This window comes from Paenibacillus lautus, assembly GCF_050482385.1.
Lineage (GTDB): Bacteria > Bacillota > Bacilli > Paenibacillales > Paenibacillaceae > Paenibacillus_AQ > Paenibacillus_AQ lautus_B.
On record NZ_JBCNHV010000022.1, the window covers coordinates 115,344 to 173,014 of the forward strand.

The 57,671-nt window shown below is 48.3% G+C and carries 58 protein-coding genes and 6 tRNA genes (2 of these 64 cut by a window edge); 14 read left to right on the forward strand and 50 right to left on the reverse strand.

Annotated elements, in window-relative coordinates; translation table 11 throughout:
* The 4 genes in view from ABEW73_RS25815 to ABEW73_RS25830 are tightly spaced (at most 15 nt apart) and all read right to left on the reverse strand, a layout consistent with a single transcriptional unit that may run on beyond the window.
* A protein-coding gene (locus ABEW73_RS25815; protein WP_430163138.1) for a type II secretion system F family protein crosses the window boundary here: on the reverse strand, nucleotides 1-582 show its 5' portion. 291 nt of this gene lie to the left of the window's left edge; only the first 582 of its 873 coding nucleotides appear in the window; the start codon lies at nucleotides 580-582; the stop codon falls past the left edge of the window.
* Between the two features lie 15 nt (nucleotides 583-597).
* Nucleotides 598-1,455, reverse strand: coding sequence for a type II secretion system F family protein (locus ABEW73_RS25820; RefSeq protein WP_430163141.1), 858 nt, complete (start codon nucleotides 1,453-1,455; stop codon nucleotides 598-600).
* Nucleotides 1,452-2,702: a CpaF family protein gene (locus tag ABEW73_RS25825; protein WP_430163144.1), complete on the reverse strand. Its 1,251-nt coding sequence runs from the start codon at nucleotides 2,700-2,702 to the stop codon at nucleotides 1,452-1,454. Before ABEW73_RS25825 ends, ABEW73_RS25820 begins: the two co-directional genes overlap by 4 nt.
* The gene (locus tag ABEW73_RS25830) at nucleotides 2,702-3,856 is read right to left on the reverse strand and encodes a hypothetical protein (RefSeq protein WP_430163147.1); all 1,155 of its coding nucleotides are present in this window, start codon (nucleotides 3,854-3,856) and stop codon (nucleotides 2,702-2,704) included. The genes ABEW73_RS25825 and ABEW73_RS25830 overlap by 1 nt, the downstream gene beginning before the upstream one ends.
* A 312-nt stretch (nucleotides 3,857-4,168) precedes the next feature.
* On the opposite strand from ABEW73_RS25830, the gene ABEW73_RS25835 reads away from it, so the two are divergent.
* From ABEW73_RS25835 to ABEW73_RS25845, 3 genes are all read left to right on the forward strand, one after another.
* Nucleotides 4,169-5,035, forward strand: coding sequence for a thermonuclease family protein (locus tag ABEW73_RS25835; protein ID WP_430163150.1), 867 nt, complete (start codon nucleotides 4,169-4,171; stop codon nucleotides 5,033-5,035).
* Between the two features lie 78 nt (nucleotides 5,036-5,113).
* Nucleotides 5,114-6,526 (forward strand): PepSY-associated TM helix domain-containing protein, encoded by a 1,413-nt coding sequence (locus ABEW73_RS25840; protein ID WP_430163153.1) that lies wholly within the window; start codon nucleotides 5,114-5,116, stop codon nucleotides 6,524-6,526.
* Nucleotides 6,527-6,567: 41 nt separating this feature from the next.
* The gene (locus tag ABEW73_RS25845) at nucleotides 6,568-7,044 is read left to right on the forward strand and encodes a FixH family protein (protein WP_430163156.1); all 477 of its coding nucleotides are present in this window, start codon (nucleotides 6,568-6,570) and stop codon (nucleotides 7,042-7,044) included.
* A gap of 12 nt (nucleotides 7,045-7,056) precedes the next feature.
* On the opposite strand, the gene ABEW73_RS25850 is transcribed toward ABEW73_RS25845, so the two are convergent.
* From ABEW73_RS25850 to ABEW73_RS25875, 6 genes are all read right to left on the reverse strand, one after another.
* A complete protein-coding gene (locus ABEW73_RS25850; protein WP_430163159.1) occupies nucleotides 7,057-7,482 on the reverse strand; it encodes a thiol-disulfide oxidoreductase DCC family protein in 426 nt (141 codons plus the stop codon).
* 88 nt (nucleotides 7,483-7,570) lie between these two features.
* Entirely contained in the window at nucleotides 7,571-7,846 is a 276-nt protein-coding gene (locus tag ABEW73_RS25855; RefSeq protein WP_076324660.1) for a hypothetical protein, read from the reverse strand.
* 89 nt (nucleotides 7,847-7,935) lie between these two features.
* Nucleotides 7,936-8,178, reverse strand: coding sequence for a zinc ribbon domain-containing protein (locus tag ABEW73_RS25860; protein WP_006212369.1), 243 nt, complete (start codon nucleotides 8,176-8,178; stop codon nucleotides 7,936-7,938).
* A gap of 139 nt (nucleotides 8,179-8,317) precedes the next feature.
* On the reverse strand, nucleotides 8,318-8,737 hold the full coding sequence (locus ABEW73_RS25865; RefSeq protein WP_076324661.1) for an Ohr family peroxiredoxin: 420 nt from the start codon (nucleotides 8,735-8,737) through the stop codon (nucleotides 8,318-8,320).
* Nucleotides 8,738-8,924: 187 nt separating this feature from the next.
* Nucleotides 8,925-9,007, reverse strand: a tRNA-Leu gene (locus ABEW73_RS25870).
* 109 nt (nucleotides 9,008-9,116) lie between these two features.
* On the reverse strand, nucleotides 9,117-9,473 hold the full coding sequence (locus tag ABEW73_RS25875) for a helix-turn-helix domain-containing protein (protein WP_430163161.1): 357 nt from the start codon (nucleotides 9,471-9,473) through the stop codon (nucleotides 9,117-9,119).
* 176 nt (nucleotides 9,474-9,649) lie between these two features.
* On the opposite strand from ABEW73_RS25875, the gene ABEW73_RS25880 reads away from it, so the two are divergent.
* Entirely contained in the window at nucleotides 9,650-10,294 is a 645-nt protein-coding gene (locus ABEW73_RS25880) for a hypothetical protein (protein ID WP_430163164.1), read from the forward strand.
* A 99-nt stretch (nucleotides 10,295-10,393) separates the two neighbouring features.
* Here the strand turns inward: ABEW73_RS25880 and ABEW73_RS25885 are convergent, their stop codons facing one another.
* The 13 genes from ABEW73_RS25885 to ABEW73_RS25945 all read right to left on the reverse strand — a co-directional run bounded on the left by ABEW73_RS25885 (nucleotide 10,394) and on the right by ABEW73_RS25945 (nucleotide 19,982).
* A complete protein-coding gene (locus tag ABEW73_RS25885; protein WP_430163167.1) occupies nucleotides 10,394-12,067 on the reverse strand; it encodes an alpha/beta hydrolase in 1,674 nt (557 codons plus the stop codon).
* 22 nt (nucleotides 12,068-12,089) lie between these two features.
* Nucleotides 12,090-13,109 carry a FecCD family ABC transporter permease gene (locus tag ABEW73_RS25890; protein WP_430163169.1) on the reverse strand — a complete coding sequence of 340 codons (1,020 nt, stop codon included), beginning with the start codon at nucleotides 13,107-13,109 and terminating at the stop codon, nucleotides 12,090-12,092.
* On the reverse strand, nucleotides 13,102-14,109 hold the full coding sequence (locus tag ABEW73_RS25895; protein WP_430163171.1) for a FecCD family ABC transporter permease: 1,008 nt from the start codon (nucleotides 14,107-14,109) through the stop codon (nucleotides 13,102-13,104). The genes ABEW73_RS25890 and ABEW73_RS25895 overlap by 8 nt, the downstream gene beginning before the upstream one ends.
* Before the next feature lie 40 nt (nucleotides 14,110-14,149).
* Nucleotides 14,150-15,172 (reverse strand): ABC transporter substrate-binding protein, encoded by a 1,023-nt coding sequence (locus ABEW73_RS25900; protein WP_430163173.1) that lies wholly within the window; start codon nucleotides 15,170-15,172, stop codon nucleotides 14,150-14,152.
* 117 nt (nucleotides 15,173-15,289) lie between these two features.
* Nucleotides 15,290-16,957 carry an AraC family transcriptional regulator gene (locus tag ABEW73_RS25905; RefSeq protein ID WP_430163175.1) on the reverse strand — a complete coding sequence of 556 codons (1,668 nt, stop codon included), beginning with the start codon at nucleotides 16,955-16,957 and terminating at the stop codon, nucleotides 15,290-15,292.
* Between the two features lie 257 nt (nucleotides 16,958-17,214).
* Entirely contained in the window at nucleotides 17,215-17,679 is a 465-nt protein-coding gene (locus tag ABEW73_RS25910) for a KGG domain-containing protein (RefSeq protein WP_076324669.1), read from the reverse strand.
* A 274-nt stretch (nucleotides 17,680-17,953) separates the two neighbouring features.
* A tRNA-Leu gene (locus ABEW73_RS25915) sits at nucleotides 17,954-18,036 on the reverse strand.
* Between the two features lie 39 nt (nucleotides 18,037-18,075).
* Nucleotides 18,076-18,151 (reverse strand) — tRNA-Lys (locus ABEW73_RS25920).
* A gap of 34 nt (nucleotides 18,152-18,185) precedes the next feature.
* Nucleotides 18,186-18,260: transfer RNA gene (locus tag ABEW73_RS25925), tRNA-Glu, on the reverse strand.
* A 116-nt stretch (nucleotides 18,261-18,376) separates the two neighbouring features.
* Entirely contained in the window at nucleotides 18,377-19,072 is a 696-nt protein-coding gene (locus tag ABEW73_RS25930; RefSeq protein WP_430163178.1) for a Type 1 glutamine amidotransferase-like domain-containing protein, read from the reverse strand.
* Between the two features lie 227 nt (nucleotides 19,073-19,299).
* A tRNA-Ser gene (locus ABEW73_RS25935) sits at nucleotides 19,300-19,388 on the reverse strand.
* Between the two features lie 3 nt (nucleotides 19,389-19,391).
* Nucleotides 19,392-19,467 (reverse strand) — tRNA-Asn (locus tag ABEW73_RS25940).
* 26 nt (nucleotides 19,468-19,493) lie between these two features.
* Nucleotides 19,494-19,982, reverse strand: a complete 489-nt coding sequence (locus ABEW73_RS25945) for a SprT family protein (RefSeq protein ID WP_430163725.1) — start codon at nucleotides 19,980-19,982, stop codon at nucleotides 19,494-19,496.
* Nucleotides 19,983-20,097: 115 nt separating this feature from the next.
* Between ABEW73_RS25945 and ABEW73_RS25950 the strand changes: the two genes are divergently transcribed.
* Nucleotides 20,098-20,448 (forward strand): hydrolase/acyltransferase, encoded by a 351-nt coding sequence (locus ABEW73_RS25950; protein ID WP_430163181.1) that lies wholly within the window; start codon nucleotides 20,098-20,100, stop codon nucleotides 20,446-20,448.
* An 80-nt stretch (nucleotides 20,449-20,528) separates the two neighbouring features.
* Nucleotides 20,529-20,660 (forward strand): cortex morphogenetic protein CmpA, encoded by a 132-nt coding sequence (gene cmpA / locus ABEW73_RS25955; RefSeq protein WP_015737250.1) that lies wholly within the window; start codon nucleotides 20,529-20,531, stop codon nucleotides 20,658-20,660.
* 97 nt (nucleotides 20,661-20,757) lie between these two features.
* Here cmpA and ABEW73_RS25960 read toward each other — a convergent pair whose 3' ends face one another.
* Nucleotides 20,758-21,228, reverse strand: a complete 471-nt coding sequence (locus tag ABEW73_RS25960) for a DinB family protein (protein WP_430163183.1) — start codon at nucleotides 21,226-21,228, stop codon at nucleotides 20,758-20,760.
* 144 nt (nucleotides 21,229-21,372) lie between these two features.
* On the opposite strand from ABEW73_RS25960, the gene ABEW73_RS25965 reads away from it, so the two are divergent.
* Both ABEW73_RS25965 and ABEW73_RS25970 read left to right on the forward strand, forming a co-directional pair.
* On the forward strand, nucleotides 21,373-21,936 hold the full coding sequence (locus ABEW73_RS25965; protein ID WP_430163186.1) for a CGNR zinc finger domain-containing protein: 564 nt from the start codon (nucleotides 21,373-21,375) through the stop codon (nucleotides 21,934-21,936).
* A 68-nt stretch (nucleotides 21,937-22,004) separates the two neighbouring features.
* Complete coding sequence (locus ABEW73_RS25970; protein ID WP_430163189.1) at nucleotides 22,005-22,445, forward strand: GNAT family N-acetyltransferase; 441 nt, start codon at nucleotides 22,005-22,007, stop codon at nucleotides 22,443-22,445.
* 163 nt (nucleotides 22,446-22,608) lie between these two features.
* On the opposite strand, the gene ABEW73_RS25975 is transcribed toward ABEW73_RS25970, so the two are convergent.
* The 10 genes from ABEW73_RS25975 to ABEW73_RS26020 form a co-directional block, all read right to left on the reverse strand.
* Entirely contained in the window at nucleotides 22,609-24,825 is a 2,217-nt protein-coding gene (locus ABEW73_RS25975) for a Tex family protein (RefSeq protein ID WP_430163192.1), read from the reverse strand.
* A gap of 440 nt (nucleotides 24,826-25,265) precedes the next feature.
* Nucleotides 25,266-25,616, reverse strand: a complete 351-nt coding sequence (locus ABEW73_RS25980; protein ID WP_006212388.1) for a type II toxin-antitoxin system PemK/MazF family toxin — start codon at nucleotides 25,614-25,616, stop codon at nucleotides 25,266-25,268.
* Nucleotides 25,617-25,619: 3 nt separating this feature from the next.
* Entirely contained in the window at nucleotides 25,620-25,901 is a 282-nt protein-coding gene (locus tag ABEW73_RS25985; RefSeq protein ID WP_028406492.1) for a CopG family ribbon-helix-helix protein, read from the reverse strand.
* A 228-nt stretch (nucleotides 25,902-26,129) separates the two neighbouring features.
* Nucleotides 26,130-27,317 carry an alanine racemase gene (gene alr / locus ABEW73_RS25990; RefSeq protein WP_430163195.1) on the reverse strand — a complete coding sequence of 396 codons (1,188 nt, stop codon included), beginning with the start codon at nucleotides 27,315-27,317 and terminating at the stop codon, nucleotides 26,130-26,132.
* Nucleotides 27,318-27,588: 271 nt separating this feature from the next.
* On the reverse strand, nucleotides 27,589-28,701 hold the full coding sequence (locus tag ABEW73_RS25995) for a DUF4367 domain-containing protein (protein WP_430163198.1): 1,113 nt from the start codon (nucleotides 28,699-28,701) through the stop codon (nucleotides 27,589-27,591).
* Between the two features lie 259 nt (nucleotides 28,702-28,960).
* Entirely contained in the window at nucleotides 28,961-30,289 is a 1,329-nt protein-coding gene (locus ABEW73_RS26000; protein ID WP_430163200.1) for an MFS transporter, read from the reverse strand.
* A 65-nt stretch (nucleotides 30,290-30,354) separates the two neighbouring features.
* Nucleotides 30,355-30,852, reverse strand: a complete 498-nt coding sequence (locus ABEW73_RS26005) for a helix-turn-helix domain-containing protein (protein WP_430163202.1) — start codon at nucleotides 30,850-30,852, stop codon at nucleotides 30,355-30,357.
* 184 nt (nucleotides 30,853-31,036) lie between these two features.
* Nucleotides 31,037-31,597: a GNAT family N-acetyltransferase gene (locus ABEW73_RS26010; protein ID WP_430163205.1), complete on the reverse strand. Its 561-nt coding sequence runs from the start codon at nucleotides 31,595-31,597 to the stop codon at nucleotides 31,037-31,039.
* 42 nt (nucleotides 31,598-31,639) lie between these two features.
* Nucleotides 31,640-32,968: an alpha/beta hydrolase gene (locus ABEW73_RS26015; protein ID WP_430163208.1), complete on the reverse strand. Its 1,329-nt coding sequence runs from the start codon at nucleotides 32,966-32,968 to the stop codon at nucleotides 31,640-31,642.
* A 168-nt stretch (nucleotides 32,969-33,136) separates the two neighbouring features.
* Complete coding sequence (locus ABEW73_RS26020) at nucleotides 33,137-33,706, reverse strand: GbsR/MarR family transcriptional regulator (RefSeq protein ID WP_430163211.1); 570 nt, start codon at nucleotides 33,704-33,706, stop codon at nucleotides 33,137-33,139.
* A 373-nt stretch (nucleotides 33,707-34,079) separates the two neighbouring features.
* On the opposite strand from ABEW73_RS26020, the gene ABEW73_RS26025 reads away from it, so the two are divergent.
* The 3 genes from ABEW73_RS26025 to ABEW73_RS26035 are packed head-to-tail and all read left to right on the forward strand — an operon-like array spanning nucleotide 34,080 to nucleotide 37,031.
* Entirely contained in the window at nucleotides 34,080-35,282 is a 1,203-nt protein-coding gene (locus tag ABEW73_RS26025) for a quaternary amine ABC transporter ATP-binding protein (RefSeq protein ID WP_098748732.1), read from the forward strand.
* The gene (locus ABEW73_RS26030) at nucleotides 35,275-36,108 is read left to right on the forward strand and encodes an ABC transporter permease (RefSeq protein ID WP_430163215.1); all 834 of its coding nucleotides are present in this window, start codon (nucleotides 35,275-35,277) and stop codon (nucleotides 36,106-36,108) included. The genes ABEW73_RS26025 and ABEW73_RS26030 overlap by 8 nt, the downstream gene beginning before the upstream one ends.
* 2 nt (nucleotides 36,109-36,110) lie before the next feature.
* Nucleotides 36,111-37,031 (forward strand): glycine betaine ABC transporter substrate-binding protein, encoded by a 921-nt coding sequence (locus ABEW73_RS26035; protein ID WP_430163218.1) that lies wholly within the window; start codon nucleotides 36,111-36,113, stop codon nucleotides 37,029-37,031.
* A gap of 1,072 nt (nucleotides 37,032-38,103) precedes the next feature.
* Here ABEW73_RS26035 and ABEW73_RS26040 read toward each other — a convergent pair.
* The 3 genes from ABEW73_RS26040 to ABEW73_RS26050 form a co-directional block, all read right to left on the reverse strand.
* Nucleotides 38,104-38,835: a DUF6081 family protein gene (locus ABEW73_RS26040; protein ID WP_430163220.1), complete on the reverse strand. Its 732-nt coding sequence runs from the start codon at nucleotides 38,833-38,835 to the stop codon at nucleotides 38,104-38,106.
* Nucleotides 38,836-38,852: 17 nt separating this feature from the next.
* Entirely contained in the window at nucleotides 38,853-39,779 is a 927-nt protein-coding gene (locus ABEW73_RS26045; protein ID WP_430163223.1) for a prenyltransferase, read from the reverse strand.
* A gap of 148 nt (nucleotides 39,780-39,927) precedes the next feature.
* Nucleotides 39,928-40,905, reverse strand: coding sequence for a LacI family DNA-binding transcriptional regulator (locus ABEW73_RS26050; RefSeq protein WP_430163225.1), 978 nt, complete (start codon nucleotides 40,903-40,905; stop codon nucleotides 39,928-39,930).
* 353 nt (nucleotides 40,906-41,258) lie between these two features.
* Here ABEW73_RS26050 and ABEW73_RS26055 point away from each other — a divergent pair, with 353 nt between their 5' ends.
* Nucleotides 41,259-41,435 (forward strand): hypothetical protein, encoded by a 177-nt coding sequence (locus ABEW73_RS26055; RefSeq protein ID WP_430163747.1) that lies wholly within the window; start codon nucleotides 41,259-41,261, stop codon nucleotides 41,433-41,435.
* Between the two features lie 119 nt (nucleotides 41,436-41,554).
* Here the strand turns inward: ABEW73_RS26055 and ABEW73_RS26060 are convergent, their stop codons facing one another.
* The 5 genes from ABEW73_RS26060 to ABEW73_RS26080 form a co-directional block, all read right to left on the reverse strand.
* On the reverse strand, nucleotides 41,555-42,385 hold the full coding sequence (locus ABEW73_RS26060; RefSeq protein WP_430163227.1) for a phosphoenolpyruvate hydrolase family protein: 831 nt from the start codon (nucleotides 42,383-42,385) through the stop codon (nucleotides 41,555-41,557).
* 57 nt (nucleotides 42,386-42,442) lie between these two features.
* Complete coding sequence (locus ABEW73_RS26065) at nucleotides 42,443-43,654, reverse strand: Tm-1-like ATP-binding domain-containing protein (RefSeq protein ID WP_430163230.1); 1,212 nt, start codon at nucleotides 43,652-43,654, stop codon at nucleotides 42,443-42,445.
* 127 nt (nucleotides 43,655-43,781) lie between these two features.
* On the reverse strand, nucleotides 43,782-45,023 hold the full coding sequence (locus tag ABEW73_RS26070; RefSeq protein WP_430163232.1) for a phosphoenolpyruvate hydrolase family protein: 1,242 nt from the start codon (nucleotides 45,021-45,023) through the stop codon (nucleotides 43,782-43,784).
* A gap of 42 nt (nucleotides 45,024-45,065) precedes the next feature.
* Complete coding sequence (locus tag ABEW73_RS26075; protein ID WP_430163728.1) at nucleotides 45,066-45,701, reverse strand: pyridoxamine 5'-phosphate oxidase family protein; 636 nt, start codon at nucleotides 45,699-45,701, stop codon at nucleotides 45,066-45,068.
* 132 nt (nucleotides 45,702-45,833) lie between these two features.
* Complete coding sequence (locus ABEW73_RS26080) at nucleotides 45,834-46,646, reverse strand: undecaprenyl-diphosphate phosphatase (protein ID WP_430163234.1); 813 nt, start codon at nucleotides 46,644-46,646, stop codon at nucleotides 45,834-45,836.
* Nucleotides 46,647-47,130: 484 nt separating this feature from the next.
* Between ABEW73_RS26080 and ABEW73_RS26085 the strand changes: the two genes are divergently transcribed.
* On the forward strand, nucleotides 47,131-48,291 hold the full coding sequence (locus tag ABEW73_RS26085) for a PsbP-related protein (protein ID WP_430163236.1): 1,161 nt from the start codon (nucleotides 47,131-47,133) through the stop codon (nucleotides 48,289-48,291).
* Nucleotides 48,292-48,564: 273 nt separating this feature from the next.
* Here ABEW73_RS26085 and ABEW73_RS26090 read toward each other — a convergent pair whose 3' ends face one another.
* The 4 genes from ABEW73_RS26090 to ABEW73_RS26105 all read right to left on the reverse strand — a co-directional run bounded on the left by ABEW73_RS26090 (nucleotide 48,565) and on the right by ABEW73_RS26105 (nucleotide 52,517).
* Entirely contained in the window at nucleotides 48,565-49,146 is a 582-nt protein-coding gene (locus ABEW73_RS26090; RefSeq protein ID WP_098748743.1) for a hypothetical protein, read from the reverse strand.
* 19 nt (nucleotides 49,147-49,165) lie between these two features.
* Nucleotides 49,166-49,453, reverse strand: coding sequence for a hypothetical protein (locus ABEW73_RS26095; protein ID WP_430163239.1), 288 nt, complete (start codon nucleotides 49,451-49,453; stop codon nucleotides 49,166-49,168).
* Nucleotides 49,454-49,879: 426 nt separating this feature from the next.
* The gene (locus tag ABEW73_RS26100) at nucleotides 49,880-51,685 is read right to left on the reverse strand and encodes a hypothetical protein (protein WP_430163242.1); all 1,806 of its coding nucleotides are present in this window, start codon (nucleotides 51,683-51,685) and stop codon (nucleotides 49,880-49,882) included.
* A gap of 223 nt (nucleotides 51,686-51,908) precedes the next feature.
* Entirely contained in the window at nucleotides 51,909-52,517 is a 609-nt protein-coding gene (locus tag ABEW73_RS26105) for a stalk domain-containing protein (RefSeq protein WP_430163244.1), read from the reverse strand.
* 191 nt (nucleotides 52,518-52,708) lie between these two features.
* On the opposite strand from ABEW73_RS26105, the gene ABEW73_RS26110 reads away from it, so the two are divergent.
* On the forward strand, nucleotides 52,709-53,434 hold the full coding sequence (locus ABEW73_RS26110) for a stalk domain-containing protein (protein WP_430163247.1): 726 nt from the start codon (nucleotides 52,709-52,711) through the stop codon (nucleotides 53,432-53,434).
* Between the two features lie 209 nt (nucleotides 53,435-53,643).
* Here the strand turns inward: ABEW73_RS26110 and ABEW73_RS26115 are convergent, their stop codons facing one another.
* The 4 genes from ABEW73_RS26115 to ABEW73_RS26130 all read right to left on the reverse strand — a co-directional run.
* The gene (locus ABEW73_RS26115; protein ID WP_430163250.1) at nucleotides 53,644-54,786 is read right to left on the reverse strand and encodes an ROK family transcriptional regulator; all 1,143 of its coding nucleotides are present in this window, start codon (nucleotides 54,784-54,786) and stop codon (nucleotides 53,644-53,646) included.
* Between the two features lie 71 nt (nucleotides 54,787-54,857).
* Nucleotides 54,858-56,444, reverse strand: coding sequence for a hypothetical protein (locus ABEW73_RS26120; protein WP_430163252.1), 1,587 nt, complete (start codon nucleotides 56,442-56,444; stop codon nucleotides 54,858-54,860).
* A gap of 56 nt (nucleotides 56,445-56,500) precedes the next feature.
* A complete protein-coding gene (locus ABEW73_RS26125) occupies nucleotides 56,501-57,388 on the reverse strand; it encodes a carbohydrate ABC transporter permease (RefSeq protein ID WP_430163254.1) in 888 nt (295 codons plus the stop codon).
* A gap of 14 nt (nucleotides 57,389-57,402) precedes the next feature.
* Nucleotides 57,403-57,671 carry the final stretch of an ABC transporter permease gene (locus ABEW73_RS26130; RefSeq protein WP_098748753.1) on the reverse strand. 694 nt of this gene lie beyond the right edge of the window, so only the last 269 of its 963 coding nucleotides appear in the window; its start codon lies off the right edge, out of view; its stop codon occupies nucleotides 57,403-57,405.

The following is a 57,671-nucleotide window of genomic DNA, read 5'->3' on the forward strand; positions in this document are numbered from 1 at the left end:
TTCAAGCACCATTCGCTTCAGCTCGACATACAGAGGATGGTTCATGTCCTCATTCCGCTCTACACAATGAATGACAGCCCGCTGCACCGTCTCACCGGCGCCAACAAGTAACACAATCTTGTTTAGAAGCTCCGGCAGCTCCATAACGATATCCTGCTCGCGCAGTATTACCTTTTTGTGGAGATCCTTTGCCAAAGCGACAGGCAGCAACACCCCTAATCCCAATCCGGCCAGAAGTCCGACAACATCTCCCGACAGCAATGACCATATACAGCCACCGATCAAAATGAGCCATGTATATGCAAGTGCTTCGGCCATAAACAACAACGTCATTTCTGTGCAATGCCGCAAGCCATGTATCTTCTGGACGGAGCCCTGCATCCGATAGAAAACGATCGGAATACGCATCGGAATCTTTCCCTGCTCCAGCAGGAACAACAGAGGCGGTGCTAACCGTTGCAGCCTAAGACCTTTCATTGGCACTTTGCTGAGACGATAGTATCGTTCACCGCACATATGATTCAGCACCACCCAACCACCCACAAGCAGAACCACCAGCGTGCCCGCTACCCATGGCAACATGCCCGCCTCACCTCCTTACACCTTGATATTCATCATTTTGCTGATCCACAAGAAGCAGCCTCCTAGAGCGGCCAGCGCAACAGTAGAGATCATAATCCCCGGTCCGCTATACATCGTTTCCATATAATCTGGAGACGTCAGGTTCATGAACAGCAGCAGCAGGAACGGCGCAGCCAGCAGCGCCTTGGATTCGAACCGTTTCTGGGCGATCATCACGGATATCTCCTGCTGAATATCCAGCTTTTCTCCGATGACAGAAGAGGTTCTGCGCACGACTTCAACCAGGTCCCCTCCTGTTCGCTTGCAAGTCGAGAAGACATCCGCAAAATTCGCCATATCCTCCATCCCTGCCCTTCGGGCAAAATCCTGCAAAGCAGTTTCAATAGGCTCGCCGTACTCCAACCGAGACACAATGACTTTGAGCTCAAAGATCAGATCACTATGGCCTCCGGGATCAAGCAGCAGCAAATCCTGTACCGCGTCCCTGAACCCATTCTCCACGGAGCGGCCAGCCGACAGAGATGAGGACAAGGAATACAAAGCTTGCTTGAAGTGAAGGTTCAGCGTCTTGCGCCTGCGTTCCAGCATAAACCGTCGCCAAAATTTAGGGACCGTGAGACCACCCGTTCCAAGCAGCAGCGACAAAATTAGATTGTGATAAAACAGATAACCGATGGAGAAAAACACAAGACCGCCAAGGATGACACATCCCATTCTCTGTCTCATCGAGAGATGATAGACGCCGTAATCCGGGAGAGTGTTAGTTCGAGCCGGGGCAGCATGCTCACGCTTTCCAGCCCCCTTACTCCTCTTGATCACCCGCTCACCTTGACCCTCTTCCGGAGTCAATACAGAACCGCCAGGTCGCTTCATGACGTCACCTCCATCATCTTCTGCAGCGGCCAAGCCGTAATCCCGGCCATATGAAGCTTGTCCGCCGATTGAAGTGGGTTACCGCAAGGTTCAAGACACCCAATCACCCGGTCGCCTGATTCACCCGTCTCGCGGAACCGGTACAGCGGATTCAACAGCACCTCGCCGCCGCTCATCCCAATCACTTCACTAATCTCCGTTACGCGCCGCGATCGATCTCTAAGCCGGGATAAATGTACGAAAATATCAATCGCCGAGCTAATCTGCTGACGGACTACGCTAATCGGAAGATCCGCACCGCTCAGCACCATCGTTTCCAAACGGCTGATCATGTCCTTTGTGCTGTTAGCGTGCCCCGTCGACAGACTTCCGTCATGCCCGGTGTTCATCGCCTGCAGCATATCCAGCGCCTCGCTCCCCCGCACTTCACCCACCACGATCCGATTGGGGCGCATCCGCAGCGAGGAACGAATCAGATCTCGTATCGCGATTTCCCCCCGGCCTTCCGTGTTGGCATTCCGGGTCTCCAGCGACACAAGATTCGGGACCGTCACGATCTTCAATTCCGCCGAATCCTCAATCGTGATGACACGTTCATCAGGCGGAATATACTGCGATAATGCATTCAAGAAAGTCGTCTTCCCCGAACCCGTCCCTCCGCCTATAAAAATATTGTATTTACCCTTGACCAATATCCGAAGCTGCTCTGCCGCGTCCTCTGTCAGCGCACCCCTTCCTACCAGGTCATCCATCGTCATCGGTGATTCCGGAAACTTACGGATCGTCATGGTCGGCCCTTTCAGCGCTATGGGAGGAAGCACGATATTTACCCGCGAGCCATCCTTCAATCTGGCGTCAACGATGGGCGTTGATTCATTCACCACCCGGTTTACCGTACCGACAATGCTCTGAATGATGTCCTCCAGGCGGCTCTGCGATTCGAATTGGAGCGGCAGCTTCTTCACCTCGCCATCCTGCTCTATGAATATGTCCTGGTGGCTGTTAATCATAATCTCCGTAATTCGAGGATTATCCACTAATGGTTGAAGCACATCCAAACCGCGAAAAGAATCAAATACCCTGCGCACCAGCCTCCGCTTCTCAGCGGCTGTCAGCTCCATAAGTTCGCGTCTTCTCCACACAAGTTCTTCGATGCGGGCCATCAATTCCGAATTGTTAATGCTTGCACTCATATCAAGCTCGGAACGAACCTGGTCACGAACCGACTTGAACGGATCCTCCATCATCACTGCCCACCACCCGCTTGCACCGGTGTGATACCCGAGCCCTCCAGCAGCTGCTGGCAGAGCTTCAATACCTCTCTCTGATAGATGGGTGAGGACAACAGCAGTTCTTCCCGATGGAGCTGTTTCCATGAAGGAATATAAGGTAGTACGCTGTCTATGCTTATATCCTTGCGGGGGAATCCGTTAACAAGTTGGCCTGTGTATCGATTGACAATGAATCGGCTCCGCTTCTTCACGCTTCCGAAAAATGCGGGATCCTTGACCTCCAATTGATCCATCCATACACCGCTTTTATACATACTCATTAGATCATCCAATAAAACCCAGAATAGCACTCCGGCCTGTTCAAGAACCGCCTGCATTCGTTCCTCCATGTATCCCTCGGTATCCACGACAATGGCATCATATTGATTACACGATACGAGGGAAGTCAGCAGCAAAGCGGTGTCCTCCATGGTCATCTCCGTGATTTCCTTTACATTGAAGCTGGGCTCAAAGGAATCGCACTTCAGGCCATGATGTCTGATGATATAAGGGGTTATCGACAAATCGGTCCCCGAAGCCGATTCTTGTGAAGCCTTAATGTCATACAACAACCTTGAAAAGCTGCCCTCCATGCCCACCGAACCGGAAGGAAATAATGCACTGCTGTTCACCGTCTCCAAATTGAGATAAAACACCTTCAATCCCAGCACGCCCAGCTGCTTCGCCATGTTCATTGCTATCGTTGACTTCCCGCTCCCGCTCAGGGGGGATACAATGCCAATCACCGAGGTTGTTCCGACATTCAGTTTCTCCAGCGCCCCACCGCTTCGCTTACAGTGGGTGATGATGACTTCCATCAACTGAGGCAGCGGTTGATACTTGAATGTACTGTTGCCCCCCTCTACAAGAGAAGATGATGAATGGCCTTCACTTAGAAGCAGCCAAGGTACCGAAGTCTCCCCCCGGCTAAGCCAACTCTCCAGCATTTCCGTATCCCCCACGACCAGATTCGGTACATCCCCCACTTCCATATAATGTAGAAATGAATCGGTGCGGGTAAATGCGGTCACCTGAAGAGCCGATCCGTAAGAACTTCCATGCAAATAACTCAGCAGCGGTTCAACATACCGGGAATCCTGCACTGCCAGCACAAGTCGGGCCGGTATCATAAAGCCAATCCCTCTCTTCTGTAACAACGCCAAAAAAGCACCGTCAAAGGCCGCATAATCGCGGTCAATGAACGGTGCTTCCGTTGCCTGTTATAATTTGACATTAGAATATCACAGTTGCAGCAGAACGGCAAGATTTTTATTTTGATATACAGATAGCTCTTATTCACTATTGTCAAAACAAGGATATATGTCCTACTATATAGGCTTAGAACGAATGTTCTCTATATAGGAACTACTTATATAGAATCAACATTACATAAACTCCTAAACCATCTGAACTAAACTTCCAAGCCAGGAGAGTGACAACAAGTGAACAAACGAATGTTAACCGCTATGCTGACCGCCTTGCTGCTATTGTCAGGCTGCAGCCAGCCGCTGATGTCCCCTACGACATCAAACAATGAAATCGCAACAAACGTTAAATCCGAAGCCAAGTCAAACACCAGCACGACGAATTCCAAACAAACGACCTATCCAACCGATGATCTGAATCTTCCGCGGGTAGCCGTGGAACTGGTTAAAGCCGTTGACGGAGACACCATCAGCGTCATGTTCGAAGGTAAAAAGGAGAATGTTCGGATGCTCCTGGTCGACACGCCCGAGACGAGTCATCCGAAGCTGGGCGTACAGCCATTCGGGCCCGAGGCCAAGGCTTTTACGAAGGATCTGGTGGAACAAGCCAATCAACTTGAATTGGAATTTGATATCGGTCCGAACCGCGATAAATACTCTAGGCTTCTTGCGTATGTATATGCCGACGGAAAAATGGTCCAGGAATCGCTGCTCGAAGAAGGACTCGCCCGGGTGGCCTACATCTACCCGCCCAACACCCGCTATGTAGACAAATTTGATGACTTGCAGCGGATCAGCCGGGACAAGGCGCTTGGCATATGGAGCGTAGAGAACTATGCCCAGGAAGACGGCTTCCATCCGGAGGAGCAAGATGACGCCAACAACAAGAACAACAGCATCCGAAATGGCACAGCAGCAACCCAAGCTCCGAAAGAGAACAGCCAAAAGTCAAAGCAAGGCTGCGACATCAAAGGCAACATCAACTCGAAGGGCGAAAAAATCTACCACACTCCGGAATCCCCATACTATGAGCGCACAAAGCAGGAGCAGTGGTTCTGCAGCGAGGCAGAAGCCGTCCAGGCCGGTTTCCGGGCCCCGAAGTAAACTCATCTGATATATGAAATGAACGTTCATGTTCATCTTATATAAATTTTAGCCGTAAATGAAAAGGAGCCACCAGCCATGGGGAAAAAGAAACCTCCAGCAAGCAAACCAAATGAAAGTCAACCGCCAAATCCGAGCCCTGCCGCATGGTACAAAACCGTATGGAGATGGCACTTCTATGCCGGCATCATTTTCGCTCCCTTTCTGATCATCCTGGCTATCACCGGCTCCGTTTACTTATTTAAGCCTCAGATTGAACAAGCGCTATATCGGGACTACTACACGGTAACCCCTCAGGTTGAACGGGTAACGCCCAGCAAGCTGGTCGGACAAGTTAAAGAGCTCTACCCTGACGCTACGATCACGAAGTATCGCCCCGGCGAGTCGGACTCCCGCTCTACGGAGATTAGTTTGACCTCAGGGGACGAATCCATGACCGTCTTCATGGACCCCTATACGGGAGAAAAGATGGGCGAGCTGAAAGACAAAGACCGCATCATGGACAAAATCGAGGAGTTCCACGGCGAGCTGATGGTCGGGACCGTGGGGGACCGGATCGTGGAGCTTGCCGCCTGCTGGGCGATCGTGCTGATTATTACCGGAGTGTATTTGTGGTTTCCAAAAAATAAAAACAAAAGCAAAAAGAAAAGAAGCCTCGCGGGCATCCTGTACCCGCGTCTGGGCAAGGGCAAGCCAATTCTTCGTAGAGACCTGCATGCCGTTCCCGCATTCTGGATTGCAGCAGGCATGTTGTTTCTTATTATGACCGGATTGCCCTGGTCAGGCCTGTGGGGCAGCAATTTTCAAACCGTGGCGACCAATACCGGTGCCGGCTATCCGCCTTCCATCTGGTCGGGCAGTGCACCATCCTCCCATGTCATGCAGACCAAGGAAGTGGCCGAAGTACCTTGGGCCGCCGAGAATCTAGCGGTTCCCAATTCGACCATCTCCGACTTTACCCCGCTTACAATCGAAGATGTGATGTATGTTGCCCGAAGTGAGGGGATCCATCCAAGCTACACCATCAGCATCCCGCAGACAGCGGACGGGGTATACACATTATCGGCCTATCCGCCCAAAGCACAAGACGAGGCTACCATGCATATCGACCAGTACAGCGGAGCGGTGTTGGCGGATTATCGCTATGATCATTACGGAATCGTCGGCAAAGCCGTTGCCCTTGGCATTACGCTGCATAAAGGAACGCAGCTGGGCATCGTCAACCAAATCTTCAGTTTGCTTATATGCATAGGAATCATTTTCATTGCGGTAAGCGGTTTATACTTGTGGTGGAAGCGAAAACCGGATCATGGACTGGGAGCACCGAAAGCGCCCGAGGTAGATGCGAAAAAAATGAGGCTGTTTCTTCTGCTGCTCATCGCTTTGGGAATCTTATTCCCGCTTGTGGGTTTGTCCCTCATCATCGTGTGGATCATCGATTATGTCATCGTTCGGAGGGTACCGGCGATTAAGACATTTCTGAATGCCTGATTCGGTTCTATACTCAAACTACAATAAGGGGTGGCGGTTTCATGATCATGAAAAGCCGTTTTATATTATCCGTACTGCTATCGGTCCTGCTGCTGAGCGCTTGCTCGGCCAGTCCCGATGCAGCCAACCGGTATGAAAAAGAAATCCCGCTGATCGCCGAGGTGAACATTCCGGATGTTTTATCCGTACATCAACCGGAGACCATCGAGATTATCCTTACCCAAGATGGCAAAAGAGTACCCGGTGCGGATTTTGTCCACTACGAGCTGTGGAGCCATGACGGCTCCCTGCGGGATCCCATGACGGATGCGGTAGAGGTCGGTGACGGCGTATATACGGTAACCAAAAACTTCGATAAAGAGGGGCTGTATTTCATCAAGCTGCACAGCGGCAACAACGGTTCCATCATCATTCCCCAGAAACAGTTCGCCGTCGGCAAACTGTCCGAGGAAGAGCTTGCCTATCTGCAAGCGGGAACCCCCACATTTCAAGAAGGTACGACAGAACATCATCATTAAAACAAGATCGCATTAGGACAAAAACCGGCGCCGAATCTCCGGCGTCGGAACCATGCATTCAGTGGATTGTCCGAACCACCGGTAACGGTTCTTCGCTACCCAGCGGTACACCAGGTTCCGTAAAAAAGGGGGAATCAGGATCAGAATATACGACAGCGGCCAAGGAAAACGAAGTCGTCGCGCAATCCGTAGAGCGCCCGTCGACCTTGTGTAATACTTCCCCTGTTCAATCAGCACCATCGTCTCCGTTGTATCTCCATTAAGTCCCCCCTGCCTCAACAGCTCCTGCCCAATCTCGGATTGCAGCGAAGCAAAGCGAAAGGCACCCGCAGGATCTCTCTTGATAATGAACTGCGTCAGACCCTGGCACAAATGGCACACACCATCAATCAGCACAATGGCATATTCCTCATGATTTTCCGTTGCACGATCCTTCATATACTCCTTCGCTCCCTTCCCATACCCATAAACAAGAAAAAACGCAGGAGCCCTCTCCTACGCTTGATCAAGTACGCTTATTGGTTTATTACTCAGCAGCTTTGTTCAGCCACTCGCCGTCTTTCATCTGCTGGTCGAATTCGTTTGAGAATTTCTCCATGCATTTGCATATGAAATCCTTACGACAAACCGGGCAAGGTACTTTCCCAAGTCGGCTAAGCGCAGTCAGTTTCCATTCCGGGAAGCGGTTATAGAATACGCGAATATCCGTTCCGTCAGCCGTGTGGATAATGAATTCGTAAAGCCCTTCTTTTTCATTGCTTCCAGCTGTGGTCACATTTGCAATCTGCGGTCTGTATGGCATGTTCATCACCCGTTTATTTTATTTAAATTCCCTATGACTGGTTTGTACTTTCTGGTACTTAGTCATATTAAAGAATTTTAGGGGTGATGTCAACCGAAGAACACATCCAGGATCGAGCCAAGCTGCCCCCTCTTTTTACCTTCTAATATATCCGGGTTGAACACTTCCACATATCCGCAGTTCGTGCAGGAAACAAATAGGAAATGATTGTGCTGAATATCAAACATCTTGCTCAGCCCGGCCCCTGACATCGAGACCTCTTTCGTCTGGCAGTGATTCCCTCCACATTTGCTGCATACAAACCGTTCCTCTATCATTTGTTCAATACGCATCTTAAAGCGCCCCTTTCCAATTCATAGCTTTAACTGAAATACGGAGTATCATGTAAAAAGTTTCATATTCAGCAGCATAAGCCGACAAAAAAGGATGACCCTCCATTGTCAGAGGGCCACCCGAATTCTTCCTTTATGGTCAGCTTACGCTTAACTCCACGTCGATGTTGCCTCGGGTTGCCTTGGAATAAGGGCAAAATGCGTGCGCCTTCTTCGCGAGGTCCTCCGCCTGGCTTCGTTCGATACCCGGCATTTCGATCTTTAGCTTCACTGCAAGCTTAAAGCCGTCAGCGCCTTCGTCCTTTCCGATCATCACCTGGGAGTGTATCACAACGTCCTTGAGCTCGACGCCCTCTTTACGGGCGATGTTAGCCAGGGCGCTTTCGTAACAGGCGCCATAGCCGGCCGCAAACAGCTGCTCCGGATTGGTTCCGTTACCGCCCGGTCCTCCAAGCTCCTTCGGCATGCTTAATTTGTGATTAAGCACCCCATCCGTAGATTCAACAGAGCCTTCACGCCCTCCAATGACTTTTACATCTGCTGTGTATAATGGTTTCATGCTCGTTCATCTCCTTCATGCCCTATTATGGTCTCTACATGTATTCTTTAAACTTACAGCACAAATTGAAACGATAAATAGGGCAACTCGCAAAAGAAACAGCATGTTCCCAACTCGGGAAAGGCAAACAAAAAAGCTGTTTATCAAAGGAAGAATTCCTCTTGATAAACAGCTTCTTCATAAAGTATGCGGTAGAGAGGACTCGAACCTCCACGGGTATACACCCACTACCCCCTCAAGATAGCGTGTCTGCCATTCCACCACTACCGCATGTTATAAGGGATGTTCTGTAGCGAACATTCCCTATTATACTGTCCCATCATACAAAAGTAAAGAACCAAATTATGGGTCATTGGCTTAGGCGCAAGAGCAGCTAGTTCTAGTCGTTTCGCTTTTCCTTACGGTAGGCTGAAAACTCAATATATTCACGGATAAACTCCTTCTCATTCTCTGCCAATCCGGACATTAAGGGAAGATCGGATGATTCCGAGTCCACCCCATACTCCCCACGCGCCTCCTTGACTCGGGTAGGGTTGCCCTTGCCAATAATCAACCAATCCAAGCTTACGGAAAAGAATGCTGCAATCTCAATTAATTTATTCGTGCTCGGCGTTGTTTTCCCCCTTTTCCAATCACCAAAATTTCCTGTGCTGATCCCGAGGGTTTCACAAAACGCCTTCTTGGTCATACCTCGGCTTTCTATGAGATGTTCGATTCGTTGGTAAATAGACTGCATTAAACAACCGCCTTCCTAGTTCTCTTTGAAAGAAAATTACTTATGTACGTATTTTTATCTTGCAAAACCACTTAATTAAGTGTATAATCAACATATATTGCCTAAATTATACCATAGTACTCATGGAACGTTGTATCTTTTAGTCATGAGTCTATTTAGTATGAGGAGCGAGTCATTTGCCCTACGATACCATGATCACATCCTGGAATAATGCGGTTCACTCCTTGAATAAAGGACTGATGATCATTTCCCCGGATGGCATCATAGACAAAGTTAACGATCCACTCATTACCATGGCCGAAAGATATGGTGTTTCCGCTGAGTTTGGGTGGGAGGGGGCATCTTTTTTTAAGATCTCTTCCCAGCCCTTGAGTTTGGCTTCATTTGATCACTTTTTCCATGAGTTGGATGTGCCCTCCGTAAGAGATGTTATGCTGGGTAAGCTGTCTGATTATTCCTTTGAATATGCGGTGCAATGGAACGGCCAAGAGAATTGGGTTTTATGTGAGGTACTGCCGCTGCTTATCAACAAGGACAGCCGTATTCACGGAGCTATGATATTATTTACGGATATTACGAAGTTCAAACGCAAGGAACTGCTGCTGGAACAAGCGCTGGCTCACAGCTTTCCCCTTCCTGGGCATATTCCGATCTGCGCCGTATGCAAATACGTTCACCATGCGGAAGAGTGGGAACCTGTGGAGAGCTATTTGGAGAGCCGCCTCCCTATTGAATTCACCCACGATATCTGTCCGGGTTGTATTCGCAGATTATACCCGAAGTACTCTTCCATCCTTGACGATCCGGAATTAATCGATTAACTCTCTCTACATGCAACAACACTGAAGAAGCAGCTTCATGATCCGGCTTTATCACTGGATATGAGGCTGCTTCTTCATGCTTAAGGCATCATTCTCATATTACGCGTTCACAAAACGAAGCAGAGGGCTTATCAAAGCAGGCAGCACCGATACGTGGCCTTCTCCCTCAATTTCATCGAACGTGGTCTCCAGCACCTCATCATGCCCTTTGAGGAATGCATAGAGTTCCCTGGCGTCTTGCACCATGGACGGCTTCTCCTCGGCACCCACGTACAGACGCAGCTCTTTGCGCTGTCCACTCTGCTGTATACGGGCTTTTCCCTCTTCCCATCGTTTGTACAGCATGTAGTTTTTCCACCACACCGAGGGACAGGCCGCAATATACCGCGAAAAAGTCTCCGGTCTGGTGAATAAGGTATACAAGGTGAAAAAACCACCGAGCGAGTGCCCGAACAGCGTCTGCTTCGAACGGTTCACCGCGTATTGCCGCTCTACGGCCGGCTTCAGCTGAAACTCGATGAACGCAAGGAATGCTTCAACGCCGCCCGTTTCCGGCCAATCCGATCCGTTAGGACGGACCGGCAGTTCATGGTCTTCCGCATATTCAGTAAAGTTATAAAAACGCTCGCTGCTCACGATGGGACTGTCACTGTCAAAGCCGATCCCGACGATAAGCGCCGAGGGAATACCGCGGGGCGTCCGGGATTGCACTCGGATTGCCTCCGCAAGCGATCCGAAAGTCGCATTGGCATCCAGCGAATATAACACAGGATACCCTCCTTCGGGTGGCGGTCCCATCGGTTCGGCAATGAAAATACGGTATTCACGGCCTGTGACGTCGGATTGCATGGACCATGTCACCGTTCCCGGTATGTAAAACAAAGGAGCCTTATGGTTATCTTGGTTGTCTTGGTTGTCTTGGTTATCTTGGTTATCTTGGTTATCTTGGTTATCTTGGTTATCTTGTTCATTGTGCTTTTCGTGATAATCCGTATCCTCATGTTGAGCTTGCCCCTTCGCCGACGCTTGCTCCTCTGCTTCCCCGACAAACAACCACCGCAGCGCATCCGGAAATCTTCTGGCCATAAAGATGGGATCATGGGTCCCATCGGGATCTACCGCCAGTTGGATCCGCTCGGGGCTCACCCCTTGTTCGATCCAGAACCGATGGGCCTCGATGTTATTGGAAAACATATGTTTCTGCGCATTTTCCTTATACGCACCTTCCAACTGTCCAACAGACATATAAACCCTCAGCCCGGCAGGCAATTCTCCCTGCTGTATGATGTAATCCATAACCCCCTCATACCATAACGAAGCCGACAGCATCCCGATTCGTCCGAAGGTCTCGGCGCGCCAATACCCTGCGAACATCGAGATCAAACCGCCAAAGGAACCGCCAATGATTGCGGTATGCTCGGGTGCTGCGAGCGTACGGTAATGTCTGTCTATGTATGCCTTGATGACATCCGCAACCTCATCGACATAAGCTCTGCCCTCCCCGCCGAAAGGCGGATTGCCCTCCAGCAGCGGCTCAGCCGGCCAAGGCGTATACTCACGATTCCGGTTCGTAGACGATATGCCGACCAGGATGACCTCGACCAGTTGGCCTGCTGCAAACAGATGATGCAGATAGTTGAGGCAGTCCGTAAACATATCTCCTTGATCCTGTACATAGGCAACAGGATAGGAACGATCCGACTCATGATAAGAAGGAGGTACATACAGTGTGAGTTCCCTGTCCTCAACCACCAGCTGTTGATAACGATTCATGTGATCCTCCCGAAAGCTGCTTTTATTTTCTCATGCGAATTAATAGATAGATAAAATACGGAACCCCGATCACGGACACCACAATGCCAGCAGCCAGCTCGGCCGGAGCGAATATCGTTCTGCCGATGAAATCGCCTATGACCACAATCGCCATACCTGCTATACCGCTGATCGGGATGATATGCCTGTGCCTCAGCCCAACCAGTTGCCTCGCCAGATGCGGAGCGATCAGACCGACAAACCCAATGCTGCCGGATACGGCAACGCTCGCACTGACCAAACCGATGCTGCATAGAAGCAATACCTTTTTCTCACGCTCGACGGATACCCCGACACTCTTCACGCTTTCCTCGCTCAGCTGGAATAAATCGAGCACTTGAGAGCGGAGCCAAATGATAGGCGGCAGCATAATGAGCCAAGGAAGCATCGTGACCACGAACTTCCAGTTGGCGCTGTGAAGGCTGCCGGCCAGCCAAGCTACGGCCATCTCATAATCCGATGGATTCATTTTCAGCGAGAGGAACATCGTAATAGCACCGAAGCCCGAGGCAATCGCAATCCCCACAAGAATTAGCCGCTGCGGGTCCAGCTTTCCGCTTTCTCTGGCAAACATAAATATGGCCGTAGTTGCCGCCAAGCCGCCAGCGATACCGAACATCGGCATCATCATAACCCCGAGCCAGCCTGTCATCGTGATCTGCCCTTGCAGCAGGAACATAAATAACACAACCGCCATGCCTGCACCTGCATTGATGCCGAGGATACCCGGATCAGCCAATCCATTGCGGGTAACCCCCTGGATAACAGCACCAGCCATACCCAGCGCAAACCCGACGAGAGCGCCAAGCACAATACGCGGCAACCTGAACTCAAACACAACAAGATCAAAATCCGAATTGGGATTCAACCGGAGCAAAGTTTGAAATACTTCTTTGATGGACATGTCAAACGTCCCGTTGGTCAGACTGAAATATACGGCAGTCAATACCACCAGGATTCCTCCAGTCAGAACAATGGGAAATCGATAATAGGTATTACGCACGCTGAGCCCCTCCCCTCGTCTTGATCAAATAGAGGAAGAAAGGAACCCCGATTAATGATGTAATGACACCGACCGGCGTTTCAAACGGGAAATTCACAAACCGCGCAAGAATATCGCATAGCGCAAGAAACATGCCGCCTAGTACTCCCGAGACGGGCACGATCCATCGATAGTCGGAACCTGACAGGAACCGGGCTATATGAGGGATAATCAAGCCTACAAAGGCAACCTTGCCCGCCAGCGCCACCGACACGCCTGTCAGAATAACAACCGCCAGCATCGCGAGGGCTTTGATCAGCCATGTATTCACACCAAGCCCCTTGGCCGTCTCATCCCCGAGCGATAGCAGCGTGATCGATTTGGATAATACAATGGCAAGGCACAAACCGACGATTGCAAACGGAATGCTCAATTTAATCAGTTCCGGGTCCATTGCATGCAGTCGGGCATTGTACCAGAAGCTGATATTTTGCGATATTTGAAAATAAGCCGCCAATGCCTCCGCGGTACCGCTCAGAAACGTCCCAATTACGGTTCCGAGTATAGCCAGTCGAACCGGACTGAGTCCGCCAGGAATAAGCCATGCCAAGCCGAACACGACGGCTGCTCCGATGGCGGAGCCGATCAACGAACTGACGATGTACATATTGGAGCTGGCGTTCGGGATAAATACCATAAACAGTGTCACCGCGAACACCGAACCGTCGGATACCCCCATGATGGATGGGGACGCCAAATAGTTCCTTGTCATTCCTTGCATTAACGCACCTGATACCGCGAGAAAAGCGCCGATGAGCATTGCGCCGACGACTCTCGGCAATCGGGAACTCACAATGATCTGATGATCGATGTTCTCCGAATCAAAAGCAAAGATGGAATCCCAAACGGTATCCATCGTAATATTTTTGGCTCCATACAGGATGGAGGCCGCTATGAGCAATAAACAGACTGCCGGGGCCATCACAAGGATGACAGCCGGCAGTGATTTTTTGAACCCCATGAACAACACGCCTTATAGGTTTATACTGAAATGTTTGATGTTACTTAGTCAGACTTTCGACCGCAGCTTTCAGAAACTCGATTTTGCTGTACGCGGTTCCGCCTTGAGCGAGTGGATCCACCACGTTGACAAAAGCGGTGCCGTTCTTGAATGCATTTAAGTTCTTCATGATCGGATCACTCTGCAGTTCTTCTAAAGCATTCGGCGTATCTTTATTCTCATCTGGCGAGAATTGGACAAATACGTAATCCGGATTCATCTCTGCAATTTTCTCTTTCGAGATCAGTTCCTGTGCTTTGGCTGCGGCTACTTCAGCCGGTACTTCAATCCCCAAATCCTCATACAATACCGGGTTAAAGAACACCCCTGCCGGATAGATGTACATCTCACCTGCACGAATCCGAAGCGCCAGAACTTTCTTGTCCTTGAGGCTATCTCCAATCGTCGCTTTGACTTTTTCCAAGTCCTCTTTATATTTCGCGATTTCCTGTTCCGCTTGTTCCTGTTTGCCGCTTAACTCGCCGAGCAATTTGAGGTTGCTTTCCCAGTTGGTCGAGATATGGGAGTACGGAATCGTGGGAGCAATTTTATTCAACTGTTCAATCACTTCAGGCTTGGCTTTGGACGATGCCAAAATCACATCCGGCTTCAAAGACAGGATCGTTTCGAAATTCGGCTCCATTTTCTCACCAACCGATTGGGCGTCCTTCGCGATCGACTCAAACATCGGCGGGAATTTACCCGAGAAGGTAATGGCCCCAACCGGGTTCACTTCCAACACAATGGCATCCTCCATGGCTTCGACGGCACCCGTGATAACGATGCGCTCCGTTTTGGCCGGAAGCGTATATTCCTGATCAAGGTATTTCACAACTTTAGTATCGGACGATGTGGGGGTCGCTTCTTCTTTTGCTGCGTTATCCTCCCCGGCTGTATTCGTGCTTGCTGCTGCATTATTCGTACTTGCTCCGTCTGTATCTTTAGCCTCGTTACCTCCACCACAAGCGGAAAGTACCAACGCAAATGCCAGCAATAACCCCAAAACCCATTTCATTCGTTTCATTTCTCTTCAAATACCCCTTCCATGATCTATGATCACTCAATAATTGATAATGATTATCATTATTGATCATAGTATAAGATTTGCTCTCTTAGTACCATGGACAAATAACCGGATTCCTCATGGACAATTTCCGGAAAACAACCGGAAGGCCTCTTCCGCCATCTGCTCCATCGCAATGGGAGAGTACTCGCGCCAAGGGTAAGAGGATAATGGATGGAACGTTCCTTCTCGCACCGCGGGAATGGTCATCCACTCCGGCGTTGCTTGCAGTTTTCTCCAATTCGCCAACGTTTCAGAATCCTGACGGATCAAGAGCAGAATGTGGTCTGCGTGGCTCTCCTTGATCTGCTTAATCGTTAAACATCCAGCCTCCTCCCCGTCCACAGGCATCGCCGGCTGAAAATTGAAATAATCAAATAATAGTTCCTTCATGCCCGGATGGCTGTAAACCATCAGGTCATCCTGATGCAGGCGTGCGGTCAAAAGCGTGCGTGCTTCCATCATTTCAGTCGGGAACTTCTCACGATAAGTCGATATTTTATGATGAAACGTTTCAATCCATTGCTCTGCCTCAGGCAGCTTGTTCAGCAATTTAGCTAGACCTAACAGAATAAACTGCCACCCTGCCTGCTCTGCCGGCATTTCGTAGAGGGGGGCAATCAGCCGAAGCTGCTCCTTCTCCCATTCCTCCACCCCCTGTGCACAGACGATGAGCTCCGGGCGTGCCGAGGCCAGCTTCTCCAGATTGGCATATTTATTATGATTCTGGCGGTATGCATCCAGATGGACCGGGATATCCGGCCCAAGCAAGTTATAGTAATGCTGTGACCACTTCGGATGAAGGGGAGCCGCATACGGCGTGAAGTCCAGCGGCATGGCGTAACCCAGGAGGGCTGTGGAGCCGTACATCGCCAGTTTATTTTTCCTTGTCTTCATATACACCGAGGGGGAAATCCCGAATGCCTTCTTGAACTTGCGGCTAAAATAAAATTCATCCTTATACCCCACCATATGCGCCACCTCACGCAGCAAAGAATCGGAGCCCAGCATCAGCTGTTTCGCCTTGTTCAAACGGACATGGGCCAAATAATCCATTGCGCTGTGCCCATACGTCTTCTTATATACTTCTACAAAATATTTAGGACTCAGCCCGGAGAGGTTCGCCAATTGTTCAATCGTTAAATCTTCATCATAATGTTCCTCGATATACTCCTTCACCCGCTCCAGCGCTTGCCGCTTATCATTCTTGGAGTATGGGCTGCACTCGGCAATCATCGTATATAACAGCTCTTGAAAATCCAGCTGAACCCTCCACTGCTTCATGGGCTCCTTGCTGTGAAAATCCTTATACATCGACCTGCAGACGAGATTCAAGCGGTCCGGAGAGCTGATGACAAAGATGCCGTCATAGGGCATGAAAGCAGCGCCGTCCACCTCATGCAATCGACCGCAGCCTGATACACCTTCCATGAAACTAAAATGAAGTATTGCAACCGAAGCTTGCTCGTGTTCCTCGGAACTCTTGTGATCGGCACTCGTAATTCCGAAAGTAGACCCTGCTGCACAAAAATAAACACATCCCTTATGCATACGGGTGATTTGCTCTGCCTGTTGTAAACAGGTTTCTCCGCTCAGCGGGATGATCAGAGCTGGCTGCACTGCCAACTGCTGTTCCAAGGAGAGTTCTTGTCCATGAACAATATCCATATTCCATAAACGGGCTATGAGCCCGCTGTATTCACGTGGTGCTTTTTTGCTAATACTGCTCGTCGATAGGTTTACCATATGTACAGACCCCAACCTTAAATGAGAATGGTTATCATTATCATATAATTATCACACACCATCCCAAAAGTCCAGCACGATCTTCTCTTTTCCACCTTATCGCATGACGATGTAAGGCAAAAAGAAAGCAGCTACGACTCCCTGTCAGGGAGTCGTAGCTGCTGCTTTTCAAATGGTGTGGATGAGGCGGATCTTTTGCATGTGAGCAATTCAGTCCCCTCCAAGGGAAACTTTTTCTCAAATCCGCCGGATTGTCATTAGTTCCCCCGTTGGCGCTGCCTAGCTCTTGCCTCGCCGCCCTTGCGGCCCGCTTCTTCACGGCTCATCTTGCCGTCCCCGTTGCTGTCGCTGCCGCTTCTGGCTTCGCCGCCCTGCTGCCCAATCTCTTGATAGAACTCACGTCCGTGGGAATCCGAGGTAGCCTCGCCGCCTTTGCGCCCGATGTCCTCATAGAACTCTCTGCCATGGGAATCGGAAGTCGCTTCCCCGCCCTTCTGGCCAATTTCCTGATAAAATTCCTTATCATGGGAATTTGACGTGGATTCTCCGCCTTTTTTACCTATATCCTGATAAAAGTCTTTGTCATGGGAACGGGAAGTTGCTTCGCCGCCCTTCCGTCCGATTTCTTGGTAGAATTCTTTGTCATGTTTGTTCGCAGTTGCTTCTCCACCTAAACGTCCTGCTTCTTCACGGCTCATCTTTCCATTGTTGTTATTAGCCATTCTGAATCACTCCTTATAGGTTATTTGAAGTTGTTGCTCGTCCACGTTATGATATTAAACTTCTGATCAGAGATGAAACACCCGTTTTGCATAAACGCGCACTAAAAATCGATAAAAACCGTGATAAATCCTATGTAAACCTTGATATAAGAAAAACGTCTATCGACGTACTTTCTAGTGAAAACAGACCGCGTTTAGATGTTGTTTTTCTTGCGGTCTCTTAAACGCAAAAGAAGCCCCGCACAAAGTGCGGAGCTTCTTCTTCATGTTCGTATGCGGTAGAGAGGACTCGAACCTCCACGGGTATACACCCACTACCCCCTCAAGATAGCGTGTCTGCCATTCCACCACTACCGCATAATATAAGGGATACATCATTTCGTTACTTCATAAAAATGGTGAGCCATGAAGGGCTCGAACCTTCGACACCCTGATTAAAAGTCAGGTGCTCTACCAACTGAGCTAATGGCTCTCGATGACAATCGTGCGGCTGCCATATAAGAAAGTGGTGACCCGTAGGGGATTCGAACCCCTGTTACCTCCGTGAAAGGGAGGTGTCTTAACCCCTTGACCAACGGGCCACTTTAACCACGTCGCCGTGACGACAAGATTGAGTATAGCATAATTCCAAAAATGCTGGCAAGCTTTTTTTTCGTAAATTTCAATATTTATTTTCGGGGCTTTTTCGGCTTATAAATCAGCCTAAAAAATCCGGCGTTAACTTCTCTTCTTGAACGCGATTTCCTTCGAGCTCCGCATGGTATGCATGTGCATTTTTCCTTGAGCTTACGACTCTATGCAGCTGTCCGTCCATAAAATGCAAAGCAACCCCATCATCAGCAGCATATCCTGCTTGTGCCTCACCTTGAAGTACAAGTTTATGATAGGCAGGTCTTCTTTTGCTCTCTCCATCATAATGCGGGCAATGACTGCCTTGTAATATACCCAAACCCTCAAGCTTGTACAAAGGCGCGTTCAACGGGTCCGTCACCCCTTGCTCAAACCAGCAAATGGAACCAGCGCTTAACCCGGTTAAGATGACACCCTGTTCATACGCCTCTTGGAGTATCTGATCCAGGCCCCATTCCTTCCACAAGACCAGCATATTCCGGGTATTGCCCCCGCCAACATAGATGATATCCTTCTCGAGCACAAAAGACCGAAGATCGGCAAAATTCGGCTGGAACAGCGACAGATTACTGGGAGTACACGGCAGTGTTCGGAAAGCATGATAGAAACGTTCAACATAACCATCCGCATCCCCGCTTGCCGTCGGGACAAAACACACCTCAGGCATTTCTTTCGGTACTTGCGCCAAAACATAGCGATCAAGCAGCAGATTATCCGGTTCCATCGAGAAACCGCCGCCACCCATGGCAATTATCTGTTTCATTGTTCTCTTCCCCTTTGCAAAAAAGCCCCCGATCACTTCTGTGATGGGAGCTTTCTTCGATGTAACGCTCAACGAAAGAGAGAGGGATACTCTCCCTTCGGTCGAGACTGCGAAGTATGCCTAACGCTGCTTATGCTCCGACGAACCCTATCCAGGGTTATCATCCCTTTGCAAAAAAAGCCCCCAATCACTTCTGTGATGGGAGCTTTCTTCGATGTAACGCTCAACGGAGAGAGAGGGATTCGAACCCTCGCACCGCTTACGCAGTCTAACCCCTTAGCAGAGGGTCCCCTTATAGCCACTTGGGTATCTCTCCATATGGCTCCCCGAACAGGACTCGAACCTGTGACAACTCGATTAACAGTCGAGTGCTCTACCAACTGAGCTATCAGGGAACGTGAAATTCAATACCAATAATTTATCATGACTTCTGAGGGGAGTCAAGTTTAAGAAGCGTGAGACGTCCGCTGCACTTTCCGCATCGATACCGGGCCGGATTCATCTTCCGTTTACGAAGGTATTCAGTCCCGCAGGCACTGCAGCAAAGTTTATATCGATAAGGTTCCGGTTGACGACGGCCCGCAGCCTTGCCCTTCGGTAAGGACTTGCAGAAACGGCTCCCTCCAACGGCTTGCAGCAGGGTTTTGAAATCAGCGTCCCGATGCCGATATCCCCTGCCCGCGATATGCAGATGATAATGGCACAGCTCATGCTTGATGATCTTCTCCACCTCTTCCCTGCCGTGCGTAGCCAGCTGATGCGGATTGATCTCAATATGATGGCTTTTCATGAAATAGCGGCCGCCTGTTGAGGACAAACGCCGGTTAAATGTCGCCTTGTGCCTGAACGGAACCCGGAAGCTCTCCAGCGAGACTTTCTCAACCCATGCCTGCAGTTCTTCATTGCTCATCTCGTTCATCGTCACTATGTCTATCCTTCCTTTTGCCTTATAAATGCTACTTGAATTTTAACTTCTCTCTGGGCTACACTGTCAAGTAGAAAGTATGGAGGGAGAACCTGCAATCATGCCAAACATGCGCTACGTTATTTTAAAAGGACAGGACGAGCTATTATTTGTCGAAATGCCCAGTGACTATGCTTACCAGCTCAGTGCTTTAAATTTACGCCTCAATAAGGAAATCGATAAACTCACCGCCCCAGGCAAACCTCAGCTGCCACTTGCTGTAGCCGAATGCGACAATCTGGATCTGCTGCAGGAATCACTGAGCATTCAAGGTGGTCTGGAATACATAAATGAGCTTGAGCAGGCCTTTGCTTCCCTTAAGGAAACGGAATATCCACTCATCTCGCTGCTTACCGAAATTCGGGCTCTCCAAGCGCAGCTTGAGCAATGGTACGAGGAAGAAGCGCAATAATCGAGGTAGACCTGCACGCTTTGGGCTTTTTCCCCATATGCTATCCATACAGATGGAATTAGCAAGAGGAGGAGATACCCTTGCCGCAATGGCTCTGCAATCAATTGACACGCGCTTTTCGCAAAAAGGACCGACGTCAGATCAAGCTGCTGAACGAATGCTGGTACTTTTACCGGAATTCCCCGGGTGAAGAAAACTCGAATGCCCGTTAGGGTACAACAACCGATCCATAGGTATGACAATAAGCCGGACACCCTGTCCGGCTTATTTTTGCATTGTATTATGATGGCTGAATGGTCGAATTGTGCACTAAAGATCGCTGCGCTTAGCTGGCCAGGAGCCATGAAGCTTCCGGAGAAAAACAATTTGTCCCGTATGATATGCATCATGCATGATTAAGCTAAGTATTCGCTGCGGCGATTCGATGATCTCCGTCTCCGGCATCTCCTCAATCTTCTGTCTTAAAGCGGCATGAACATCCTTAAGCTGCTCCCGAGACGTATTCCATACCTCCTCACTTGTGTCATGAATGAGAAACGTCTCGTCATTGCCGATCCCTTCATTAGGAAGCGGCGTTCCTTCCAATCTTGCGAGCAGACGCTGCTTGTAATACAACAAATGCTGCACGTTCTCCCAAATGGAATTTGCCGCCTGTCCTTCCGGTTTCCACAATGCCTGCTCAACCGTCACATCCTTCAGGGCTGGAAGAATCGGCGGATACCAATCCTCTTGCCCCATCGCATAATCCCAGTTTTGGAGCAGCAATTCCTTCATGTTCATGTCCATCGCCTCCGTTTTTATTGTAACTATCATAAATAAAATAGAGCGTTACATAAAAAATAACACACTTCAGATCCCATTACAAGTAACTAGCAACATAAATATTTACTTGTTACAATGATGAGACAAGAAAGGATGAGCTTCATGTTATGGGATGATTTTATAAACAGCGAATGGCATGACTGGAGAGGCAGCGGCCGATCCGAGGACCGGCTCGCCCGTGAAGATTGGCTCACCGAATTTATTAGCGAGCATGATCTCCACATCGCCGTTCCGCTGACTTCGGATGAACTGGAACTTCTCCGGCAGCTTCGATCCTTCCTGCGGACATGCGTTCAGCACATCGTTGCGGGTACCCTCCCCTCCCGCCAGCAAGTAGAGGAATTGAACCGCTGGATGGCTGCTGGACCCGTTATTCGCCATCTGGACATAGATGAGGATCAAAACCTGGAACTGTCTTATATCCTCCAAAACCCTGGCCTGCAAGCAGCGGCTGCCGAGATTGCCGGCTCCTTGGCGCAAGCCATCGAGCAAGGCGAGTTATCCCGGTTCCGCATCTGCACGAATCCCGATTGCCTCTGGGTATATTACGATGATACACGTAACCGTTCCAAACGTTATTGCGACGATAAAATGTGCGGCAATCTGATGAAGGTCAGACGATTCCGGGCGAAGAAAAAGCAGCAATCTTCGGACAGCGAGGGTTAAGCACGAAGGTTTATGCTGCGCGCAGCATTATCTCAACCTATATTTTAAAGAAACTGAGGTGAGTGGTCATGAGCATCAAAAGAGTGACTCAAGCAGAATTGCCTTGGGTCAATCAACAATACGAACACATCGGCTTTCAGCCAAGTTCACTGGACAATGAAATGATTGCCATCGTCATGTCGCAAGACGACTACGCAGGGATCGGCCGATTGGTTAAACTTAATGACCACGAGGCGGAGCTCGGCGGTATTTATATTCTGGACAAGTTTAGAGGACAATCCCTCGCGCACGAAGTCGTCTCGTTTTTGGTGGAAGAATCAAAAAGATTGGGCCTAGATACGGTATACTGCATTCCGTTTGAGGAGCTGCAGCATTTCTATAAGAAGTTTGGTTTTCATGAATTCGATGTAACTGCTCCCTCAGTCGAACCCAAAATTCTAACAAAATATCACTGGTGTCTGGAAAGTTACGATAAAAACGTCCTGCTGCTAAAGCTGAACCATCGCTAAACCAACCGCCAGGATGCCCCATTAGCTATTGCTATAGACCAAGAATTTTGCAAAAAAGAGCCGTTCTCCCCAAAGTGAACTGCACCTCCGATTGTTAGGTCATGTCTAACAATTGGGGTCACTTCAAAGGAGGCACGGCTCTTCTTCTATTACGCAGCAGTTCCTATGACTGATCTTTCGGCTTGCGCATCGTCAATCCAACGCGGCCTTTTTTCAAATCTACATTCAGCACCCACACGGTAACGTTATCCCCCACAGAGACAACATCCATCGGATGTTTGACAAAACCATCGCTCAACTGGGAAATATGTACCAGGCCGTCGCTCTTGATGCCGATATCCACAAAGGCGCCAAAATCGATGACATTGCGTACCGTTCCCTGCAGCTCCATTCCCGGCATAAGGTCCTCGATCTTCAGCACGTCCTGGCGGAAAATCGGCAGCGGCAATTCCTCCCGCGGATCGCGTCCCGGACGCTGTAAGCTGTCCAGAATATCGCGCAGCGTCGGTACACCAACCTCCAGCTTCACGGCAAGGCTCTCCGGCTGCTGGGCATCCAGCAGTTCAGCGAGCTCCTTGCTTCCGAGCTTGTCCAGACTTACCTGAAGCTCCTGGAACAAACGGTCAACCACCGCATAGGATTCCGGGTGAATCGGGGTACGATCCAGTATGTTCTCGCCTTCCGAAATCCGCATAAAGCCCACGCACTGCTCATAAGTCTTGGCACCGAGACGCGGAACCTTCTGCAGCTGCTTCCGGCTGACAAACTTCCCGTTTTCTTCCCGGTATTTCACGATATTTTTGGCAATGGTGGCATTGATGCCAGCCACATAGGAGAGCAGTGACGGCGATGCCGTATTCACATCCACCCCGACATGGTTAACCGCAGACTCCACGACGGCTTTCAGGCTCTCCTCCAGATGCTTCTGGGTGACGTCATGCTGATATTGGCCCACACCGATCGATTTCGGATCGATCTTCACCAGCTCGGCCAGCGGATCCTGCACACGGCGTGCAATCGAGGCCGCGCTGCGCTCGGCAACATCCAGATCAGGGAACTCTTCTTGAGCCAGCTTCGAGGCCGAGTACACGCTTGCTCCCGCTTCATTGACGATAAGGTAAGCCAGCTCAGGGTCAGCGAGTTCCGCAATGACTTCTTCGGCTACGAACTGCTCCGTTTCACGGGATGCCGTACCGTTTCCAATGACAATAAGCTTGATGCCGTATTTTGCAATCAGCTCTTTAATCTTCGCGGCCGCCTCCTGCTTCTTGTTGGCCGGCGGCGTCGGATAGGTTACAGCTACCTCAAGCAGCTTGCCTGTATCATCGACCACCGCAAGCTTACAACCGGTACGGTAAGCCGGGTCAACGCCCAGCACACAGCGACCCTTCACCGGCGGCTGCAGCAGCAGGCTGCGCAGGTTCCCCGCAAAGATGGAGATCGCCTGGTTCTCCCCTTTTTCCGTCAGCTCACCCCGCACTTCCCGTTCAATCGATGGGGCAATCAGACGTTTGTATGAATCCTCGATCACCGCTGTAAGAATGTCCGTCACAGCAGATGGACCTTTAAGCACCTGCTTGCCGATATACGCGTGAATGGAATCGGAAGGAACATCAAGCCCCACCTTCAGAATATTCTCGCGCTCTCCCCGGTTAATGGCCAAAATCCGGTGCGGCGGCATTTTCTTCGCCAATTCCCGGTAGTTGTAATAGTTCTCGTATACGGATTCCACTTCGGTATCCTTCGCCTCTGAGGTCAATATGCCGTGGTCCAGGCTGTATCTGCGTACCCAGGAACGAACGGTTGCGTCATCGGCAATGTTTTCAGCCAATATATCCATCGCGCCTTGCACAGCCTCTTCTGCCGAAGCCACACCCTTCTCCTCATCAACATACTTGGCTGCCTCAACCATCACATCAGCCTGCTTCGGCTGCGACCATATCCACTCCGACAGCGGCTCAAGTCCTTTTTCCTTCGCGACGCTTGCCCGGGTTTTACGCTTCTGCTTATACGGGCGGTAGAGATCTTCTACCTCCTGCAGCTTAACGGCGGCCGTAATCGACGCCTTCAGATCTTCCGTCAGCTTGCCTTGCTCCTCTATGATGCGGATGACTTCCCGTTTACGGACTTCCAAATTGCGCAAATAGCCTGTCCGTTCTTCAATATCACGTAATTGGTTCTCATCCAGTTCGCCTGTCATTTCCTTACGGTAACGCGCAATAAACGGTATGGTATTGCCCTCATCCAGAAGTTCAACGGTCGTGCGCACCTGTTTTTCGGACAATTGAAGCTCCTTCGCGATCTGCTTCACGATCCGTTTCGATTCTTCCTTGCGGATCTGTTCCTCATTTACTTCCACAACAGCTTCTAATTCAGACAATGATATCCCTCTTTCTTCAATGAAACTATATTTGCTATTATCCCAAACTTAAGCGCTCATTTCCACTACATCGCTCATTTCATAAGGCTTTAAGCTTCTTTTAATTTCAATTTCATCTGATCTTAAGATTTCATTTATATTCTTATTGTACGAACATGCTGCTGCCGGATATCCACATCTCATTAAAATCAGGGGGGTCACCTTAAATGAATGACAAACATGCGATTGCTTGGTCCGTTGTCTGCTTTTTGATTATCGCAGCGGCGGTCACGACGGCCTACATCCTCATACCTACACACATGTAATCCACCAATCTCCAGTCTCATGCAGCAATTGCCGAGCCTTCATACATACCATCCATATAAAAACCCTCAAGGAATTACTCCTTGAGGGTTTTTAGTCATAACATTCTATGTGGAAAACGCAACACTTGAATGGAATCAAAAATCAATCAAGCCCAGACTTATTTGCAGGGAATCATCCACCTTACTCATCATTTCATCATCAAGATGGGTGATTTTGTCCGTTAGCCGCTGCTTATCAATCGTCCGGATCTGCTCTAGCAAAATGACGGAATCCCGGTCAAATCCATGCGACGCCGCGTCGATTTCGACGTGAGTCGGCAGCTTGGCTTTTTGAATCTGTGCCGTAATGGCTGCAACAATCACAGTCGGACTAAACCGGTTGCCGATATCGTTCTGAATGACAAGGACCGGCCTTACGCCGCCCTGCTCAGAACCGACAACAGGTGATAAATCCGCAAAAAATACGTCGCCCCGTTTAACGATCACTGTCTACACCCCGCTTACTAAGCGGTCTAGAGTGTTGTCTGCATCTTCCTCCGCGTGAAACGCCTCAGAAGCCATGGTCAGGTTAATTTTGGCCATTTCCATATAACCTCGCTGCATGGATTCACGAATGTAACGTTTCTTCCGTTCATTCAGGTACAACTTCATGGCTTGCCTAATAAGCTCACTGCGGTTGGAATTTTCCAGCTGAGCGATCCCGTCCACTTCCTGCAAAAGATGATCCGGTAAACTGATCATGATTCGTTTGGTGTTCTGCATATTGGCCACCCTCTATTACACCCCCACAACCTTCTCGCCCTGTGCACCAGTATTACTTTATTCAAGGAAAATTATACAAAAGAATATATATGCCGAAGGTATATCAAGTATGCTGCATATCATTATAAACTACAATCGACACTTTCGTACAGACTTTAACGACAATATTCCTAATTCGGGAAGGTCTGTACTTATTCCTTCTTTCCTGAATAAATTACTTAGGGTGCACATGCCTTTTTAAAGGTTGCTCCAGAGTGCGTTTATGGTCTTCACGGGTATATCATTACGTATATACTGACGTGGTACCCGGTGGGCAATCATGCAGACGACCTCGTAGTGGATCGTCCCCAGCTTGGACGCCAGCTCATCTGCCGTAATGCATTCGCCAGACTGCTGACCGATGAGTACAACCTCTTCACCAGCTTTAATTTGTTCCGCCTCATCGGCGAAAGGTTTGAGCGATACCATACATTGGTCCATACAGATCGTTCCGACTACAGGGACGCGGCGGCCGCGTATCAGTACTTCCACTTTACCGCTCAGCATACGAGAGAAGCCATCGCCGTAACCGATGGGAAGGGTTCCAATTTGCTCTTCCTCCTCCGTTACATACTTCGTCCCGTAGCTGATGCCGGAATGCGGAGGTAAATTTTTGACGTAGACAAGCTTTGTCTTTAACGTCATGACAGGGCGGAGGCTCACTGTCTTTCGATTCACCTCATCCGAAGGATACAGTCCGTACAAGCCGATGCCGACACGAACCATATCATAGGATAATTCGGGTGTATCAATCGCAGCAGCACTGTTGCCCGTATGTATGATGGGGATATGGTGGTCCTTATCCCGAAGAGCGTCCGCTACGCCCTGAAAACGGCGGTACTGTCCCAACGTATAGTCTTTGTTCTCTTCATCCGCTCTTGCAAAATGGGTAAACATTCCTTCGACAACAACCTGCGGCAGCGAAAATACTTCTTCTATAAAAGAAATTGCATCTTCGCCTGGAAGCAGGCCCAAACGACCCATTCCGCTGTCAATCTTGATGTGTACCTTGAGTGGCTTCTCCGGCTGGACCGGCAGTGCCTTTATCGCTTGGAGCACTTCCGAACTGAACAGGGTTATGGTCACATCATGCTCATAAGCGATCTCTACAGCCTCCGGTGGTGTATAACCGAGCACCAGGATCGGGCTAGAAATGCCTCCTTGCCGAAGCTCGAGCGCTTCATCCAGGAAAGCTACGCTTAAGTAAGCCACCCCCAGTTGCTGAAGTTCGCGTGCCACTTCTACAGCTCCGTGACCATAGGCGTTAGCCTTCACACAAGCAAGCAATTTCATGTGGCTTGGCAGGGCCTTACGAAAAGCGTTATAGTTGGCGCGCAGATGGTCCAGGTTGATCTCCGCCAGGGTAGGTCGATATATCGCTTGCAATTCCAGTCACCTTCTTACCATTTTGAAAAAAGCATTATGCTCTACAATAGATTAATGGTAATGTTCCCAGGGGCAACTGTCAATTGAGGCGAATTGCTTATTTATGAGGCTCGTGGTTCCCCCCAGGTGGCGAAACTTGGTGAAACATCGGAATATCTGCAAGAAATAGCGATAGTTCCACGGACGGAGTTCCTTTATTTGGAAAATAGGCGAATGGCCTCATTGTCGGAATTTTGCCCTCCTTCAATGCTCGGTATCCGCCTACTTCGTATTATTTACCCGATTCTCCCTGCATGGAAGCAGCGACTTTCTTCATTTCTTCGACAGGCAGATTGGCGCTCGTAATTCGGTACTCCACGCCTTCCGAATTCCAGGTCAGCGTTCTTTGCTGATCGCCGGTGAGCAAACCTACCGTCGTGAAATCGATATACACCGCCTCGCCTGGTACGAGGGAGACCGCACGATCCACCGGTCTGGATTCCATAATTGTATATTGGTATACACCGTCATACTTCAGAATAACCGCATGATCCTTGTTCTGCGGAACTTCCATCGTGTCTTTGTTCGTGACCCCTGCAGGCACATATTCCGGATAGATGATGCCGAAGGATCCCATATCGCGCCCGGAAGCCGCTTCTGTCAAACCTTCGGTTCCCTGAGTGCCATTACCTTCCGTACCGGAAGCCACGGGTACCCCGTTCTCGTCCACTTCGGCCATGGTCCCCTTCGCATCGCCCATCGCACTTAAATTCTTGTTCGTATCAAACGAATCCTTCGTCAGGTTCGTATCGAAGGTAAAGGTGTTGAATTTCACCTCAACAACCACATTCGCTTCGGAGTCCGACACTTGTACCTGTTTCGGCGTGTAGTTGTCCTTGGCGAGCCAGATCTTCTGACGAATCAACGAATGGCTGTGGTAATTGGCTGCTACATCAAACACGTAACTATCCTTATCCTCAGCAAACTGACGGGTGTTGTCGCCCAGAATGCTGCTGAGCAGCGTTTGGTACAGATATACCTGTCCCTGATTATCCGGCCAATCGCTCTTGAAGCGGAAGCTCTTGTTCAAGCTAGGCGTCAGAACGAACACGCCGTCATCGTTGCGAAGCACGATTTGCGTAATATCCTTTTGCCCATTGGTTAAGCTGATCCGGTAGTAAGATGGAGATTGGTACCATACCTCAACCTGATACTCCTGCGGCGCCGAACCGGTATGTATGGTCATAACGCCCGCTCCCTGGTAAGCGCCCTTGGCACTTTCCAGCTTATCAGCCACCTTGCCCAGATCCTTCACAACGCTGTCTGCATTCTTCTTCCCGCATCCCGCCAGTATTGTTGTTAAGCATAATACTACCGCGAGCAGCACCCATGAAATCCGGCGCATGTCATCATCCCCTTCAACACTTGTTTTGACTTGATTGATACATGTCTATGAGGGACTTGGTCACATTATGCAGACTAGCCTGACAAGCACCGCTGCAGTGGGATGCGGCAGGCGTTTACACTTCGCTTAAGTGGAAAAAGAGCCGTGATGAATCCGTCGATCGCTGATTCATCCTCGGCTCGGTTATTTGAGAAATTTCCCAGTACGGGCGATCTTCTTCAGCCCTCTGTAAAGCATGGAAGCTTATCGAAGTTAACCTTTAAGGGGCTGTATGCATAGAAATGGACTTCTCAGGAGTTGCATTCGTATAAGGCGCAAACCATTCCTCATCCACATTGTCAGGTGATGGAAGACTGCGGGTGGTCGAGTCAAAAATCCAGAAGATCCCTACGATGAATACGGCGATTCCGCATCCTGCGATAACGGATGAGCTTGCAGCTACAACGCCAAGAGCACCTCCAATTAGGCTGCCAAGCGGCATGGCAATTCCGCTGAGTCCGCTAGCTGCCGCGAACACCGTGCCCAATCTTTTCTCGGGTATCGCCTTCTGAATGACCGAATTGATGATAACGTTCGTAATGCCTCCGGGAAACCATGCCAAGCCGTACACCAGAACGACAAGCCATGTCCATGGGGTGAATACGCTGAGACACCAGGCAGCGCCAGATAAACAAAACGCTCCGGCAAAAAGATATCCAAGGGGTAGGCGCTCCAGCTTCAAATACGGAACCAGAATCGCGCCCAACAAACTTCCGCAAGCCTGGGCCATGAGCAGAACTCCGTATACACCCGCTCCGCCGAGGCTGTCCGCAAAGGCAGGCATAACCGTAAAGGTAGCCCCGCCTGCGGCATTAATGACGATAATCCCCATCTGTACCCGTGCGAGCGGGGTTGCCAGGATGTAGCGAAGCCCCTCTTTCATGTCTGCCCAATAATTTTTAAGGGCATTTCGCATAGATTTTGAAGTTACGGCGTTTTTCATCGGTGTTTTATTTACGTTGTTATCGGAAGTATTGATAGGCTTTTTGATTTTCAGTTGCGAGAATAACAGCGCTCCGATGAAGAATCCTATGGAATTCCATAAGTAAAGGGATACTGCGCCCAGCACAATAATCAATACGCCGGATATTGCGTTGCAAGCGACATCGATGCCTTGATAGGCTAAGGAGAACAGCGAATTGCCTTGCGTCAGCTGCTTTTTATCGAGAATTTTAGGAAGAGCCGACATTTGGGCCGGATATACCCACATATTCAGCGTGGATAGAACCGGTGTAATGGCCAGCACAACGCCTACCGTCAGAAAGTCGAAATAAAATGCAAGCGGAACGATCAACAGAAGAACCGCCTGAAATAACTGGGTGTATACCAGAAGCCCCCGTAAAGGAACGCGGTCAATCATCGGACCGGAAAGCAGTTGAATGATTCGGGGAAGAATCGAGAGGAATCCGGCAAGTCCCGTATACAGCGTCGAGCCTCCAAGATCGTACACCAGCCACATGGCCGCTACCGCGTACAGGCTGTCGCCGATATTCGTAAGAATTCGGCCAACGAACAATAGCAGGAAATTGCGATTTTTTAATATTTCCACTAGAGAAACACTCCTTGATTTAAAATTTAGTAGTTTTAGAGAGAAGAGGCTAAAGAAGCCCCTTCCTATTCAGACGTTTCCGTCGAAACCACGTTGATCCCCACTGCATATTCCTTGCTGTCGTCCCCTTTGGTCGCGAGGGTCTTGTTCACCCATTTTTCGAGCAGTTCCCTGAATTCCTTTGTCATCTCTTCATATTGGTCTGCGTTCAACTGCAGCCTCAAGCTGATTCGGGTTCGGGTCGCCGCTGCATAATCTTCGGCAAGAACCGGGTCCATCGTTTGCGTTCCCTTGGTATTAAACCACTTTGCTTTGGATTTATAATATTTCTCGACGATGCCGCCGACCGTCCGTGTCTCCACCAAATCTATCAGCCCGCCGTCGTATAACTTCTGTATATGATAGTGAATGCTTCCTGGCGAATCTCCCAATTCATCCGCTACTTGCTTTGAGGTTTTGGCCGTATCCAGTATGGTTCCGAGAATCTTCACCCGCTGAGCACTGCCGAGCAGCTTCGCTTGTTCCACCGAGATTTCGATGCTTTGATTTTGATCTTGTTCCATAGTGCAACACTCCATTCTAGATTAAATAATTATTCTAACCAATCATTCTAATTGCGTAATTCATACGGTTATTTTGGTTCGTACTAATTTAATTTATCATTCTAATTTTCTAGATCGATATGACACAATAATAAACCACCTATTACCATTTGTAAATAGGCGGCTTATAAATTGTTTATTTTTTCTAAACGGGTTTGACCATATGATAATATACATGCCCGTTAATCATGATTTCCTTATCCGTTTTATATCCTCTTCTGTCGTACAAAGAATGGGCGCGATGATTGTCCGTCACCACAGCGAGAGCAATTTTCCGATACGTAAGTTCCTTTGCCCGGTTCTCTGCATGATCGATGAGCGCCGAACCGATCCCCTTACCTCCAAACTGCGAAGACACAGATAACGTATCGATGTAATACTCATCCTCGTCCGCCTCTTTGTCCAGCGCTACGGAAGGGTCATTCTTGAGCTTCCGCAGACGATCCAGAATCGGACGATCCAATTCGGCCGCTTGATCGCCGCCGTAAGCAACGATAATGCCGGCGACCTCGCCGTCGATCTCTTTCACGGCAGCCTGTCGGTAACTGAGCCTGCCCTCGTCCGCTCGGAAATATTGCTCCAGCACTTCAAGTACTTTCTCTTCACTGTCTTCCCCTGTTAATTGATGTGCTACGTCGTGCAGCGCATCATACAGCAGCCTTATCGCTGCAGCTGCATCTTGTGGTCTTGCTGATCTGATGGTCATGCTCATTCATCCTCCGATTACAATTCAATGCAATTTCATAATTCAAGTATCCCAGTCCTCAACCTCATACAACAGCTCCATCTCGGACGATGCTGTAAAAGAACGCCGTTTCACTTCAGGATCCCCGATCTTTTCGTGCAGTCCAAACCCTCTTGATACCTTGAACGTAAAAGACAAGCCATGAGGTACCATCGCCCTTCCCCTATATAGGCCATCTCCGCAGTACGGAATCTCAAATCCGGCATAGATTGTGGGGGAAACCGGCGTGGAAGGCGGTACCTTCACCTGAATCGTGATTTTCACAAGCTCAGGCAGCTCTTCCACGATCGTAATCTCTTTATCTGCGCTCAAACTTCCCATTTGCAGCGTAACCCGGGTGCTGCCAGGAGTTCTAGGCTTCAGCGTTCCGTCCGGCAGCAGCGTAAGCCATTCCGGCTCCTCAACATGGTAAGTTCCGTTCATCAACGTTTGCACAAATCCGCTGTCGTATGTAATGACCGGATTCAATTGTTTGACGGGGCCGCTTACCCCTACGATGCCATCACCATGCAGCTTAATCGAGGTTGGTTCTCCAATGTCGCCGAAAAAATACAGCAGGGGTGATTGCGCTCTGCCTGCCCAGTCGCTTTGACTGTGGGCCGCTCCCGGATCAAGGAACAGCATGAGATCTTCTCCCGGCACAAAGCCGTCTTGAATCAAGCGTGCTGCTTCCTCCCGTGCGTATTTTTCCATGAAGACCCCTTCCGCGCCGCCCATATCAAGCCATACCTTAAGATTCGGATGCGTACCGTATCTTTCATAAAAAGGATACTCCTTAAGCTCTCCTTGAGCATCAAAATAGGCTTTGACGAAATAAGGCGACATGACCGCTATGCTTCCGAACACATCCGGCCTTCTAAAGCCGATATTGTAGGTGACGATCCCGCCCGCAGACGAACCCATCATGGCCGTGTGCTCCGGACCCTTCAACGTGCGAAAGTTCTGATTGATATATGGTAAAACTTCTTCAATAATAAATAACTCATACCGTTCGCCGGCAAACGGGGGATCGAACACCTGATGCATCCTTGGATTGTCATGGAAATATTCATTCAGTCTTTGATGAGGAACCGTTGCGATGCCAACGATGATAATCTCCTGCATCCGTCCTTCGGACACCAGCCGATCTGCGGTAACATGCATATCCCACGAACCGCCTCGCTCATCCGCTGAAAATACATGCTGCCCGTCATGCATATAGAGTACGGCATAATGCTTCTCCGTATTCTCATGATAACTGGGTGGAAGGTATACATACAAACTTCGGGTATTGCTTAAGTTAACCGATGGAAAATCTGCAATTTCTACCATTCTTGAGGACATACTGACCATTTTAACCCCTCCTGACTATTTTTGCACCCTATGCACTTGCATTCGGTTCTTCACACCAGGCGATGCTGGATAACAAAAAAAGGCACAACCCGATAAAATCAGGTTGTACCTCTTAGGTAAGCATTGCCTTACTCCACATTATACTGGGGAAATCCCCCATTTTCAATATCAGGATTTGTCCTCTGGCGGCTCTTTCGGCACATAATTAAAGATCTCGCCATCTACAAAAGTATCAATCAATCGCTCCAGCCATTTATAATAAGCAACGGCCTCACGCATCTTTGCCTGATCCTCTTGCAGCACCGCTGTCAGTTCTTCGTCATCTTCATGTGCTTTACGGAGCTTCTCCGTTTCGTCCAACGCTTTGCGCAGGACCAGAATGTTGCTCTCCACCGATTTTCTCCATTTAATATCAAAGAAATCCACGAAGCTTTGGTACCAGTCATACTCCACTTCATACAAATCCTTGCGGGAACCCTTCTCCCACACCTTGTTTACCATTTTATAATCGAGCAACGTCCGCACGCCTGTACTCATGCTGGTCTTGCTCATCTTCATTTCCTGTCCCATTTCATCGAGGTTCATCGGTTTATCCGCAAAATAAAGCAATCCGTATAAATGTCCCGTTGAGAGTGGAATGCCGTACAAATCCATATTCCGTCCAATATTTTCAATGACACGCTTACGAATCTTATGCACGGCTGCCTGCCGTTCATCATCTAAATGGTACAAGCCCATGCTTGCAGCCTCCTCTATCTGTAACCATCCAAGAAGTCATGTCAATATAACAAAACTAGGTGGACTCGAAGTGTAGTGTGAACGATCTCCATGAAATTTAAACAGGCCCTGATCCACACACATTCTCTGATCTATTGTAGGGAAAGCTATTTTAAAAGTAAAGAAGATCGCTCTAGAGGATATCGGAGCATATGGGAGCATTTCAAAGGATAACTTTGTACAGTTTTTACTGTACGTACTTTACGTACGGATATAACGTTTGATACTTTACGTATCGGTTGTTACAATGGGTGACATGGGTTTACGAGACGACAGGAATAAGAAGACTCGGTCAAATGGACGCGTCTCTATACAATAAAAAGGAGGAGTACTTTTGGCTATTCTGCAAGTTAACAAAGTCAGCAAATTGTTCGGCGCGAATCCGGAACAAGGGATTCAATTGCTGGAGCAAGGCTGGAGTAAAGCGCGAATTGCGAAAGAAAAAAATATAACGGTTGGCGTTAACCGTGTCAGCTTCGATATCCATGAAGGCGAGATTTTTGTCATCATGGGGTTGTCAGGCAGCGGTAAATCTACATTGGTCCGTTTGCTAAATCGGTTGATTGAACCCACATCGGGCGAAATATTGATTCACGGCAAGGATCTCCGAAAAATGAACAAAGAACAGCTGCGGGAAGTACGACGCAAAAAAATAAGCATGGTGTTCCAGAAATTCGCCTTGTTCCCTCATCGTTCGGTTGTCGAGAATGTGGAATACGGGTTGGAAATCCAAAAGATAGACAAAAGCAAGCGGCACGAAGCGGCCATGAAGTCACTTGAGCTTGTAGGCTTGAAAGGGTGGGAGGAAAAAATGCCCGATCAGCTTAGCGGCGGCATGCAGCAGCGTGTCGGGCTTGCCCGAGCACTCGCCAATGATCCGGAAATTCTGCTGATGGATGAGGCTTTCAGCGCACTGGATCCACTCATTCGCCGAGACATGCAGGACGAATTGATCGAGCTCCAGGACAAAATGAAAAAAACGATCGTGTTCATCACCCACGACTTGGACGAAGCTCTTCGGATCGGCGACCGCATTGCCTTGATGAAGGACGGTTCGATTGTACAGATCGGTACGCCGGAAGAAATTTTGACTCAGCCTGCCAACGATTATGTTGAACGGTTCGTGGAAGATGTCGATCTGTCCAAAGTTCTTACCGCTTCACGGGTTATGCGCCGTCCGGAGACTATTACGATGGATCGCGGGCCTCGCGTTGCGCTGGAGCTTATGCGTGAACGGGGGATCTCGAACCTGTTCGTCATCGACCGTTCCAAGAAGCTGCTTGGTGTCATTACGGCCGAAGATGCATCCGATGCCATGAAGAATAACCGCAAGCTTGCGGATATTCTCATCACAGACGGTCCGAGTGTTGGACCTGATACATTACTGAATGAATTGTTTGAAATTACGAGCATGGCTAAAGTGCCATTGGCCGTTGTGGATGAGACCGGCAGGTTGATGGGCGTTATCGTCCGCGGTGCTGTTCTTGGTGCCCTGGCTGGAGAAAGCAAGAGCGAGGAGGTGACGCAAGATGCCTAAGATCCCTCTCGCTAGCTGGGTTGATTCCTTGGTCGAATGGATGGGAGACGTCTTCTCCGGTTTCTTTGACGCCATCTCCTTCATCATCGAAAACGTCGTGCAGTTGTTTACGGATTTGTTCTTGCTTCCTCATCCGTATCTGTTCATTGTCATCTTGGCTGTCATTGCCTACCTATTAGGCCGTTTGCCGTTGACTTTGTTTACAGCCATCGGTTTTCTGCTCATCGATAACTTGGGCTACTGGCCACAGACCATGAACACGCTCAGTCTGGTTATTACAGCAGCCTTGATCTCCGTTATACTGGGTGTTCCGCTGGGGATATGGGCGGCCTACAGCAAGTCGGCATCCCGCGTGATCATACCGATTCTGGACTTTATGCAGACCATGCCGGCGTTTGTATACTTGCTCCCTGCCGTCACATTCTTCAGCTTGGGCGTAGTTCCAGGGGTTATCGCTTCGGTTATCTTCGCCATTCCGCCAACGATTCGCTTGACCCGTCTTGGCATTATGCAAGTATCAGGTGAACTGACGGAAGCTGCGGATGCATTCGGCTCGACTTCCGGACAGAAATTGTTCAAGGTTCAGCTTCCGCTGGCGATGCCAACCTTGATGGCCGGCATTAACCAGACCATCATGCTGTCCTTGTCAATGGTCGTCATCGCTTCGATGATCGGTGCCCAAGGTATCGGTGCCGAGGTCTACCGGGCCGTAACCCAGCTGCAAATTGGTAAAGGGTTTGAAGCTGGCTTGGCTGTCGTCATTTTGGCGATTGTCCTCGACCGCTTTACACAAAATATATTTAAAACGAAAAAAAGGGGTGCTTAATTTTGAAGAAACAAAAGTTTTGGTTGCTGCTAAGCTTGGCTGCTATTCTGGTTCTGTCTGCTTGCGGACAGGGCGGAAAAGGCGGCACGGATGGAACGACGGACAAAGGGGCTGACGGCGGTGCTACTGCTTCCCTCGGCGAACAAGTGAAACATGAAATCATCGGTATTGATCCAGGTGCAGGTATTATGAAAGCTGCAGCGGCAGCGATTGATGAATATGGATTGACCGACTGGAAACTGATCGAAGGCTCCGGTGCTGCCATGACCGCAACCCTCAACAAAGCCATCAAGAACGAGGATCCGATCATTATTACCGGTTGGACTCCGCACTGGATGTTTGCCAAGTATGACCTGAAGTATCTGGAAGATCCAAAGAAAGTATTCGGTGAAGCGGAAGAGATCCACACCATTGTCCGTCTTGGACTGAAAGAAGATCATCCGGAAGCTTACAAGTTCCTGAGCAATTTCAAGTGGACATCCGACGATATGGGTCAGATTATGACGGCAATCCAAGAAGGCCAAGACCCTGAGGCTGCCGCTAAGGAATGGGCAGATAGCAACGCAGAGAAAGTGGATGCCTGGCTTGAAGGCGTTCAGCCGGTTGACGGCAAAAGCTTCAAATTCAGTTATGTAGCCTGGGATTCCGAGATTGCCAGCACCAACCTGCTGAAAGTGATCATGGAAGAGAAGCTCGGATACAAAGTTGACGCGCTTCAAGTAGAAGCAGGCCCAATGTGGACCGGCGTTGCCAATGGCGACGTGGATGCAACCGTAGCAGCATGGCTTCCATTGACGCATGCCGACTACTGGGATAAGTTCAAGGACAAAGTCGAAGACCTTGGCGCTAACATGGAAGGCGTAAAAACCGGTCTCGTGGTTCCGTCTTACGTGGAAGCCAATTCGATTGAAGATTTGAAGTAAAATTAGGCCATCCCATGGTATATGGGGTGGCTTTTCTTTTTTTGTGATCAAGATTAGTCGGCCTGTTCTAGAGAGGATGTATCCATTCCGGTCGCTGTTGAAACCAGGAAAACAGGATGATATTTTTGTGGTATTTTCCCGGTTTCAAAGGCGAACGCCAGGTCTCCTCCACGGATACATCCTCTTTTCTTGGGCTCGGCCTCCAATCTTTCCCACAAAAGCGCCATCCCTTTCATCAGGGATGGCCTTTTGGGGGCTGGGCGGGGAAGGGCTAAGCTGACCAATTCGACACGGTCAGCTTGCCTGATTTATGGCCGGGCATGCTGTGAATCCTCTGGACTCACAGGCTTGCCAGCTGGGCTTGAGGGGCTGCTGGTTCCCCCAGGCAGTCTCTCTTAATCAAGATTGTCTGCCTGTTTTAAGGAGAATCTATCCGTTCCGGTCGCTGTTGAAACCAGGAAAACAGGATGATTTTCTTGCGGTATTTTCCCGGTTTCAAAGGCGAGCGCCAGGTCTCCTCCACGGATACATCCTCTTTTCTTGGGCTCGGCCTCCAATCTTTCCCACAAAAGGGCTCCATCCCTTTCATCAGGGATGGCCTTTTGGGGCTGGGCGGAGAAGGGCTAAGCTGACCAATTCGACATGGTCAGCTTGCCTGATTTATCGCCGGGCATGCTGTGAATCCTTTGGACTCACAGGCTTGCCGGCTCGGCTTGAGGGGCTACTGGTGCTTGGCCCTGCCTCCAATCTTCCTACACCCGGATTGCCGGGCATGCTGTGAATCCTTTGGACTCACAGGCTTGCCGGCTCGGCTTGAGGGGCTGCTGGTGCCCTGCGCAGCCCCTCTTAATGATGCCTGTCGGCCTCCTCTCCTCCACCCGGATTGCCGGACAGGTTGTGAATCCTCTGGACTCACAGGCTTGCCGGCGCAGCTTCCTTGGCCTTTCGGGGGCATGCAGCCTTCCCCGATACGGCCTCGTAACATTGTACGAGCAATGTTACAGCTCGTCCTTCCCTCACAAAAAAAGATCATGCCCAAATGAGCATGATCTTTTTTCTACTATAATAACTACTACTCTTTTATCGTAACCGTCACGGGAGAGTACTCCGCAATAACGGTTTGTCCATGCACGGATACGCTGCCCTGCGGCGTAAGATCTTTTTCGGTCATGATCCCCAGAGCGATGGTGAATTTATTGAACTTGATCGGGATGTTCTTCTCCCGGCGGATCTCTTCGCCGTTTACGTAGAAGATCGCTTCGTCCTCGGCACGGTTATACGTGATTTTGTACGTGTTGAATTCCCGCGGCGTGAAGTGTGTATCCTCCTCTTTGAAAATGCAGAAGTAACGGGTCTTGTCCGATTCCGGCACCTGCACGCCCGGGAACGGCAGAACGGCATACACGCTGGCGTATTTGTCATTCGAAGCAAAAAAGTCCAGTGCTGCGCCCGTGCTGAAATCAAGCAGATTCAAAGATACGTAGCCGTCATACAAGTCGCCGGGAACCGTACCTTGGGTGCGTGCCCGAATTTGAAGCTCGAAGGTCACCTCGCCGGATTCCGGCACGTCCACTTCTTCGTTGGAATAATACATATGCTTGGCATTATCAAGAATTTGGATCTGATCATTCTGGCGGCTCAGCGGCGCGCGCACGTAGAGGATGCCGTTGCGGACGATGACGACCGCATTCGGCTCGCGATATTCCCAGAATGAACCGTCAGGCAGCGGGAACCCGCCAATTTTCCAAGTCTCGCTCTCGGACAGGATAGAGTGAAAATCACCAAAAACACGTTGTTGTTCCATCTAATTCCCCTTCTTCCTTACAAAGTCTGAATCATTCCCTGGATAAGCAATGACAGGATCAGCACGCCGCCGCAGCGCATGGTGGTCATCGTTGAGGCGCCCATCAGCGGTAAATAGGCTTCGGAACGGTTGCTGTCCTTCAGTCTTCCATAGACAAGATACAACGGAATCATCGTAAGCAGTGCAATTAATGCGTAAGGCGGGAGCGCCCCAGCCAACACACAGGCTATCAAGGATAAGCAGGCTAGCAGTAGCAGGACCCGCGAGAAGCTCAGCGCTCTTTTTTCACCCCATACCACCACCAGAGTCTTCTTGCCAGCCTGACGGTCTGCCTGCCAATGCAAAAAGTGATGATTGAACAAAATCAGCGTTGTCAGCAGCCCAATGGGCAGTGACAGCAGCAGCGCCCGAACATCCATATGTGAGGTTTGAACGTAGTATGCGCCCATCACCGGCAAAATACCAAAGGATAGCAAAATCGCAATCTCACTGAACCCCTTACCTCGATATCCGAATTGAATCGGCGGTGCGACATAGAAATAAGCGATCAGCCCTCCAAGTCCGCCGAAGATGAAAGCCCACCAGCCGCTGAACAAACTAAGGATAATGCCGCTCAGCGCCGCAATCCCGAATAGCGTCCAGGTAACAATCTCGAATTTGCGGAGCGACCAGACGCCCTTCGTAAGAAAACCGGAGTTCGTGGAGATCGCATCCACATGCTCCTGCGCTTCCGTGTCGGTTCCGTTCTTATAATCCCACAAATCGTTCACCATATTGGAGAACAGATGGGCAGCGCCGCTCCCGATCAAGGTTAATAAAAAGAGGCCTACATGAACTTCACCTGTCCATACATAAGCCCCGAGTGCTCCCAAAGCAACCGGAATCAGCATAACAGGAATTACTTTGATTCGGGAAGCTTTTTTAAACTGTTCAAGGGCATCCACTTGGTTATGCTCCTTTCCTTCTATAATACAGAATAGAACGCCTGCAGACAGCTGCAGACGTTAACGTTGTGAAACATGGAACTTTCAATAAGAATATCATAATTGTCGAACTTTGTAATCCGTTTGTTAGAACTTGGTTATGCAACCATTATACCGATGAACGTTCGATCAGCTCGAAGGCAAGCTCCTTGCGAATCGGCTCTTTCTGCTCCCCTTGAATATGCGCATACAGCATCTTGAAGGCCTCGGAGCCCATATCAAACAGCCGGTTATCAATCGTGGTGAGACCCAGCATTTTGCCGATCGGCTGGTTGTCGAATCCGATGACAGCGAGCTCTTGCGGAATGGACAGTCCTCTCTTTTCGGCTTCATAAATCAAACCCGCAGCCACGTGGTCACCCGTTACCAATAAACTACTTGGGCGTTCCTCCATAGTGGACAGCCGATCCATAACCGCCGCACCGTCTTCCAGATCGATACAGCCATCCAATATCCATTCCTGTCGGTAAGGCTCTCCGATCTCCTTAAGCACTTCTTCATACGCCACTTGGCGTGCTCTCGTGCTCGGACTGTCCAGTCTCCCCACCGTGAAGCCGATGCGTCGATGTCCCCGCTTTATCAAATATTGCATGGCACTGCGAAATGCCTCCGCATGGTTTATATATATAGAAGAAAATAATCGTTCGCCCGCATCCTGACAGCATACAATCGGTCCATAAGCGCAGTAGGCTTCGATCTGTTTTGGAGTCACGGCCGATGATAAAATAATGATGCCGTCAATCTCGCGGTTACGCAGCATCTCCAGCACTTCCACTTCCTTATCCGGCGCATAACCGGTTTGGCACAGGATCAGGCGATAGCTAGCAGCAAGCGCTTCTTGGCCGGCTCCCTCCATCAGCAAGGAGAAGTAGGCATGGTTAATAAACGGCAGCATGATGGCAATATTCATCGTCTTCCCTGTAATCAGATGAACCGCATTCATATTCCGGGCGTATTTCAGTTGTTTCATGGTCTCCAACACGCGTGTCCGCTTATCTTCTCTGACATAGGGATGGTTGTTCAGCACCCGGGATACCGTTGACACCGATACGCCTGCCAGCTTGGCAATCTCTTTAATATTAGCCACAATCCATCAAGCCCCCTTCATCCACTGGTTCCTTCCTGATACTATCATGATTGCTTTCCCTATTCAAAGAAAGGCAACCCCGGCAGCAAAAGGCAGTTGTATTCACGTGTACATAAGCTAATCTCAGCGCACTGAAAGATTACAAGATGAATGCAAAAGATGAACAACGATAAAAAGAAAACTTGATCTGGTATGCTTTTCATACTTTACACTGAGATTGGGTGGAAACCTTCATTCATTGTCAGCGTGACCGCAAGGGCGTGATGGCAAGGGCAAGGCTTCTGCCTTTTTATCATGATTCGTGAAACTTAGACCTTGTCCATAACGTTATCCTTGTCAAAAGGAGCTGATGGATGATGGAGACGTTCGGCAGAGGCTGCCTGTACTTGATCATTGGCATGGTGGTATTGCTGCTGCTTGCCCTGCTATTGGGGACGACGATTACGATCCCTTGGTTTATCTTCATTCCGCTTATCATTATTGCCTTTGCTGTAGCTGCATCCAAGAGCAAGCACAAGGATGATGATTAAGCGAAACCGCAGGTCACGTCACCGGATGCTAAATGGGTTGTTTACACCAAAAAAGACTCCCTTTCCGGGAGTCCTTTTCATTCCGTATGATTCCGATCGTTCTGTATCAGGTTACCTATTTATTTCGAGATATTCTTGAATGCCTCTGTCTGCTGCTTAATGCCAACCTCGGTGGCAAAACGCTCGATGCTGGAAGCTCCGAAGAATCCCTCGACACCCTTGGTTCTGGACAATACATACGCCGCATCCTCTGGTTCGGCAATCGGACCGCCGTGGCACAGAATCATAATGTCCGGGTTAATGGTTTTACCGGCATCGCAGATCGCTTGAATCTTTTCAACGCAATCGTCGAGTGTCAGTGCTGTTTTCGCACCTATGGTTCCTTTCGTGGTAAGGCCCATATGGGCAACCAGAACATCGGCTCCGGCTTCAGCCATCTTCTTCGCTTGATCGACATCAAACACATACGGGGTAGTCAGCATATCCAGCTCATGCGCCTTCCGGATCATCTCAACCTCCAGATCATAGCCCATTCCCGTCTCTTCCAGATTCGCCCGGAATACGCCGTCAATCAAGCCAACCGTCGGAAAGTTCTGTACGCCGGCAAAACCTTGCTCCTTAAGCTGCTTGAGGAAAATATCCATGATCCGGAACGGATCCGTGCCGCAAACACCCGCCAACACTGGCGTATGCTTCACGACCGGCAGCACCTCGTTCCCCATGTCCACCACAATCTGGTTCGCATCTCCGTAAGCCATCAGTCCAGCGAGCGAGCCGCGCCCAGCCATCCGGTAACGGCCCGAATTGTATATAATAATCAGGTCCACGCCACCGGCTTCGGCGCTCTTGGCCGATATGCCTGTCCCTGCTCCCGCTCCCAATAATACTTTACCCGCTGCTACTTCCGATTTTAATTTTGCTAACACTTCTGCTCTTGTTGTCATTGCCATGATCATGTCCTCCTTCAGTGTGAATACTTGAGTGTGGGTGTGTAACCTGCGCCAAACTTATTGCCGTTTCATCAGTTCCATCAGCTTATCGGCCGCAGCCACGGCAAAAGCTTGATCATTGATGTCGGTATTCATCTCGATCAATTCAACCGTTTTACGGTCTATGCGTTGTCTTAACGTGTCAAACAGCATCTTATCCTCTTCCGGTCCATGGAATGATTCACCTTCCACGTCGAGCATCGATACGCCCTGCAAAGGAAGCATCAGCACGGTAGGTCCTTGCGACATATTCAATTTGTCTGCAATCAACTCTCCAAGCTGCTGGTTCTCCTCAACCGTGGTCCGCATCAGCGTAACCGAGGGGTTATGCTTGTACAGATTCCGTTCCCGAAATGCCTCCGGCACGGAATCATAAGGACCGAAGTTGACCATATCCAGCGCTCCGGTTGATACCACCTGCGGTACCTTGCAGCGTCCGGCTGCTTCCAGGCGATGCGGACCAGCCGCTAAAACGCCGCCCACCAGCTCATCGCACCATTCCGTTGTCGTCAAATCCAGCACACCGTCTATATATCCGGCCTCAATGAGGCTTTCCATCGTTTGTCCGCCCGTACCTGTTGCGTGAAATACAAGCACTTCGTAACCATGCAACTCCAAATGCGCCCTGGCATAATCAATGCACGGGGTCGTAACCCCAAACATCGTTGCTGCAACCAGCGGCTTTTTATCCATTGGGGGCGCCGATTCGAACTGAACCATACCGGCAATCGCGTGAGCCGCGTTCGTGAATATTTTGGTGGAAAACGAATTCAATCCGGATACATCCACGATGGACGGGAACATGATAATGTCACTTGTCCCCACATAAGGTGCCGTATTGCCGGATGCGACCGTGGACACCATCAGTTTCGGAACGCCGATCGGCAATGCCCTCATGCCAGCTGTGACGATCGAAGTACCTCCAGTACCGCCAAATGACAGCATGGCGTCAAATTTGCCCTCCGCATACAGCTTCGGTACGATTTTTTCCATTCCTTGAGCCAATGCCTCAGTCCCTGCGGAACGATCCTTCCGAGCCGCGATCTCGCGTATATCCACACCAGCTGCCGCTGCAACTTCGATGTTGGATACATCCGGCGTGAACATCGGCTCGAACACACCGCTATGGATCATAAACGTCTTTAACCCCAAGCTCTCGATAACGGATTTAACGTATGAAAACTCGGCACCCTTCGAATCAAATGTCCCCGCAATAGCTACCGTCTTCACCGTGTTGACCTCCTCCATATCTCATCTCAGGATCGCTTGCACCCGCCCTGACAGGTCCGGCATAGGATCCCTACAAGACCATAATACAGCGCTTTCAAATAAAAAGGATCGTATCAATGTACGATCTTTATGTATATTTGTCTTTCATATGCTGACGATAGGATTGGGGAGAAGTTCCCGCGTATTTTTTGAAGGTTTTGCTGAAATGAACATAGTCAGGGTAGCCTACCAGCTCGGCTATTCTGCCCAGGGACAGCTTGCTGTGCTTCATGATTTCCTGGGCTTTGTGAATCCTGTATTTGGCTATATATTCCGGAAAGCTGCACCCCACTTCCCTGTTAAAAAGCGCGCTCAGATGCGTTCTTGAGACATGAATCCGTTCGGCCAGCTCTGTCATTGAAATCGGGCCCGCGTAATTCTCGGCAACATACTCTTTTACAAAAGCAACATAATCCAGCGGTTCTTCGAGCCGCGTCAGCTTCTTCATCAACTGCCGATCCTGCTCCAAATGCCCCATTGCCTTAAAACGATGTGTTGCATCCACAATGGCTTCTTCCGTCGGTGTTCGTTCAAAGCTTGAACCGCCTACGTAACCCATGGCTGACGTGTTATCATACATATACTGAACATCGATCGGCGTATGGACCGGACCGCCATACACCAGCTTGATCGGCCGCCTGTCCGAAGCGTCACATACTTCAAATATGTCTCTGGCGATTTCCGCCCCCTTCTCCAGCGACCATGCTTTCGTGGTGCCCATCAACCCGCCTGTCGTGACACCCAAATGGGCGCAGATGATATCGGCTCCCGCATGCAGCATCCACTTCGACTGCTCCGGAGTAAAAACAAAGGCCATCGTCAACATATCTTCCGCATGAGCAGCCCGGATGGCCTCCACCTCCTGCTGATAGGTGATGCCTTCTTCCTCCAAAGCTTCGCGGAACTGTCCATCAATCAGTCCCACGGTCGGATAGTTGATGATGCCGGCAAAACCGCTGCCGCGGATGGATGCCAAGTAATCGGGAAGCTGAATGGTTGGATCCGTTCCGCATAGACCGAAGATCACCGGTATGTCACGGACCACCGACAGGATCTCCCGCGAGCCGAAATCCATCACCATTTCATTGCCGTTCGCATAGGGCATGAAACCCGCCAGGGAGCCGAGCCCCATCTGCCGAAAACGGCCTGAATTCAGGGCCAGTATCAAATCAGCCCCGCCCTTAACCGCATATTTTGCCGAGATTCCTGCCCCTGCCGCAACGCCAATCAGTCGCTCCTGCGTCTGTATTCCTTTATGTAATTGATCTAAAATTTGTTTTCTGGTCGTTATCAAAGCAATTGGTCCCCTTATCTTCAATCTGACCGTCATTATATTGTTTCCTTATATCGCTACACCTATTATAAATGAATATCAATAGAGACGCTTGTCGTAACTGTCCTGTAATCCTTGAGTAACCGATTCCTCCGTCACACGATCTTGATTCACATGATCCGCGATGATCCGGGACGGATTCGGCAGTTGTTCGCCTGGTATCCAGGAATCGGGATTCCATGCTTGGGACCGTATAAAGGCTTTTGCGCAGTGCATATAACTTTCCTCAACCCGTACTCCGATGCCAAGCCATGGCCGTTTGCCTTGTACGCTGAGCTGCTCCAAAATGTTTTCGTCCCTGATCAGAACGGCACTGCCGTTGACTCGCAGGGTCTCCTTCAATCCCGGTATGACAAACACGATGCCGACCCTCGGGTTGGACAGGATATTGCGCAGCGAATCAAAGCGGCGATTGCCCGGACGTTCCGGAATAACCAACCAGGATTCATCCATCACATGCACAAACCCCGGTGCATCTCCCCTGGGCGAAACATCGCAATAACCGGATCCGTCCGAAGTAGCCATAAATAGCAACGGACTCTTGGCAATGAAATCTTTACAGTGATGATCCAATCGATCAATCGCTTTATGTTTGACCACGTGATTGGACTCGCCGAACAGGTCCCGAAGCTCCTCCTCCGATGTAATGATGGACTGAAAAGGACATTTTGTCATCATAACCACTCTCCTTTTAGTTACTCCTCAAACCTTCTTATATCCAATCGGATTCTGATTCTTGTCCTCTCCCAACATATGAAAAGAAGCCCCCCGCAAGTTCAAAGAACCTATGGGGAGCCCTACTCCATTCTATAAGAAGACAAGCAGTAAAATACCGACGACAAAGCAATAATAAGCGAAATATTTCAGATTCCCGCGCGCCATGATATTCATGAACCATTTCATCGCAAAATAGGTACAGATCAGTGTAGCAATGAACGCGATCAAATAAGGGATTAGCAACGAAGAAAAGTTGGGATCCGATGTGATATCCGACACGCCCAGCACCATGCCACCGAGACTTATAGGGATATACAGCATAAAGGAAAACCGAAGTGCTGTCTCCTGCTTCATCCCCACAGCGATTGACGTAATGACGGTCGAACCGGATCGGCTAATACCCGGGATCAGCGCAACCGCCTGGGCCAAACCTACGATAAGTGCATCCTTGAATGACAGGTCATTGTCCAGCTTACGGCCACGAAGATTCCGAATCAGCCAAAGGGCGACCCCCGTGAACAGCAGCGCAACGCCTACCGTACGTACAGAGGCAAATATTTCTTCAATCTGATCCTTGAACAACAGACCGATAATGACGGCTGGTATCGTACCTACAATAATATACAGAATAAACATGAAGTCGGATTTATACTCCGATTTTCGTGTGCGCAAATAACTTAGGCCGTTCACGATCAGTCTCTGCAAATCCTTGCGAAAGATAAATACAATCGCAATTAATGATGCCGTATTAGTCAGAATTTCAAACGACAGCCCGTTCTGCTCCATACCCATGAGTCTCTGCGCGACAATCAAATGACCGCTGGAGGATACCGGAATCGGCTCCGTAACCCCCTGCACGATACCCAGCAGCAAGTACTTCAACCACAAGATGAAATCTTCCATAACTCTCCTACTCTCTTTACAACATTTGTATTGCTATAAAAAATACTAGTCTATCATAGCCCAAAAAAATAGCAATAATCAAACCATGAATGAACAAAAAAGATATGTAAACAAGAGAAGCCCCTCTAACCACGGAATTAGAGGGGCTCCTAATCTATTGTTAAGAGGTGATTCCATCATAAGATATGTAGCTTAATAAAACCTTAAAGCTTCATTAGGGGGACATAAAAAGTTGTGAATCCCCCATTGATCACTATCGACACCCATTGGAGTGGCTTAATATTCATAACTAATAGTTCATTTTCCCCATTAATTTCTATAATTCTACAATATCCTTACTCTTTCGCTTTAAATATAGAAATATATACCTAGTTCTGATAGACTATTCTATAATATTCCTGTTATTACAGGTTAACAACAAGCGGAATATTTCCGTTCAAGCCAATCCCCTAGCCGATAGGGACTCAAGAAAAGAGAAGAAGAAATGAAACGCCTAGCAAAATCAACCCTGTTCATCCTGTTGTTATTGGTCATGCTAACTGCATGCAGTTCAGGGAAAGACACAACCGAAACTTCCTCCACCCCTTCAACCCCAGAAAATGAAGTGGCGAAAAACGCTGCCTCTGAAAATACGGAAAAGAATGAAGAACCTAACAAAACTCAACCATATAAGGGGGAGAATTTCTCCTTTTCCTACCCTTCGACATGGAAGGATGCAGAGCTTAACATCCCTCAAGTCATTGCGGCATTCGTAAATCCTAATCCCCAAGGAGCTTTTGTTGATAATTTAAATGTCGTTATCGAGGAATCGTCTGCTACTCCCGAAGATGCAGCTAATGTTGCCGTACAAGGTTTAACCAATGGAGATGGGGGACCATTAATACAAAACTTCAAAAAACTGAACTACATCGACGTTCCCAAAAAGGCAGCGGGGATACTGGAATCTGAATACACTCATGGAGAGTCCAACGCCCAGGTCATATTGACTCAATATTTTGTCTCAAACGGCAATGAGCTTTACACGCTCTCCATTTCCTATTCCAAGACAGCCTACGATAATGGAGGAAAAGCGATTGTCCACAACATAATGGACTCGTTCGAAATCGTTAAAGTTAGTCATCAGGTGGAAGAAGCGAATGCTAACGCTGGCAGTAATGTCGAAGGATTAACGGAAGAAAACCTTTTTGCTGAAATCATGGCTTATGTTATCCCTATTGAAATTGAAGGCGGAGCTCTAGACGAGCTCACCTATAACTATTTTGTTCAGCATTATGAGTTATTTCCAGCGCTTACCCCTAAAACTCAAAAGAGAGCGAAGGCAGAAGTCGATCCAAATATCACGTCCCGTCACCTCAACAAAAATCTGAATCCCTATTTGGACCAGATGATCGAGGTCAGTGGATACGTTGTTGATATCATTGAAGATGAAGTCGAAGAGGGTATTACCCTTGCCGAAATACACATCATCGATGATAACGATAACTCCATTATCGGTTTTTATGCCCACGCTACCGGCGATATTCTGCAAGACGATTATGTCACGATGCGAGGAGTGCCGGCAACATTTTATTCATTTGAAAATGTAAGTGGCGGAACCACGAATTCCGTTGTTATCGGTGTGTCCACGCTTGAGAAGACGGAATAGTTTGTTTCTTATATGATACTCTATTACCCTAAGCCCATTTGTGGGCTTTTCTTTTTGCATAAGGCCCCCCGAAGACATCTTTACCATTGGGAGTCGGCGATTATCACGCACAATGGCCATGGACTTCTTCTCGCTTACTAAAACATTTCCTTGTTTCTTTTATTTGTGGAATTTACTGGGCAACAAAAAAAGTAACTACCCATTAAACGCCTAGCTAGAAATTCGGGTTGGTTACTTTTTTCTAACCTATTTGAACGAGTTGCATAAAGCCCTCTACTGCAAATATTGAGATGTTTTCAATTCCGAAAAAATATTTTGTTTGTTTTCGCTTTCATCATACACATCGTCTGGATCAGTCCCATCCAAATTGAATTTACCAGCTTGCAAATTAATTACGCTGTATTGTCCATAAGTATTTTTTTTCATAAATATAATATAACTGCTGCCGCTCTTCATTTCAGTATAATCTCCAATTGCTAATTTTTCTTTACCTGACAGCGTTTGCTTCAGAGCAATGGGTTCTATTACTTTCAGGTTACTCGCGTCTTCCTCAGAGCCTTTCAAAACCTTTTCAACCTCAATCTCGGTTAACGTATAAAAATCCACAGGTATATCATTCTCAAGTGTTCTAATCGTCATTTCACGATCTTCAAAGTCCTTAATGGGCCTTCCGATAACAATCAACTGGGCATCAGAAAATAGTGCTTCTCCCGTTGAGTACCCCTTATAATCTGGGTGAGTTCTTACATCGCGAACAGAATTATAAATGGCAAAATAATAATAACAGGCTGCTGCAAGGATAATAACCAAAGCCAGTGAAAGAATTATGCTTTTCTTTTTTAGCAACATCTTCATTTCATAATCCTCCTATTTTTTAATTTCCCCATTTGTACTTTAATTCACCTTTATCATAGGTTGAAGGAGAAGTAATATTACGATTTTTAAATGTGTCGGTTCCCGCAGTCATGACTGAGGAAGCTCTTTCGGTTGAGTTAGAGATATTGGTATGAGCCAAAGCAAGTGAATGCCCTACTTCGTGTAAGGCACTATTCTTTATATTGGTGTCATTTTTCAAGCCATCTGAAGCCAGATTATTGTCGTATAATATGACAACGTAAAAAACGAGTGTTAAGTTCAGTGGAAATCCCTCCTCCAGATCCATCCCACCCACCGCAAATTTACCAACTTGCAGAATTACCATACTGTCGCAACAAAAAAGTAACCACCCATTAAACGTCTAAGTGTGTGTCTATTTTTTTCTGGACAAACTTAAAAAGCGTGCGCCGATTGAGTATCGGCACACGCTCTCTCGTAAGCAAATTCTTACGGTAATGTATGTAACTGAGTTATAAGTAAAATATTCCTGTTTACTTTTTTACTGTTTTTTTGCTTGTTACATAACCTATAAAAGAACCAGTCAAACTGACAGCATACATTACACAAAATGTATCCAAATGCTTCGTATGAAACCGAGGGTAAGAAGTATCTTAGCAAGCAGGTCCTAAGATGATTATTCCTACCGGTATTGAAAGAAGTATGGAATCAGCGAGATACATTACAAAAACACTGCAAAATCGTCAAGCGGAATTCACTTTAAGGTGTCTGACTGCACACTTTCATTCGGAACGGATGAACGAACCACCAGCACGTTGGCCGAAGTGATGCTTCCCTTATATTGGGCATAGATCTGGGTTTTTCCCGGCTTATGTCCGATCAGGTTTCCTTCCTTATCCACCTCGGCTATATCCGGATGATCACTGATGAATGTTGTTTGCCTTGTGATGTCGATTTCGTTTTGGTTAATATAGTTACGCAATATGACCTTCAAGTCGAGCATCGTGCCTTCCGCAAGCGAATACTCGTCAGAATCCAGCTTGATATAGCCAGAGACAGGTTCGAATTCGTCCGAGTCTTCCGGGAACACGGTAATGCTCAATCTGGCCGTGAAACCTTCGTAAGCTGCTTCGACATAGGTGTTCCCCGGCTCATGCCCTGTAATCCGGCCCAATGCGTCGATTTCCACGATGGCGCTGTCCGCCGATACATAATCCGCGGCGCTGGACAAATCGCTCTTTGTGCCGTCGGAATAAACCGCTTGAAGCACGGTAAAGACGCTTGTACCTGCTTTCAATTTCTTTTCCTTTTCCGTAAACGAGATGCCCGTCAGCGTACGTTCGACTGGTGGCTTGTCCGCTGAAGGTGACAGCTTCATAAGCTGGAACTTCTTAACGTCCCCCCGTACAACGGTTCCCGGAAAAATAAATCCGCCGTCAGGTGTTACCGCCGCACTTCCGACAATGTAGATGGGAGGGCCCTTAAACAATTCCCTGCTGATAAACTGGCCGTTCCCATCGACACTCAGCACATCGTATTGACTTTTCGAATCCAGACCGTTGTTAGAAATATGTTTTCCCAGCATGGCATAGCCGTTTTTTGTGCGGACAAGACGTTTGAAGAACTCAGAATTTGTCCCGTCACGATATGTTTTTTCCCATTGTTCCTGTCCGTTCAGGTCCAACTTGGTAAGTACATTCACACGATTGCGGTCGATACGTTTTTCACTGCCAATGACATAACCCCCATCTTCCGAAGCAGTAATGGAAAATGCAATCCAGCGGCTATCCGGGTCCTTGAATTGTTTCGACCAGACCTCTTTGCCCTGATCATCAATTTTGACCATCAGCATCGCATCCAGGTCTCCCGTTTCATATTCCGCCCGGCCTACGCCGCCAACGGCGATGTACCCTCCATCATTTGCCGGAATAAGGTCGTTAAACTCTACGCTGTCTGTATAATTGTATTTGTTATACCATAATGTCTCACCATTTTTATCGATCTTTAAAATATAGGCTTTTTCATAGGCAACCCAGCCTACGGACCCACTCCCGGCTATAAGAAAATCGCCGTCCTCCGTTTCGACAATGGCAGTTGGGGTACTATGAATTGTATCATCCTGTACCTTTTCCCATAATACATTGCCCGATGAATCCAGTCTGATCATATACAGCTGACCAACAATCGGTGCGTCTTCTGAATTCGTGTTACCCGCAACGAGATATCCGCCGTCCTTCGTCTCAATGACCCGGTATGCCTTACTATTCGTAGTAGGATACATAGGCTTCTGTTCCCATTCAACCTGGCCTTCCGCATCAAGCTTTAAAATGTAGGCCTTTTGATCCTTTCCAGCCTCGAAGATACCTCCAACGGCTATATAGCCGCCATCAGAAGTCGGGATCACTCCATTCCCTGCGGAGTTACTCCCGTAATCCCTGGACCATTCGACAGTTGACTGCGCCGAATCGGCAGCCGCGTGGCTTAATCCGGGCATTAATCCGAACATCAGCAGCAATCCGGCAAAACACGCCATCAATAATCGTGAATATTTTCTAGACACAATCCTACCCCCATTAGCAAATGATATTTGTGAGATTGTCAATTTCTTCAATTCCTTTTCATTATTCATTGAATTCACTGGAAATGGTATCCAACAAATCTCATAATTTTCTGATGCAATGGAACTGGTTGCCAATTTATGAGCGATGCGCACCTTGGCGATCACCATACTAAAAGAACCCCGTTAGCCTAAGCCAACAGGGTTCCTTATCGATGCGATCATATTACTTATAATGCGAAGATGGATAAACAACTGCTTTTCCTTTTACTTCAACTTCAACTTGTTTCATTCCTGTTATGTTTATTTCGATTTGTTCAGTGATGTCTTGAGAGACAAACAAGGACTTTAGCTCTTCTTTTGTGTCTTTATTCTTGATCACAACCGTTGCGTCCTTTTCGATCGCGCAGATGTCTAGGACTAACGTTTGATATTGACCTTGAGGAAAAAGGTACACACTTGGCAAAGAACCTTTAGTGAGTATAACTTCTTTAAAATCCCCAGTGTATGCATCGTCTCTAGTTAATGCAGCATCGTAGTACTTCACCTGTTCATTCAAAATAGGCGTTTCCTTTAATTTCTCACCGATATGTACTGTCCCTTTAGCTTTGTCAATCGTTATGTTGGTTTTAGTTGCTTCTTTAACGGTACTTACCGGCAGATAATACTGACCATTTACCAAAATTGGTTTCCCAGAATGGCTCCATGCTTTCCCGTTTAGAACATACTTAAAGTTCTGGATCGTTCCCTTGATTTGTGGAGCTGCTGCATACACGGCAGTACCTCCCAACATCAATAGTGCAGTCATTGCTAAAACAATTTTCTTTTTCTTCATTCCTCTTTCTTCCTCCCCTTCTGTGATTTTCCTAAACCATTAAATTATCGGACATTATATAGGAATAATCAATAGATAAAAGAAGGGATACGGAATAGAATGGGCAAATTGTTAATGTAACTGCTATAAAGTTATATCCAGATTTTGCCGTAATAAGTGTTATACTTGACAAAAAAAAGGAGTTGTATCACTTGAAGAAATCGTTTGTTAAAACTATGACCACTCTAGCACTTGGCATGATGATTGGATCGGCAACAATTGCAGCTGCAGCACCCGGTACAATTCAAGCAGTTTTATCAAAATTCACGATTATCGTAGATGGACAAAAACAAAATCTCAAATCTGATCCGATTATATACAAGGGTACAACCTACCTTCCGGTTCGTGAGGTTGCTGAAATGCTAAACGCTGAGTTATCTTCTTTTGATAACAAGGCTAAGAGAATAGAATTGAAGACTGGATCACAAACACCAACAAATCCCCAAGTAAATTCCAATCAAAGCAATGCACCACAGACACCACTAACACTCAAACTTAATGAAACCGCTACTCGAGGTGATATGACACTAAAAGTTAACAGTGTAAGCTATACAAACTTCATCCCGTCTGGACCTGGATCGACATCGGGTATGATTGCTGATAAAGGAAACAAGTTCGCTGTTATTGAATTTGAAGCCACGCTAAACGAAGAGCCGACAAACCAATTTGCATGGAGTGCATTAGATTTTTTTGATAGCGCTACTATTGGTGGCAAGAAGATCAGTTCGGCTACTTCTTATGACCATACCAATCTACTAAAAGGGGAGACAAAAACGATTCAAGTTACGCTCAACCTTCCAGAAAATATGGATATCAGTTCTATCACCTTTAGAGATCCAAGTAAAAATTCGATTTTCGGAACGATCAATCTTAAATAAACGATGCCAAGTGCGGCTCCCCGGATACCGATATTCGGGCCGCCCACGCCAGAAACGCGACCTTTTGTGATTCTATATATAGAAAAGAGACCCCTCAAGGTCTCTTTTTCATTTTTTAAACTTGCGAATAAACTGAACCGCTTTGGAAATATCATGTTTCGGATTTGATAACCGGTACTTTCAGGACAGTTTACTTGTAAAGTCAATGGTCAAGTTAACGAAATCTTACCTTTGAACAGCTGATGCAACACCATCGTGGTTACGCCGATCACATAATTTCTTTTGCCTAAGCTCGCAGGGGTAACCCAATTCGAGTCATATAAACCATCCACCGCAAATTGGGCTAGATGATCGTGAATCTTCTGAATGCATTTCGGTGATGTCATGAACCACCCGTCCAAAATGGTCTTTTGCGGGCCAAACAGGTTCATCATGACCGCAACCGCCCTGCTCAAAAACAGCAGGCTTCGATTCATCATCGTCTCAATCCAAACTTCCCCGCGTTCATACGCTTGTACAACTTCTTCTATGGTTTGAGGTTCAGGGCAGCCATGCTTGGCTGCCCTTTTCCGCGCCTGCTCCAGCACAGAGGTACTGTTAAACCAATTATCATGCAGTAGGGCGACCTCGCCTGCTCTTCCTTTGTACCCCGAATAGACCTGACCATTCACGATAAACCGGGCTCCGACGCCTTCATATATCCATACATATAGCACGTTCTTAACGCTAGGACTCGTCTCCAGATAATATTCCGCAAATGCAGCGGCATTAGTGTCGTTCATGACGTAAATAGGCAGATTATAATAACGAGACTGAAGCAGCCTGATAATCTCAAAATCCTTCAGATTCAGATAACGCGCGTACGATATTGTCCCGCTACCCTCATCAACAATACCCGGAGAAGCAATGCCGATTCCTTTGATTTGGGAGAAGTCACTGATACCCGCAATTCGGACAATCTCGCTGATACAGTGAAATATCGCCTGCAGAACCTGGTCATTTCCTTTTACGGCCGAAACTGTAAGCTCAGCGACAATTTCACTGTGGAAATTGGACAATGTGCAGTAAAATGTGTTGTTTCCCAAACCGACCGAAATGACAAACCCTTTATCTTTGCTAATCTCCAGCGATATGGCCTTGCGCCCCGCACCAACCGATGACTTCTCGCCCGATTCGACAATGTATCCTTCAGCAATCAGCTCATCAACCAGGGAGGACACGGTCGTAGCGCTCAGCTGCGTAACCTTTGCGATATCCGCGCGCGACATCGCTTTTTCCCTATGAAGTAAGCTTAAGATGGTCGCTCGGTTGATTTCTTTCATTAGATATACGTTACCTCTAATATGTTTCATGCATGTACCTTTCTCCAGGGTAATGTGTTCTCTAGAAAAAGAAACCCCCTAGTTTCCATTGTTCTTATCCATTACTTCATTAATTCTTTATTCGCCTCATACGCTTTGTTCTGGATAGCTTCCAGTTCATCAAAACGCATGGATCTCACTTTCTCAACGAATGCTTCAAATTGGGATAACGGCTCCTGCCCGATAATAAACTTGCTAATCATCTCATTCACATAGGTATCGATCTGCGTTTTGATCTCCGTACTCGTCTCAAAATCATCTTCGGTATACTTCAAGGCAGGTACCGGATCCCGGAAATAGTTTTGTTCGACGTAATAGAACAGTTGCTTAGCAGCATCCTCGCTCACCGCAGCAGCTTTCTCATAACGTGCATCTTGACGGAAACCGATCCATGGCTGCGCTCCGATTCTACTTAATGCCTTCGCGGCCCCGTCCGGGTTTTTCATAATCTTGTCGGTATATTTGAGCGTTCCATCGGATTCCTTCGTATATGTATCGCCCTCAACTCCGAAGTTAAATAGCAGTTGGCCTTCGTCACTGTAAGCATACTCGAAAATTTCCATTGTTTTGTCGACGTGCTCGTTCTGGCTGCTGATGGCCCAAGCAACAGGCACCACGATTTGCTGCTGCCTGCTCGTAAGTGGTTTGTCGCCTTTGTTCATGACTGGAGGAGGCGTAACCTGGAAATTAAATCCTTTAATATTCTCGACTTCAGGTCTCGCATTGAAGCTTGCCACATATCCAACCCAATGACTGGTTGCACCGACTTTATCATTGAAAACCATCGAAGTATAGTCTTTATCTTGTCTGGACAGGATCTCTTGATCAAACAATCCTTCGCTGTACCATTTGTTCATCGTAGTAAGAAATTCCTTGGCGCGCGGATCGATTGGCGTATAGATCATCTTGCCGTTTTCCTCCATCCAGCGGCCATCCTCGTTCAAGTCAATGCCCCAAGCATCGGCAAAGTTTAAATAAAAAGTGCCGGCAGTAGAAAACGGTACTTCATCCTTCGGATCACCGTTTCCGTTGGCATCCTTCTCTTTGAACGCTTTTAAAGTATTATACCAATCATCCATCGTTTCCGGTACTGGCAGGTTCAAGCGATCCAACCAGTCTTGACGAATCAAGGGGCCTTCGGATGTACGAACCGCAGACAACATCGGAACTCCGTAAATATTGCCATCTGCATTAACAATCTGGGATTTGGCAATTTTGTCGTCTACTAAATATTTTTGCAGATTGGGCTTATCTTTAATCAGATCGTTCAGCGGGATGAACACGCCCTGCGGACCGTATTTGTTAAAGTTGCTAGGTGCATCCGCGACGATATCCGGATACTCATTGGAAGAAATCATAAGCGGAAATTTGTCACGCATCGTTTTGGCATCACCTGTAATAAAATCAAATTCCACGTTAAATTTTTTTCCGATTTCCTTCCATACCAGTGTTTCGTTGGTGTACATTTCATCCGTTGCCCGGCTCGCAATAAAGATCGATAATTTCACCGGTTGATCATCACCGCTCGTATTATCTGACGGCGACGATTCTCCCTTTGACGCTCCGCCTCCGCATGCCGATGTCAGAAGAGCCATAATGATTACAATGATTAATAAGGATATCCCATTCTTTCTCCATTGTCTGTTCATTCTTACGACCTCCACTTTGGATTATTCAATTTACGCACATCGCTATTTCAAATCTACTAACTCTTAACGGCGCCGATCATCACCCCTTTCACGAAATACTTTTGCAGAAACGGATAGGCCATAATAATCGGCAAAGCAGTAATCACGATAGCCGCATATTGAATGGTGATCGGCAGAACTCCGGAACTTTGGACTAGCGCCTTCTCCATTTCCTTATCAAATGAGCTGTCGCGGATTATTCGGACCAATAGCACCTGAACCGGCATAAATTGCTCCTTGCTGAGCAATATCAATTCCCAGAAAAAGGAGTTCCATTTGCCGACCGCATAATACAAGCCGATGGCTGCAAGAACCGGTTTGGACAGAGGCAGTGCCATTTGCAGGAATATTCTGATATCGCTGGCACCGTCGATTTTGGCCGATTCCTCAATCTCTTTGGGAAGACTCTCAAAATAGGTCCGTACAATGATGATATAGAACGTGGAAATAGCTGCGTAAAGCAAGATACCCATTCGGGAATTGAGCAAATGAAGATCTCTCATGACCATATAAAATGGAATCATTCCGCCACCGAACCATAAGGGAATCGCCAAAAAGATGGCGGCAAAATTGCGCAGCTTCCAATTTTTCCTTGACAGTGGATAGGCCGCCAGCGTCGTCAGCAGTAAGCTGAGAAATGTCCCCACCACCGTGTAGTAAATCGTATTTCCATAGGCCACGATCATTCCCTTGTAATTCAAAACCGTCTCATAAGCTGACCAATTGATTCCTTTTGGCCAGAGAAGCACTTCATTTCGCATCACACTGTCCGTGTCGCTGATAGAAACAGATAGAATATAAATGAATGGGTAGAGCATCACGATACAAGTGACGATAATAAACAGATAGATGAATACAAAATAAATGACGTCACTGGCGTCCACTCTTTTTTTGGTCTTAAACATGTTCTCTCCCCCTTTTACCAAAGCGAAGTCTGGTTTGCCTTTTTGCTCAAGTAATTAGCTCCGTATACCAGAATGAAACCAATCACAGCCTGGAATAGGCCAACCGCTGTGGCATAGCTATAGTTATTGTCAATGAGTCCTTTTCTGTACACGTAAGTATTCAGGACATCCGCGGTGTCATAAATCGTTGGATTGTACAACAGCAGGATTTTGCCGAAATCGGCCGTTAAAATCGTACCTAGGTTTAACAGCAGCATAATAATAATGGTCGGGACCAGACTTG

Bases quoted from the DNA above. Each gene is read 5' to 3' on its own strand.
- ABEW73_RS25820 (WP_430163141.1), bottom strand. From the start codon at position 1,455: ATGAAGCGACCTGGCGGTTCTGTATTGACTCCGGAAGAGGGTCAAGGT.
- ABEW73_RS25825 (WP_430163144.1), bottom strand. From the start codon at position 2,702: ATGATGGAGGATCCGTTCAAGTCGGTTCGTGACCAGGTTCGTTCCGAG.
- ABEW73_RS25830 (WP_430163147.1), bottom strand. From the start codon at position 3,856: ATGATACCGGCCCGACTTGTGCTGGCAGTGCAGGATTCCCGGTATGTT.
- ABEW73_RS25840 (WP_430163153.1), top strand. From the start codon at position 5,114: ATGGGGAAAAAGAAACCTCCAGCAAGCAAACCAAATGAAAGTCAACCG.
- ABEW73_RS25845 (WP_430163156.1), top strand. From the start codon at position 6,568: ATGATCATGAAAAGCCGTTTTATATTATCCGTACTGCTATCGGTCCTG.
- ABEW73_RS25850 (WP_430163159.1), bottom strand. From the start codon at position 7,482: ATGAAGGATCGTGCAACGGAAAATCATGAGGAATATGCCATTGTGCTG.
- ABEW73_RS25855 (WP_076324660.1), bottom strand. From the start codon at position 7,846: ATGCCATACAGACCGCAGATTGCAAATGTGACCACAGCTGGAAGCAAT.
- ABEW73_RS25860 (WP_006212369.1), bottom strand. From the start codon at position 8,178: ATGCGTATTGAACAAATGATAGAGGAACGGTTTGTATGCAGCAAATGT.
- ABEW73_RS25865 (WP_076324661.1), bottom strand. From the start codon at position 8,737: ATGAAACCATTATACACAGCAGATGTAAAAGTCATTGGAGGGCGTGAA.
- ABEW73_RS25875 (WP_430163161.1), bottom strand. From the start codon at position 9,473: ATGCAGTCTATTTACCAACGAATCGAACATCTCATAGAAAGCCGAGGT.
- ABEW73_RS25885 (WP_430163167.1), bottom strand. From the start codon at position 12,067: ATGAATCGTTATCAACAGCTGGTGGTTGAGGACAGGGAACTCACACTG.
- ABEW73_RS25895 (WP_430163171.1), bottom strand. From the start codon at position 14,109: ATGGGGTTCAAAAAATCACTGCCGGCTGTCATCCTTGTGATGGCCCCG.
- ABEW73_RS25900 (WP_430163173.1), bottom strand. From the start codon at position 15,172: ATGAAACGAATGAAATGGGTTTTGGGGTTATTGCTGGCATTTGCGTTG.
- ABEW73_RS25905 (WP_430163175.1), bottom strand. From the start codon at position 16,957: ATGGTAAACCTATCGACGAGCAGTATTAGCAAAAAAGCACCACGTGAA.
- ABEW73_RS25910 (WP_076324669.1), bottom strand. From the start codon at position 17,679: ATGGCTAATAACAACAATGGAAAGATGAGCCGTGAAGAAGCAGGACGT.
- ABEW73_RS25930 (WP_430163178.1), bottom strand. From the start codon at position 19,072: ATGAAACAGATAATTGCCATGGGTGGCGGCGGTTTCTCGATGGAACCG.
- ABEW73_RS25945 (WP_430163725.1), bottom strand. From the start codon at position 19,982: ATGAGCAATGAAGAACTGCAGGCATGGGTTGAGAAAGTCTCGCTGGAG.
- ABEW73_RS25950 (WP_430163181.1), top strand. From the start codon at position 20,098: ATGCCAAACATGCGCTACGTTATTTTAAAAGGACAGGACGAGCTATTA.
- ABEW73_RS25960 (WP_430163183.1), bottom strand. From the start codon at position 21,228: ATGAACATGAAGGAATTGCTGCTCCAAAACTGGGATTATGCGATGGGG.
- ABEW73_RS25965 (WP_430163186.1), top strand. From the start codon at position 21,373: ATGTTATGGGATGATTTTATAAACAGCGAATGGCATGACTGGAGAGGC.
- ABEW73_RS25970 (WP_430163189.1), top strand. From the start codon at position 22,005: ATGAGCATCAAAAGAGTGACTCAAGCAGAATTGCCTTGGGTCAATCAA.
- ABEW73_RS25995 (WP_430163198.1), bottom strand. From the start codon at position 28,701: ATGCGCCGGATTTCATGGGTGCTGCTCGCGGTAGTATTATGCTTAACA.
- ABEW73_RS26005 (WP_430163202.1), bottom strand. From the start codon at position 30,852: ATGGAACAAGATCAAAATCAAAGCATCGAAATCTCGGTGGAACAAGCG.
- ABEW73_RS26010 (WP_430163205.1), bottom strand. From the start codon at position 31,597: ATGACCATCAGATCAGCAAGACCACAAGATGCAGCTGCAGCGATAAGG.
- ABEW73_RS26015 (WP_430163208.1), bottom strand. From the start codon at position 32,968: ATGGTCAGTATGTCCTCAAGAATGGTAGAAATTGCAGATTTTCCATCG.
- ABEW73_RS26020 (WP_430163211.1), bottom strand. From the start codon at position 33,706: ATGGGCTTGTACCATTTAGATGATGAACGGCAGGCAGCCGTGCATAAG.
- ABEW73_RS26030 (WP_430163215.1), top strand. From the start codon at position 35,275: ATGCCTAAGATCCCTCTCGCTAGCTGGGTTGATTCCTTGGTCGAATGG.
- ABEW73_RS26040 (WP_430163220.1), bottom strand. From the start codon at position 38,835: ATGGAACAACAACGTGTTTTTGGTGATTTTCACTCTATCCTGTCCGAG.
- ABEW73_RS26055 (WP_430163747.1), top strand. From the start codon at position 41,259: ATGATGGAGACGTTCGGCAGAGGCTGCCTGTACTTGATCATTGGCATG.
- ABEW73_RS26060 (WP_430163227.1), bottom strand. From the start codon at position 42,385: ATGGCAATGACAACAAGAGCAGAAGTGTTAGCAAAATTAAAATCGGAA.
- ABEW73_RS26070 (WP_430163232.1), bottom strand. From the start codon at position 45,023: ATGACGGTCAGATTGAAGATAAGGGGACCAATTGCTTTGATAACGACC.
- ABEW73_RS26075 (WP_430163728.1), bottom strand. From the start codon at position 45,701: ATGACAAAATGTCCTTTTCAGTCCATCATTACATCGGAGGAGGAGCTT.
- ABEW73_RS26080 (WP_430163234.1), bottom strand. From the start codon at position 46,646: ATGGAAGATTTCATCTTGTGGTTGAAGTACTTGCTGCTGGGTATCGTG.
- ABEW73_RS26085 (WP_430163236.1), top strand. From the start codon at position 47,131: ATGAAACGCCTAGCAAAATCAACCCTGTTCATCCTGTTGTTATTGGTC.
- ABEW73_RS26090 (WP_098748743.1), bottom strand. From the start codon at position 49,146: ATGAAGATGTTGCTAAAAAAGAAAAGCATAATTCTTTCACTGGCTTTG.
- ABEW73_RS26095 (WP_430163239.1), bottom strand. From the start codon at position 49,453: ATGGATCTGGAGGAGGGATTTCCACTGAACTTAACACTCGTTTTTTAC.
- ABEW73_RS26105 (WP_430163244.1), bottom strand. From the start codon at position 52,517: ATGAAGAAAAAGAAAATTGTTTTAGCAATGACTGCACTATTGATGTTG.
- ABEW73_RS26115 (WP_430163250.1), bottom strand. From the start codon at position 54,786: ATGAAACATATTAGAGGTAACGTATATCTAATGAAAGAAATCAACCGA.
- ABEW73_RS26120 (WP_430163252.1), bottom strand. From the start codon at position 56,444: ATGAACAGACAATGGAGAAAGAATGGGATATCCTTATTAATCATTGTA.
- ABEW73_RS26125 (WP_430163254.1), bottom strand. From the start codon at position 57,388: ATGTTTAAGACCAAAAAAAGAGTGGACGCCAGTGACGTCATTTATTTT.